This is a genomic window from Gordonia shandongensis DSM 45094 (genome assembly GCF_000423025.1).
GTDB lineage: Bacteria > Actinomycetota > Actinomycetes > Mycobacteriales > Mycobacteriaceae > Gordonia > Gordonia shandongensis.
The window spans coordinates 452,588-510,258 of the sequence record NZ_AUHE01000001.1 but is presented as its reverse complement, the minus strand read 5'-3'; the positions used below and the strand labels follow the sequence as shown (position 1 = coordinate 510,258).

The window sequence follows — 57,671 nt, the reverse complement described above, 5'->3', positions numbered from 1 at the left end:
ACGACGAGTCGGCCGCGGCTGGTCGGAACCGTGACGGCTACAGGATGTGGGGACGATCTGAATGGAACGCATCTGTGGGATTCACTTCGGTCGAAGAGTGGGTGACCGACGAGTGAGAATGTGGAGGAACGACGAACCCGCAGCGGGGGGTCGGTCGAATCAGACCCCGCTGCGGCGGGTTACAAGGAGCTTCCACGTCATGATGGAGGACAGCTTACTCACCGTCGGCGGGAAGGCAACCCCAGCCGGGAACGCAGGTCGCGGGCCGCGGCCGCGGGATCGTCGGCGCCCGTGATCGCCCGGACCACGACGATCCGCTCGGCGCCGGCCGCCGCCACCCGGGGGACGCGGGCGGCATCGATCCCGCCGATTGCGAACCACGGCGTCGACGGTCGCGCGGCGGCGGTGGCCGCCACCAGATCGAGTCCGGTCGCCGCCCGTCCCGGCTTGGTGGGGGTGCTCCAGCACGGGCCCGTGCAGAAGTAGTCGACGTCCGGGTCGGCCTCGGCGTCGCGCGCCTGGTCGACGTCGTGGGTCGAGCGCCCGATCACCACATCGGGACCGACGACGGCGCGGACGGCCGACGGCGGCAGATCGTCCTGACCGACGTGGATCACGTCGGCTCCCGCGGCCGCCGCCACGTCGGCGCGGTCGTTGACCGCCAGCAGGGCGCCCGCGTCGGCGGTCAACGTGCGGAGCTCGGCCAGCAGCGCCAGCTCCGCGCGCACGGTGAGCGTCCCCAGGGCGCGCTCCCCGGCCGACTCCTTGTCGCGCAGCTGCACGATGTCGACACCGCCGACGAGTGCCGCCCGGACGAAGTCGAGCAGGTCGCCGCGCTCGCGACGGGCGTCGGTGCACAGATACAGCCGGGCGTCGGAGAGACGGTCGAGACGGTGGGAGCGGGCGGTCATATCCGCCACGGTAGCGGTAGCATCGAGGGTGTATTCCACACGGGAGTCCGCGGGTTCGGCGGACTGAGAGTGGGCGCCGCCGGCCCTGACCGTCACACCTGATCCGGGTCATGCCGGCGAAGGGAGGCCGCGTCGTGGTGGGCGCACTCACAGTGGTCGGCGGCGGTGCCGTCGGATTGACCTGCGCGCTCGCCGCAGCCGACCGCGGGTGGTCGGTCCGGGTGATCGACGCCGGCCCGCGTCGGCGCGCGGCCGACGTCGCCGGCGGCATGCTCGGCTGCTTCGCCGAAGGCAGACCGGGCGAGGACCGGTTGCTGCAGATCGCCCGCGCATCGGTGGACGGGTGGCCGGATCTGCTCGCTCGGCTCGGCGATCCGGACCTCTCGGTCGCCGCCGACACGCTCCTGGTGGCGGCGTCGTCCGCCGACCTCGACGAGCTGACGAGGCAGGTCGACTTCCTCGCCGACCGCATCCCCGGCGGCGCGGACCGGCTGCCGCGGATGACCGCGCGGCAGCTGCGGGCCGCGGAGCCCGCACTGTCGCGGACGGTCGCCGGGGGATTCCGTGCGATCGGCGAGGGGGCCGTCGACAATCGGCGTCTCATCGCCGCACTCGACCGTGCGCTGGTCGCCGCCGGTGCGACGGTCGCCAACGGCGAGGTGACCGACCTCGACGCACTGCCCGGTGACCGGATCCTGGTGGCCGCGGGACTCGGGGTGCGACGGCTGGTGCCGTCGGTGGACGTGCGCGGTGAGAAGGGCGAGATCCTCCGGTTGGCGCGGACGTGGTGGTCGGTGCCGCCGCCCGACCACGTCGTCCGGGCGCGCTGGCACGGCCGCGTCGTCTATGTGGTTCCGCGGGCCGACGGGGTGGTCGTCGGGGCCACCCAGTACGAGGCCTTCGACGACGATGATCGGACCCCGTCGGCCGGTGGCGTGGCCGATCTCCTCGCCGATGCCGGTGAGCTGATGCCCAGCCTGCGCACCTACGAGCTGACGGAGGTCGCGGCCGGGATCCGGCCGTCGTCCCCCGACGGAATCCCGATCGTGGAGCAGATCGACGACCGGGTGATCGTGGCGGCCGGCCACGGTCGCAACGGGATCGCGCTGGCGCCCTGGACGGCGGCGCGGTTCGTCGAACTGCTCGACACCTCGGACGACTGTTGACCACACGCAGTAGGCCACCTGCAAGCCAGCCACACGCCGAACAGCCACACGCCGAACAGGCACACGCCGAACAGGCACACGCAGACAGCAAGGAGAATTCGATGGAACTGACCGTGAACGGCGACGTCGTCGTCCTCGACGAGGCGCCGACCGTGACCGGGCTGCTCGCCCACCTCGATCTGCCCGACCGCGGCGTCGCGGTCGCGGTGAACGGACTGGTGCGACCGAAGGCCGAGTGGGAGCAGCCGCTGCCCGCATACGCCGAGGTCGACGTCCTGACGGCGGTTCAGGGTGGGTGAATCAACACCGTGGCGGATCGGCGGAACCGAACTCGGGTCCCGCCTCATCATGGGAACCGGCGGCGCTCCCTCGCTGGCGGTGCTCGAGCGTGCGCTGGTGGCGTCGGGGACGGAGTTGACGACGGTCGCCATGCGTCGGGTGAGCCCCGAGCAGGGCACGGGCGTCCTCGACCTGCTCCGCCGGCTCGGGATCGGGGTGTTGCCGAACACCGCGGGGTGCCACACCACCGCGGAGGCCGTGCTCACCGCCCGGCTCGCCCGCGAGGCCGTCGAGACCGATCTGGTGAAACTCGAGGTGGTCGCCGACGACCGCACTCTGCTGCCCGACCCGCTCGAACTGGTCGACGCCGCATCGGCTCTGGTGGCCGACGGGTTCGGAGTGCTGGCCTACACGAATGACGATCCGGTGCTCGCCCTGCGCCTGCAGGACGCCGGAGTGGCCGCGGTGATGCCGCTCGGCTCGCCGATCGGGACGGGGCTGGGGATCACCAACCCGCACAACATCGAGATGATCGTCTCGCGCGCCTCGGTCCCGGTGATCCTCGACGCCGGGATCGGCACCGCCAGCGACGCGGCCCTGGCGATGGAGCTCGGGTGCGACGGCGTGCTGTTGGCGTCGGCCGTCACCCGGGCCGACGATCCGGAGACGATGGCGGCGGCGATGCGGCACGCCGTGGCCGCCGGACGCCTCGCCGCCGGGGCGGGTCGCATTCCGCGACGCTTCTGGGCGCACGCCTCCTCGCCACCCCGCTGACGCCGCCGGGAAGTGTCACGAGGTGTCGCTGGGGTGTTCGTCGGGCGTCGGTTCCCGCCCTCGACGCCATCCGCCCCGCTCCGGTGGGGCCTCGCCGAAGTGGTCGGGGTCGCCGGAGCCGTACCAGGCCACCAGGAGGGCGCCGATCGCGGCGCCCACGAATCCGACCACGGCGAGCCACCCGAGGCCGGGGTGCGCGCTGTCGCCGAGGAAGGTGACGCCGATGAGGCTGGGGGCCGCGGTCTCGCCGAAGACGACGAGCGCCGTCACACCGTTGACCGCACCCACCTGGAGGGCGACGGTCTGCACGTAGAAGCTGACGGCGCCGGCGATCGCGATCGACCACGCCGCCGGATCGGTGAGGATGGTCGCGAGGTCGAACGGGTTGAGCCCGTTGAGGACTCGGACGCCGCAGGCGATGATGCCGAACAGCAGTCCGGCGCCCGCACCGCCGATCGCGGCGGCCCATTTCCCGCCGAGGTACACCCCGGCGATCGACAGGGCGCACAGCGCCAGCGTCACCAGCAGCAGGCCCCAGTGGAACGACATGGGCGCGGTGTCGTTGGCGCCGGGGGCCGACGACACGCCCAGCAGGAACAGGGACAGGACGACGAGCCAGATCGCGACCCAGTCGCGGGTGTGCAGGTTGATCCGCAGCAGCAGCGTGCCGAGCAGGGCGGTCACCACGAGGTTCGCCGAGACGATCGACTGGGCGAGGAACAGCGGGAGGAAGCGGGCGGCGACGGCGCCGCCGGCGAATCCGGTGACCTGCATCACGGTGCCGAGGATGAAGGCGGGATCGGCGATGGTCGTGAACGTCGACGAGACCGACGGCGATGCGCTCCCGTCGAGGACCGGCTTACCGTCTTCGCGCTGTTCGACGGCCACACGGCGGGCGGCGAGCGCGCGCAGAACGGTGGAGACACCGTAGGCCACCGCAGCCATCGACGCCGCAATGATCCCGATTGCGAACAACGAAGATTCCCTCGATCAGTGTGGTGTGTGCAGTTGATAAGAGTTCAGTAAGAACACGCTACACGGGGCGGGGACCGGGTTGTCTACTCTGTTGATGTGGTCTCCGGTGCGCAGAAACATGTCCTCATCACGTTCGGCAGGTCGTTCCTGACCCTCAACCTCGCGCGGCTGCTCGCGGCGGCGGGACATCGGGTGTCGACGTGCGACAGCATGGGCATCACGGTGAGCCGCTTCTCGAACGCCGTCTCGGCGTTCCATCGGGTCAGCTCGCCGAAGTTCGAGCCGCTCCAGTACTGCCGTGACGTCGCCGACATCGTGGAGCGCGAGGGCATCGACATGGTGATCCCGATCCACGAGGAGACCGACATCCTGTCGATGATGCGCGGACTGTTCCCCGAGTCGTGCGATCTGTTCCTGTCGCCGTTCGAGATCGAGGACATGCTGCACAACAAGTTCTCCTTCCAGGTGTGCCTGGACGAGCGCGGATTCCAGACGTTGAAGTACGCGAAGGTCGCGTCGCCCGATGATGCGGCCGCCCTCGACTTCACGACGCCGTTCGCGGTCAAGCGGACGTACTCGCGGGGTTCGCAGAAGGTCTACAAGGCCTACCCGGGCGACGATCTGGGGTATCTGGAGTTCGACCCGGACAATCCGTGGATCGCCCAGGAGTGGCTGGAGGGCGACCGGTACTGCACGTACTCGGTCTGCCGCGAGGGCGAGGTGTTCGCCCATGCGACGTACCCGGTGAGCTATGCGATCGACGGGAGTTCGTGCCTGACGTTCGAGCAGGTCGATCACCAGCCGATCCTCGATTGGGTGCAGCGGTTCGCGAAGTCGGTGAACTTCACCGGCCACATGGGGCTCGACTTCATCGATCACCCCGAGCGGGGGCTCTACACCATCGAGTGCAATCCGCGCGGGACGAGCGGGATCATGATGTTCACCCGCGAGGATCGCGTCGACCGCGCGTTCTTCGGGGAGAACACCGAGATCATCCATCCGCCGATGGGTCGGGTGCGGATGATCGGCATCGGGATGGCGTTGTACGGCTGGCGTAAGAAGTCGTTGCCCGGCAACAGTTTCCGTCGCTTCTGGAAGGACTTTCGGGCGGCGAGCGATGTGATCTACGATCCGCTCGACAGGAAGCCGGCCGCGATGTTGATCCCGGCGTACGGGGGGATCCTGGCGCAGGGCGTCAAGTACCGCGTCGGCTTGGCCGAGGCGTTCATGCACGACCACGAGTGGGACGGCCACAAGATCTGACGGCCCCGGGGCGGTGGTGTCAGTCGTCGTCGGTCGCGGCCTCGCGCTGTGCGGCGCGGCGGGCGGCGATGCGGCCCCAGACCACGGCGCCGATCGCACCGGCGGCGCCGCCCGCCACCGGGGCGGCGATGGTGTCTCCGGGCCACACCGACTGCATGACGGCGGCGATCATGGAGACCGCGCACCCGCCGAAGTAGAGGCCGGTGAGGGTGGCGCGCAGGGCCGAGGCGCCGCCGAAGGCGAGCCGCTGGGCGTCGACGTCTCGGGCGCTGCAGTACCGCTGCCATTCGAGGGTCGGAACGAGCAGGCAGACGAAGAGTGCGACGGTGACCCAGACGGGCACGAACCAGGCGGCGATCGCGGCGAGGGTCCACAGCGCGACGGTGGCGAGGACGAAGACGTAGGCGTAGGCCTCGAGCATCACCGATCGTTCGCGTTCGTCGCCCCAGGCCTCGCTGGACTCACCGAGCAGCAGGGCGGGCAGGGTGGTTCGGCGTGCGGACATCTCACTTCTCCTCGGGTAGGGGGAACAGGTCCTCGACGGTGCTGTCCAGGGTCCGGGCGATGCGGAGTGCGAGGTGGACCGACGGGGAGTAGTCGCCGCGTTCGAGCGACACGATGGTCTGGCGGCTGACGCCCGTCGCGTGGGCCAGATCGGCCTGGCGCAGGCCGGCTGCGGTGCGTGCGGCGCGGACCGGGGAGGGGACGGCGGACATGAATGAAGTCAAGCGCACTTGTCACCGCCGTGTCAAGCGGACTTGACTCACCGGGTGGGTGTGACGACCTCTCGGCAGAAGTCGACGAGCAGCGCTGAGGCGCGGCGGTCCGCGTCGAGCATGAGCCCGCCGTGAGCCAGCCCTTCGACGACGTGGAACCGGGCGTCGGCCATCTCGCCCGCGGCGCGGCGTCCCCCGGCGGGCGGGAAGAAGACGTCGTTCTCGTAGGCCACCACCAGCGTGGGGACGTCGATCCCGGCGAGCCGATCGACGGTCGGCTCGCCGCGGACGATCCAGTCGTACGACGCCTCGATCTGACCGCGCCGCCCGTCCGGAGACGCCCACACGCTCTCGCCGCGCGTCGTCATCGTCCGCCATGCGCGGACCGTCGCGTCGTCGGTGAGCATCGACGGGTGCAGGGTGGTGGTGAGCTGCTCGAACATCGCGACCGGTTCGGGGATCTCGCCGAGCCGGTCGAGGAGGTCGAGCTGCATTCGACCGACCAGCTCGCCGATCGACGACGACCGCAGTCCGCCGAGCATCGCGGTGGCGCGCACACCGGGCCACGACGTGGCGAGCGCCTGCGTCACGTAACAGCCCATCGAGTAGCCGACGAGGATCGCGTCGTCGACGGCGAAGTGCGCGAGGACCGCGCGCGCATCGGCGGCCAACTGCTCGATCGAGTACGGGGGCGGCGGAGCCGACGACGGCGCGAGCCCCCGCGCGGTGTGGGTGATGACCGAGAATCCGGCGTCGCGCAGCGCATCGGGGAGACCGCTGAACTGCCAGGCGCCGGCCGGCATCCCGAGACCCGCGCTGAGAAACACCGCGGGACCCTCGCCGGTGCGGGTGGCGGCGATCCGCGCCCCCGCCGGACTCTCGACGAACTCCGGTTCGGGGGCGGACTCGTGGCGACTCACAGTGCCCGACTCTACTGGTCCCCGCCCGCAGTCACCGGCTTGTCGGCTGAACGCGGGGCCGACCCGCCGACGGGGCGCTACCGTCCAGGGTGTGAGTGCTCTGGGTGACCTGCTGGATCGGGACGCGATCGCACTCGACGTCTCGGTCGACGACTGGCGTGCGGCCATCACGGCGGTCGGCGACCTGCTGGTGGCGACCGGTGTCACGACCGCGGAGTACACGCGGCAGATGATCGCGAGCGTCGAGGAGAAGGGCCCCTACATCGTGATCGCGCCCGGCTTCGCGTTCGCCCACGCCCGGCCGTCGCCGGCCGTCCGGAGGACCGGGATGTCGTGGATCCGGCTCGCGCGACCCGTCGCCTTCGGGCACCCCCGCAACGATCCCGTCGACCTCGTCGTCGCCCTGGCGGCCACCGATGCGTCGGCGCACACGCGGGCGATGGCCGACCTCGCCCGCGTGATCGGCGACGCCGACCGGCGCGACGCCCTCGACACCGTCCCGACCGCCGACGACGTCCTCGCGGTGCTCGCCGGCCGGACGGCCGCCGCACCCGAACCGGAGGCGCGGACGGCCACGAACCTGATCCTCACCGTCTGCGGCAACGGTCTGGGCACCAGTCTGTTCCTCAAGAACACCCTCGAGCAGGTCCTCGACCGCTGGGGGTGGTCGCCGTTCATCACCGTCGAGGCGACCGACACCATCTCGGCGAAGGGCAGGGCCAAGGACGCCGATCTGATCCTCACCTCCGGGGAGATCGCCCGCACCCTCGGCGATGTCGGCATCCCGGTCACGGTGGTCGAGAACTTCACCAGCACCGCCGAGGTCGACGCGGCGCTGCGCGCGAACTACGACGTCTGAAACGAGGACCCATGAACTGGTTGGTCGCGGCCGCGGAGTTCGTCGTCAACGAGATCCTCTCGGTGCCCGCCTATCTGATCGGCATCATCACCGCCGTCGGCCTGATCGCGTTGCGCAAGACGGTCGGCCAGGTGATCGGCGGCGCACTCAAAGCGACCCTGGGGTTCCTGCTGATCGGTGCGGGCGCCACCCTGGTCGTCGCGTCGTTGGAGCCGCTCGGCGTGATGCTCCAGGGCGCCACCGGCGCGCACGGTGTGGTCCCCACCAACGAGGCGATCGTCGGGATCGCGCAGAACTGGTACGGCGCGCAGGTGGCGTGGTTGATGATCCTCGGTTTCGTCATCAGCCTCCTCCTGGCGCGGTTCACCTCGCTGCGGTACGTGTTCCTCACCGGTCACCACACGCTGTTCATGGCGACCCTGTTGACGATCGTGCTCGCGACCAGCGGACTGAACGCCGTCACCGTGGTGGTCGCCGGCGGCGTCCTGTTGGGCGTGGTGATGGTGGCCCTGCCGGCCATCGCCCAACCGTGGACCTGGCGGATCACCGGCGACGACTCGATCGCCATCGGACACTTCGGGACGCTCGGCTACGTCGTCTCCGGGGTGGTCGGGCGGTTTGCGGGCGGTCGGCGCAGCCGATCGACGGAGGATCTGCGGCTGCCGGAGTCGCTGCGCTTCCTCCGCGACTCGATGGTCGCGACCGCGCTGTCGATGGTGCTCATGTACACGGTCGTCTCCCTGGTGTACGTGGGTCGCGTCGGCGGCGACGAGGCGTTCGCCGCGTATGCGGGCGACGACGGGTCGGGCGCCGCATCGGGGATGGGGAACTTCCTCATGCAGGGCGTCACGCAGGGGTTGGGCTTCGGCGTGGCCGTCGCGGTGATCCTGTTCGGCGTCCGCACGATCCTCGGTGAGCTGGTGCCCGCGTTCCAGGGCATCGCGGCGCGGGTGGTCCCCGGCGCGGTTCCCGCGCTCGACGCGCCGATCGTGTTCCCGTACGCGCAGAACGCGGTGCTGATCGGCTTCATCTCCAGCTTCGTCGCCGGGCTGGCGGGGCTCGCGGTCCTCACCCTGTGGCTCGGGCCGACGTTCGGCTGGGCGCTGGTGCTGCCGGGGCTCGTCCCGCACTTCTTCACCGGCGGCGCCGCCGGCGTCTACGGCAATGCGACCGGCGGGCGTCGCGGTGCCGTCGTCGGCGCGTTCGCGAACGGTCTGCTGATCACCTTCCTGCCCGCACTGCTGCTTGGAGTGCTCGGCAGCTTCGGCGACGAGAACACGACGTTCGGCGACACCGACTTCGGCTGGTACGGCATCCTTCTCGGCAATGCGGGCAAGATCGGCGGCGTCTGGGGCGTGGTGGTCATGCTGGTGATCGGCGCCGCCCTCCTCGGGGTGGCCGTCCTCGTCCAGAAGCGTCTGGTCGACCCGGGCTGGGATCCGTCGCCGGGCCGCGAGGCCGCCGCCCCCGCGGCCCCACCGCAGGGTGCGACGACCCGCGGCTACGCGAAGATCCCGCCGCCCGCCGGGGCGCCCCCGCCGCCCCCGCCGCCGGCGGGCTGAGCGGCGCCGGACCCCGGCCCGTCGCGAGCGGGGACGGCGGTCAGGCGGATTCGAGGATCATCGTGACCGCCATACCGCTGCCCGCGCAGATCGAGACGAGGGCCCGCGACGACGGGGTGCCGGCCAGGAGTTTGGCCACCGTCGCGACGATCCGGCCACCGGTGGCGCCGAACGGGTGACCGGTCGCCAGCGACCCGCCGCGCACGTTGAGTCGGGTGCGGTCGATCTCGCCGAGCGGCTCGTCGCGGCCGAGGTGAGTGCGACAGAACTCCGCGTCGTTCCAGGCGGCGAGCGTCGAGAGGACCTGGGAGGCGAACGCCTCGTGGATCTCGTAGAAGTCGAAGTCGCCCAGCCCCAGACCGTTGCGGGCGAGCAGTTCGCCGACCGCGTAGACCGGCGCCATGAGGACGCCCTGCGTCTTGGGGTCGCCGTCCACGTAGTCGACGGCCCAGCTCTGGGCGTCGACCACGCGCGCCAGCGGCGTCAGACCGCGCCGCTGCGCCCACTGCCCGGTGCCCATCAGCACCGACGACGCACCGTCGGTGAGGGTGGTGGAGTTCGCGGGCGTCATCGTGCCGTCGGGGCCGCCGAAGCACGGGGCCAGACCGGCGACCCGCTCCGCGGTGAGGCCGCGGCGCAGATTGTCGTCCTCGGTGAGCCCGCCGAACGGGGTGACGAGGTCGTCGAAGAACCCGTCGTCGTAGGCGCGCGCCAGGTTGGCGTGCGAGTCGAGGGCGATCACGTCCTGGTCTTCGCGGGTGACGCCCCACGCCTCGCCGGTCACCGCCTGTGCGGCGCCCGGGACCAGGCGGGTGCGGCGTTCGGCCGGGCTCGGGATGTCGAAGTCGAGCGACAGCGGGATCTGCGCGGCCTCGCGGAGGCGGTCGGTCAGGTTCCGCGCGGCGTTCACGCGGACCAGCCGGTTGCGCAGCCGCGGGCCGAATCCGATCGGCGGATCGGAGGTGGTGTCGGCTCCGCAGGCCACGCCCGATTCGATCTGCCCGCAGGCGATCTTGTTGGCGATGTGGACCACGGCCTGCCCGCCGGTGGCGCACTGCTGCTGGACGTCGACCGTCGGCGTCGAGCGGGCGATCGCGGTGTCCAGGAGGCTCTCGCGGGTGAGACTGTGATCGCGCGCCAACTTCACCACGGCGCCGCCGGCGACCTCGCCCAACCGTGTCTCGTGCAGCCCGTAACGGTCGACGAGCCCGGTGAGGGTCGCGGTGAGCATGCTCTGGTTGGTTTCGCCGAGGTATGCGCCGTTGGAGCGGGCGAACGGGATGCGGTTGCCGCCCAGGACGTACACGGCCTGGAGTTCACGAGGGGACATGCCAGAAAGCTACCATCGGTCGATGTAATGGTCGGTGATGCGGGCCCTTCGGTCGATGAGGCCGGCCGCCCGGCGTCGGTAGTCTCGCCTCATGGGTGTCCAGAACGCCGGGAGCGTGCCACTGCGACGACTGCTCGCGGGAACGCTGCTCGTCCTCGCCGGACTGAGCTATGCGTCGTGGACGCTCGACGGCGTCCTGCACTCCGGGCTCGACCCGATGCACAGCATGCTGTCGGAACTGAGCAGCGCACGGATGCCCGACCGGATGGTGTACGTCGTCGGCGACGTGGTGACCGGCTCCTGCGCGCTCGTCGCGGCCCTGACCCTGCTGGCGCCGCGGCGGATCGTGCGGAACCGGATCGCCGTCACGGCGGTGGCCGCCGTCGGTGTCTTCGGCGCGGCGACGATCGCCGACGCGCTCCTGCCGCTCGAGTGCATCCCCGGCCGCGACGCCGACTGCCCGGCGCAACCGCGCGGCGTCATCCCGCAGTTGCACAGCCTGCACGCACTGACCAGCTCGGTGGCGGTGTCGGCGATGTTCGTCGCGATGGTCGCCGCCTCGCTGGCCGCCGTCCGGCACGCGGACTGGCCGTGGATGCGCCGCGGCGGAATGCTGCTGTTCGCCGTCGTCGTGCTGGCGACCGCATGGTTCCTCGGCGCCGACCGACTCGGCGGCGACTACCGGCTCGGACTCGCGCAACGCATCCAGGTGACCGGGATGAGCCTGTGGACCGCCTACTGGGGACTGGCGATCATCGCCTGGCGGCCCGACCCGACGCCCGATGCGAGCGACCCGGGTGCCGGATCCGACGCCGCCGGCCCGGAACCGGTCAGCGGCGGAACACCGTCGTGAACGCCGCCGTCGACCCGGTGCGGTCGGCGGCCACCTCGTGCGCTTCGAGCCGCACCGACGACGCATCGATGTCGAGCGTCATGAAACCGCGGTCGCGGAGGTTCTCGTACTTGGCGGGGAACCGCTTGCTCGACGGCTTGTTCACCGTCTTGGCCGCCGCACCCGACACGATCTGCCGCGTGCCCTTCAATCCGGCGACCGTGCCGAGGACCTGCTGACTGTGGTCGTGGCCCGACAGCAGGAACTGCGCACGGCCGGCGACGTGCCGTTCGATGAAGTCCTTGAGCGGTTTGCCGCTCAGCGGGTCGGGCAGGCCGTCGAAGTCGCCGGCCGGACCGTGCGGGCCGTTGTTCGCGTACGGGTGGTGGGTGCACACGAACTTCCACGGCGCCGTCGACGCCGCCAGACCGCGGTCGAGCCACCGGGCCTGGCGGGTCATGTAGTGCCCGCCCGGCTCCCACTCGGGAGACAGGAACGGCGGAATGTAGGCGGCCAGCGGGTTCACATCGATGACGAAGAAGTCGGCGACACCCAGCGACACCGAGTAGTAGCGGGCGGGCATGTACCAGCGGCGCGACCGCCGGTGATAGGCCACCTCGGCGTCCCCGCGCAGCAGCCAGCCGCCGTCGCCGGGGAAGATCGCGGTGTTGTCGTGATTGCCGAGGGCCATCAGCCACGGGAAGTCGAGGCCCGCGTTGGGCTTCTCGAACTTGGTGCGGAACTGGACGTCGTCGGGTCCCTGCGGGCCGGCCTCGTAGATGTTGTCGCCGAGGCCGACGGCGATGTCGAACGGGTCGGCGGCATGGAGTCTGCGGGCCGCGGCGGTGACGGCGTACTGCGGTTTCTCGCCGGTGCCGGCGTCGCCGGTGACGAGGACGCGCAGTCGGGACGAGTCGGCTGCGGGCAGCGGGTGGCGTTTCGCGGCGGCCGCCGAACCGGGCCGGACGACGCCGACGGCGGCGGCACCGGCCGCGGCGGCGGCGCCGGCCAGGAACGACCGTCGTCGGACGCCCCGGTGCGGCGTGTCGGAGGTGGGATTGGCGGGGGAGGGTGTGCCGGTCGGGGAGTCCGGCTGGGAGCTGTTGTCGATCACGGCAGGGATGATCCCATGCCGAGGTGAACGGAGTCGGTCGACTCGGGAGATTCGCGGCAATCCGCCGGTCGCCGGGCGTTCACCGATCGGTAACCGGACTGTGGAACTGTTTCTCGCGATGTCTGACAACGCCTCCCTCCCCGAATCCGTCCCTTCGTTCCCCGACCCCGACCGGTCCGACCCCGACCGGTCCGACCCCGACCGGTCCGACCCCGACCGGTCCGACCCCGATCGGTCCGACACAGCCGGACTGTCGCGCCGCACCTTCATGGGCGCGGCGGGCGCCGGCGCCCTCGCGGCCGCCGTCCCCGCGACGCTCGCCGCCGGATCGCTGTCGGCCGGCGCGGCGCACGCCGACCGCCCGCGGCGCGGCGCCTTCGCGCACGGCGTGGCCTCCGGTGACCCGCTGCCCGACGGCGTCATCCTGTGGACCCGCGTGACCCCGTCCCCCGACGCTCGACCCGGGTCGGGGCGCGGCGCCCCCTCCACCGTCGTGTGGGAGGTCGCCGACGACCGCGGCTTCGCGACGGTGGTGGCCTCCGGCACCGTGCGCACCGACGCCTCCCGCGACCACACGGTGAAGGTCGACGCCCGCGGCCTGGGCGCCGCGACCGACTACTGGTACCGGTTCCGCGTCACCGACGGCCCCGCCGCGGGCGCCGTCTCCCCGACGGGCCGCACCCGCACCGCCCCCGCCACCGACGCCGACATCCGGTCGGCCCGCTTCGGCGTCGTCAGCTGCGCCAACTGGGAGGCCGGCTACTTCGCCGCCTACCGGCACCTCGCCGAGCGCGACGACCTCGACGCCGTCATCCACCTCGGCGACTACATCTACGAGTACGGCGCCGGCGAGTACGGCGGGAAGAACGGTCCGGTCCGCACCCATCGCCCCGCGAACGACATCGTCTCCCTCGCCGACTACCGGATCCGCCACGGCCAGTACAAGACCGACCCCGACCTGGCGCTCCTGCACGCCCGACACCCGTTCATCGTCACGTGGGACGACCACGAGACCGCCGACAACTCCTACCGGTCGGGCGCCAACAACCACGACCCCGTGACGCAGGGATCGTGGCGGGTCCGCAAAGCCAACGCCGACAAGGCGTACTACGAGTGGATGCCGGTGCGGCCCGTCGTGTCGGACACGAACCGACACCTGTACCGGCGCCTCCGCTACGGCACCCTCATGGAACTGTCGATGCTCGACCTGCGGACCTACCGCGACCAAGAGGTCTCACAGTTCAGCAAGCGCATCGACTCCGACAAGACCACCATCACCGGTCGCGCCCAGATGCAGTGGCTCACCGGCGGCATCACCACGTCGACGACCCGGTGGCAGATCATCGGCAACTCGGTGATGATCAGCCCGCTGTTGATCCCGCCGCTCGACCCGGACACCACCGGCGCCCTCACCGACATCCTCGGGATCCCGGCCAACGGCATCCCGGCCAACGCCGACCAGTGGGACGGTTACACCCGCGACCGCGAACGGCTCCTGAAGGCCGCCGACGCCGCCGGGAAGAAGAACGTCGTGTTCATCACCGGCGACATCCACATGTCGTGGGCCAACGAGATCCCGCGCAAACCGGCGTCCTACCCGGCGGCGGGCACCCTGGGCACCGAATTCGTCGTGACGTCGGTGACGTCGAACAACCTCGACGACATGGTGAAGATCCCCGAGCACACGGTGAGCGATGCGGCGTCGACCGCGATCCGCGCCGCCAACTCCCACGCCCGGTGGGTCGACACCGACGCGCACGGGTACGCGGTGCTGACGGTCGACTCCGCCGCCGCCCAGATGGACTGGTACTTCGTCCGCGATCGGACGCGGCGGCGCACCGGCGCCTACCACGCGCAGTCGTGGCGGGTCGGCTCCGGGACACGACGGCTCACCAAGGTGTCCCGGCCGGCGCGCTGAGCGGTCCCGACCGGGCCCTCCCGGCGGGCGGGTGCGAGACAATCGGACATCGCGGCGCCCGACCTCCGGGTGCGGGAGGGAGTTCGATGTCGGGTTCGGGTGCCGGGGCGGCGCCGGGAGATCTGCTCGTCGCGGGCGACACCTGCTGGCGTGTGGGACGGGCCGACCGGGTCGCGGTGATCGTCGACGCGGCGGACTACTTCGCGCACGCCCGGGCGGCCCTGCTGCGGGCCCGCCGGCGGGTGCTGATGATCGGCTGGGACTTCGACACCAGGATCCGGCTCGACCCGTCCGCCGACCCCGCCGAGGGGCCCGACGTGCTCGGCGATCTGCTCGCCCACCTCACCCGGACGCGTCCGGAGTTGGAGATCCGCGTCCTGCGCTGGAGCGTCGGAGCGCTCACCGGGTTGGCGCGCGGCATGCTGCCGCCCGCCGTGCAGGACCTGGCGGCGGGCGACCGCCTGCACTACCGCGTCGACGCCGCGCACCCGTTCTCGTCGTCGCATCATCAGAAGATCGTGGTGATCGACGACGAGTTCGCGTTCTGCGGCGGCATCGACATGACCGTGGACCGCTGGGACACCTCCGATCACCTCCCGACCCATGCCGGACGGGTCACGCCGACCGGGCGTGCGTACGGGCCGTGGCACGATGCGACGGTCGCGCTCGACGGCGCGGCGGCGCGGATCGTCGCCGACGTGGCGCGCGACCGGTGGGAGGACGCCACCGGCGAGCGGCTGGCACCGGTCGGGACGCGCGGCGACCCGGCGTGGCCGCCGACGTTGACTCCCGACTTCGCCGGATGCCGCGTCGGGGTGTCGCGGACCCTGCCGGAGTACGCCGGCCGCGCGGCCGTCAGCGAGATCCGGGAACTGTATCTGGCGGCCATCGCGACGGCCCGTGACCTGCTCTACATCGAGAGTCAGTACCTCGCGTCCCGCGACATCGCGTACGCGCTGGCGCGGCGGCTGGCCGAAGACGACGGCCCCGAAGTGGTCGTCGTCCTGCCGCGGCACGCCGACGGCCACATCGAGCGCAGGTCGATGGACGGTGCCCGCCACCGGTTGCTGCGGCTGCTGTGGCAGGCCGACGTCCACGGTCGGTTCCACGCGTACCACCCGGTGACCGCCGACGGCGGGCCGATTTACGTGCACGCGAAGGTCGTCATCGTCGACGATCGGGTGCTGCGCGTCGGATCGTCGAACCTCAACAATCGGTCGCTGGGTTTCGACAGTGAATGCGATGTGACGATCGACGCCGATGCGACGCCGGAACACGCGAGCCGGATCCGTGCGAGCGTCGCGGGGATCCGACACCGGCTGGTGGCCGAGCACGTGGGGGCCGACCCCGCGTCCGTCGCGGCGGCGTTCGCCGAGCGGGGATCGTTGGCCGGGGCCATCGCGTCGCTCACCGGACCGGGGCGGGGGCTGCGATTGTTCGACCGGGAGTCGACTGACGACGAGGACTCGGTGCTGGCCGAGGACGAGCTCCTCGATCCCGAGCGCGTGGGTGAGCTCACGGCCGACCGTGTCTATCGGCGTCTTCGCCGGCAGGCGCGTCGAGTGGAGCTCGTGACCCGCGAGCGGCTGCGTCGACGCCGATCGCACCGGCCCGGGTGATCGCGCCGGCGGAAACGACGCGGCCCTGTCTATCAAAGTGATATCATTTCGATAGTCTGGTCGGATCGTCCGGCCGGGGGGATGGGAGGAGACCTCATGGAGTTCCGACAAGCGTGGCGGGCCAACGGATTCACGGTGGCGGCCGGATCGCTGCTGGTGCTGGTGGTGTGCATCGTCGGCGGGGTCGCGAGCGTCGCCGGTATGGCGAACGGTGCGTCACCGGCTCTGGCGGTCGTGACGGTGCTCGCCGTGATCGTCGGTGTGGCCGCTCTGATGATGCTCACCGGGCTCACGGTCGTGAGCCCCAATGAGGCCAAGGTGGTCCAGTTCTTCGGACGGTATGTGGGTTCGCTGAGCGACTCGGGGTTCTTCGCGGTGATGCCGTTGACCGATCGCCGCACCATCACGTTGCGCATCCGGAACTTCGAGACCCAGAAGTTGAAGGTCAACGACGCCGACGGCAATCCGGTGGAGATCGCCGCGGTCGTCGTCTACCGGGTGGTCGACAGTTTCAAGGCCGCGTTCGCCGTCGACGATTACGAGGAGTACGTCGAGACGCAGTCGGAGGCCGCGGTGCGGCATCTGGCGACGTCGTACCCGTACGATTCGCATTCCGAGGTGGGGGTGAGTCTGCGGGACGGTGCGCAGATCGCGGAGGAGTTGACCGAGGAGTTGCGCGAGCGGACGCAGCTCGCGGGCATCGAGGTGATCGAGGCGCGGATCACGCATCTGGCGTATGCGCCGGAGATCGCGCAGGCGATGCTGGTTCGGCAGCAGGCCGCGCAGGTGGTCGCCGCGCGCAAGCAGATCGTGGAGGGCGCCGTCGGCATGGTCGGCCTCGCGCTCGACCGTCTCTCGGAGCAGGGGGTCGTGGAGCTCGACGAGGAGCGCCGCGCCGGGATGGTCTCCAACCTGCTGGTCGTTCTGTGCGGTGATCGGGCCACGCAGCCGGTGGTCAACGCCGGATCCCTGTACGCGTAGTCGGGCGCGTGTCGTGATGAGCTACCCGTCGTGACCGGCGACGATGCGCCCTCCCGTCCGGTGAAGCGGCCACCCAAGAAGGTCCTCCTGCGGCTCGACCCCGCCGTCCACGAGGCCGTGGCGAAATGGGCGGCCGACGACCTGCGCAGCATCAACGGTCAACTCGAATACGCGCTGCGGCTGGCCCTCAAGCAAGCGGGCCGCGAACCCCGGTGATCGTGTGGAGCCGGCGACGGGAATCGAACCCGCACTCTCAGCTTGGGAAGCTGATGTTCTACCACTAAACTACGCCGGCATCGCGAGGCGACTCGCGCATCACGAGACTAGCAAACGGCGGCGCCGCCGGCCGCACCGAGGACCCGGTGCACCGCGACCGTGTCGACCGGTGACCGCCGGCGAAACACCGTACGAGCGGGTGTGAACTGGCTAGGGTCACAACCATGTTCGGTGTCACCACCGCTGTTCGCGGTACCCCGCCGTGGCTCAGGGCGTCTGTCGGAATCGCTGTCCTCGCGGTCCTCGCGGCGCTCACGTCGGCGCCGGTCGCCGACGCGAAGTCCGGTGGCCTGCCGAGCGGGTTCCTGTGGGGTGTCGCCTCGTCCGGATTCCAGTCCGAGGGGAGTTCCCCGGACAGCAACTGGACGCGGTACATCGCGCAGGGCAGGACCGACGAACCGATCGGAACCTCGGTGGACTTCCGCCATCGCTACGCCTCCGACATCGCGCTCGCCGAGAAGCTCGGTGCGAAGGTGTATCGCATTGGCATCGAATGGGCTCGGGTCGAGAAGAGGCCGGGAGAGCTGGACGCCCGTGCCCTCGACTACTACGACTCGTTGATCGAGACGATCGTCGACGCGGGCATGCGGCCGATGATCACCCTCGACCACTGGGTGTACCCGGGGTGGATCGCTGCGCGAGGCGGATGGAGGGACCCGCGGACACTGCAGTCGTGGCTCGCGTACAACCGCGTGATCGTCGAGCGCTACGCCCCGTACCACCCGCTGTGGATCACCATCAACGAACCGAGCACCTATGTGCTCAAAGAAGTCCAGCACGGCGGGCTGCCCGCCGCGGATGCGCCGATGATGTTCGATCGGCTCGTCCGGGCGCACAAGGCGATCTACCGCTTCATCCACCGCAGGGATCCGGGTGCGCAGGTGAGCTCGAACGTCGCGTATGTCCCGACCGCGGAACCGCTTCTCGACACCCTGTTCCAGGACCGCGTACGCGATCAGCTCGACTTCGTCGGGCTCGATTACTACTACTCGATCTCGCCGACCGACCTGACCGCGATCCACGCCGGGGCGGACGAATTCTGGAAGGCGACGGTCGCCGCCGACGGCGTCTTCTATGCGCTGCGCGACATGAGTCGCCGCTTTCCCGGAAAGCCGCTGTACATCGTCGAGTCGGGGATGGCCACGAAGAACGGTCACCTCCGACCCGACCGGTATCGGCGCGCCGACCACCTTCGGGACCTCGTCTACTGGGTCCAGAAGGCTCGCGACACCGGTGTCCCGGTGCTGGGGATGAACTACTGGAGCCTCACCGACAACTACGAATGGGGCAGTTACACACCGCGTTTCGGGTTGTACACGGTGGACGTGACGACTGATCCGACCCTGCGCCGCACACCGACGCCCGCGGTGCCCGCATTCCGGAAGATCATCGCCGACAACGGCGTGGGACGAGATTATCGTCCGACGCGGCCGCCGACGTTCTGCTCACTCGTCGCGGCCCCGACGAGCTGTGTGCAACCCGCGCGCTGAGGCGCGCAGATGATCGTCCCCGTGAGGGGCCGCCTCGGACGTATTGCCCGCGGTGAGTGCTCACGGGGACGATCCTGCGGGGATGCTGGTTCAGCGGCGGGGTGCGGGCGCCACGACGTCGAAGATCCCCGGCTGGCCGGCGGCATAGCGGCGGTCGTCGTCGGCGCGGATGGCCGCCGTGATCTTGGGGGGTGAGTAGTCCGGCAACCAGCACGGAGACTCGTGCACACCCGCCCGTTCGACCAGCGCGTTCACGGCTCGTCGGGCGGTTTCCATCGCCCCGTCCTGATTGTCGATGAACGTCGAGCTCTGCGTCGATCCGCCCGCCAGGAACAGGTTGGGGATCGCCCCGTGCTGTTGCGGCCTCGGCTTGTTCGACCAATTGCCCAACGCATCCCCGGCACGGGTCGCATTGATCACCCAGCGGCCCTTCCATTCGAGAGTGGTGTGCGGTGTCCAGCCGACGAAATTGTCGCCGCGGAACGCCTTCCGCATCCCCGCGTACCGGCTGAGGAACTCCTTCAGCTCGGCGATCGTCTGCTCCCTGGTCAACTGCATCATCGGCTTCCCGAACAGGATGCCCGGGGTGTGGAACAGCGACGTCGAGAAGATCTCGATGTCCAGGCCGCCGCCGGCCCGGCCGTCCCCGTAGTGGCGCAGATTCCTGTTCCAGATCGCGTTGACCCCGCCGAGAAACGTGTACCAGCCCTTGGCCGGATGCACGGGGCCCGCCGTGAGATCCAGATCTCGGAAGAAGAACTGGAATCCGGTCTCGTACGCGGGCACCACATTCCACGCCTTCGCGAGATTGCGGTCGGCCGACACCATCTGCCGGGAGAACACCTTCTGCATGTTCAACCCCGGAATGGCCGTGAGGAAGTGGTCCGCCGCCACCGGGACCGACCTGCCGCGCGGATCACGCACCGTGGCGCCGACGATCCGGCCGCGATCCATCGTGAATCCGGTCAGGCGGTGCTTCATCTTGAACTCGATACGACCCAGCGAGTGCATGTGGCGCGCCCACGGGTCGAACCACACCTCGGTCTCCGGCCCGTCGAGGGTGATGCCGAAGGGCAGTGCCGACGACGCCTTGGTGTTCAGGCCCCAGTAGTAGCCCTCGCGGCCGTCGAGCATCCGCAGCACCGGGTCGGCGTAGAAGGTCTTCAACGCATCGGCGGAGCCGCCCTGTCCCTCCGCATCGCTGCCGAGAACGTGCTCGATCAGCCACACCAACTCCGCGGCGTTCTCCGACATCCGATCGGTCCGGAAGTACCGGCGCAGGGTCATCTTGTCCAACTGTCCCTTGCAGCGTCGCGGACCGGCGACGATCCATGACGCGAACTTGCTGGCCAAGAGGGCGGCGTCGGCGGGGGTGTACTTGCCGATCTGCTGCAACGCCGTGAGCATCACCTCCGGATAGCGTTCGGGCGGAATCCCGCGGAGCGTCGTCGGCGTGACCGGCGTCGGCACCATGAGCTGCGTGTAGCCGACGGTCGCCGGCGCGTACCGCCCCTGGCTGGCGGCGCGGACGCTCGGGTTCTGCGGGATCAGCGCAGTGTGATCGAAGACCGTGCCGCCGTGCCCGTCGGGGATGTCCTTGAGGACTCCCGGGAGGATGGCGTAGCTGGGCAGGACGAAGTGCTGGGCGCTCATCTCGAACGGTGCGTCGACACCCGACCCGCGCGGGTTCATCCACGCCCGCACCATGCCGCCCAGATGATCGTTCTCGTCATACAGGGTCACGGTGAAACCGCGTTTCACCAGCTGGTGGGCGGCCTCCATCCCTCCCGGGCCGCCGCCGAACACGGCGACCCGACGCCCCTTGGACGGGTCGGCGCCCGACCGTCCGGGGCCGAGGAGCGCCGAGACGGGACCGAGCACGGCCGCGGCCGCGATGCCGCCGCCCATCCCGGTCAGCACCTGCCGTCGGGACATCTCCGGGCCCCATGACGGTCGTGGTGAGCCGCCGCGATCTCCCTGCGACACCGTGGTCCTGCCTGCTTCGGTCATTCTCGTGCTCCCTTATTTCGTGCGGAGTTTGAACTGCGCCCACCGCGGGTGCTCGTAGGTGCCGAACGACCCGGGGACCGTGTGGACGGGGACTTCGGTGAAGTCGAGCAGTCCTGCGCCGACGTAGCCGGTGTAGTCCGGGTAGAACGTTTTGGAGAAGTGGTACGGCTGGCCGGGCGCGCACGTCACGGTGATCGACTTGGGGATCGTGAACGGCGTGAACGGCGGCGTGATGGGGCCGATGATGCCCTGGCCGTAGCGGTACTTCTCGAAGGCGAGCGTGGACTTGGAGCAGATCCTGGTGCCGCCCTTGTCCTTGGGGCGCGCGTCGATCAGCGGCCCCGAGTAGCGGCCCTGATGGTTGATGATCCCGTAGAACTCACTGGCCCCGCCGTCGGGTTCCATCACCGGCGAGTACTCCCAGCCGCTCCAGTTGGTGAACGGGTTGAGGCCGGAGTCGAATGCGCTGCCGACGATCCGCATCCGCCAGTAGCCGACCCGCCAGCCGTTGACGTCGATCCGCCTGCCCGCGAGGTTGAGGGAACCGTGCGCGGCGCTGTTCACCACGATCTCGTCCATGAGCGAGTCGGTCTGCGGGTTGCCGCCGACCTGGATGACACCGTGTGAGCCCGGGACGGGGTCGGTGGCGGTGAAGTGTGCGGACGCCAGCGGGGACTGGGCGTCGACGGCCCAGCTGTTGGAGGCGGGTCGGTAGTTGAAGTTCAGTCCCGGGCTGCGCATCCCGGGTTTCCCGTCGGCCGTGGCCCACGTCGCCGACAGGCCGAGGGGCAGGCCCTTGTTGAAGGAGATGATCCCGTTGAGGAACGGGAACTGCGGTCGGGGCGAGTTGGCCCAGTCGATGAGTCCCCACACGACGGGGCCGCCGCGGCCGACGGCGCGCGGGCCCCAGAAGGGTTCCGCCTCGACCAGCGTGTACATCTCGGCGGGATTCTTCGGGTTCTTGAACCACCACCAGGCGACGCCGACGTCGCCGAAGCCGTTCTTCGCCAGCCCGGAGTCGGACGGTTTCGCGACGCGGACGGGATAGGTGTGGGGGTCGGTGTCGTAGCTGAGGGGCTCGTACTTCGGGACGGCCGGGGACCGCTGTGCCGGCGACGGGGGCACAGCCGAGGCGGCCGGTGCGATGAGTGCGCCGACGGACAGCATCGCCGCTCCGGCGAGCGTGACGGCGCCCAGCCGGTGCAGGCGGGGGACGTGCAGGCGGGGGACATGCAGACGGGCGAAGTGGCGACGGGCGGGCTGGGGATGACGGGTGGGGGATGAGGAGGTGAGCATCGGTGACTCCCTGGGAGCGGGTGACGATTCGGACGGCGGTGTCAGGGCAATGGGGGCCTCCTGCGAGGTGAGTGTCCGATGTGAGGTTTCTGAAGGTTATCGGTGGTCACGGGGCCGACAGTGTTGCGATTGTGGACGATTCGACGGGTGTTCTGATCGCGGAGTGCACGATGGTCGGCTATATTTGCGGAGCAGTTTCCCGAGTGAGAGGAATCCGGGGGGATTCAGCATCGTGTGGCGGAGGGGGTCCGGCCACCGCGGTGGTTTCGCGGTCACCCCGGTCCCCTGACCGCCGGGGACTGTGACAATGACCATTGTCACGACCCGAAAGGACCCCCGATGTCGACCACCGATGTCCGCCTTCCACGCCGCGTGGCGATCGCCGCGCTCGCCGCGATGACCGCCGCGGCCCTGGCCGCCTGCGGCACCGACGACCCGGACACCACCGAATCGAGTTCGTCGACCGCCCCGTCGTCGAGCGCACCCAGCAGCGCGCCCTCGTCGGCCCCGTCGTCACCGGGCGATGAGCCGAGCGAGGAGCCGAAGGCGCCGGAGCCGCCCGTCGTCGATCCGCCGGTCGCGACCCAGCCGCCGGTCGAACCCACTCAGCAGGCGCCGGAACCCCCGGCCAGGCAACCCCAGGGCGGGGGTGACGGTGGATCGGGCGGCGATGCACCGGAGCTGCCGCAGGGCGGCGGCGGCCGACCGGGCTACTGACGTGACCCCTCCCGCCGGGGTGGCGGCGCCGACCACGCGGCCCGCCACCCCGGTGCGACCCGGCGGTCCGCTGCCGTCGCTGACCGGCATGCGCTGGTGGGCGGCGCTGATCGTGTTCGTCCTGCACGCGGTGGTGTTCCTGCCGGTGTACCCGTTCTACGGCAGTGAGCAGTACTGGACGATCGCCGAGTGGGTCCCCATGCAGACGGGTGCCACCGGGGTGGCGTTCTTCTTCGTGCTCTCCGGCTTCATCCTGTACTGGACCCGGCGGTCGGGGGATTCGCCGCGGTCGTTCATCCGTCGCCGCATCGCGAAGATCTATCCGACGCACCTGGTGGCTGCGGCGCTGCTGTTCCTGATCGTCCCGATCCCGGTCGGCAACCTCACCACCTGGCTGCCGACGGTCGCGTTGATCCAGACGTGGTGGCCGAACTGGACGTCCCTGGGCGGATTCAACATTCCGGCGTGGTCGCTGGTCTCGGAGATGCTCTTCTATCTCCTGTTTCCCGTGATCGTGCCGCTGATCGACAAGATCCGCGACCGCTTCGTCCCGCATGCGATCGCGGCGGTCTTCGCCGTCATCGTCGTGATCCACACGGCGATCTATCTGTGGGCCGACGGGTACACGGGCACCGAGAACTTCTACGGTGCCCGGTTGCCGGCGGTCCTCCCCGAGGTCACCGCCGAGTACGGCTACAACGCGTCCCCCGAGTTCTTGTCGCAGTCGTTCGTCGGCTATCCGGAGCAGGCCTACTGGTTCAGCTACTACTTCCCGGCGGCCCGGCTCCCCGAATTCGTGATCGGTGTGCTCGTCGCCCGCCTGGTCATCAGCGGGAAGTGGCGGATCACGTCGATCTGGTGGCCGACGGCGGCGCTCGCCGCGGCATTCGGTGCGACGTGGCTGGTCCCGGTCAACTACAAGACCAGCGTCCTGGTGGTTCTTCCGACGGCGGCGGTGATCGCGACCGCCGCGATGCGGGACCTGTCCGGTCGGCGCGGCGTGAACGCGACGCGGCCGATGGTGTGGCTCGGCGAGGTCTCGTATGCGTTCTATCTGTTGCAGTACGTGGTGATGGCGGCGGCGTTGAAGTACGTGCTGGCGGGCCACGGTTTCGGTCTCGCCGGGTGGCTGGCGGTGTCCGCGGGATGCCTGCTGGCGACGCTCGTCGCGGCGGCGGCCGTCTACCACGGGGTCGACAAGCCGATCACCAGGTTGACCCGCCGCGCATCCGGGGCGCGCGGGTCCCCGCCGTCGGTGCGCCCGACGTCCGACGGCCCGCACCCGGCCCCACCGTCGCAGGACCGCGGTGGCGAAGCAGTACAGCAGAGCGAAGCAATACAGAAGAGCGAAAAAGTACAGGCGATCGAAGCAGTACAGAAGGAGGAAGTGTCATGATCCGTCGATCTCGGTCCCTCACCCGGGTGCTCGTCGCGGGGGCGGCGGCGCTCACCGCGGTCACACTGAGCCCGGCCGCCGTATCCGACGCCGCACCGCGCGGGACGATCGTCGTGCTGGGCGATTCGTTCAGCGCCAACAGTCCCGACCTCAGCGGGTGCTCCCGCGGCGCGACGTCGTGGCCCAAACAGCTCGCGGCACGCACCGGTTCACGTCTCGTCGACGAGTCGTGCAGCGGGGCGGGTCTCGCCGGCAACCGGTTCACGATCGCCGACGAGGCGCAGCAGGCCCGCGCGCACGGCGGATTCACGGCGAAGACGTCGGCGGTGCTGATGCAGTTCGGCCTCAACGGCTACTGGGGCAGACGGGAGGTCGGCATCCGCTACCTCAACGACTGCCTGCTGCACGGGTGCGGTTCGCGGTCGGCGACGCTGGCCGCGATCACGCCCGCCCAGTTCGTGAAGTACGTGAAGCCGTACGTCGATTACACCCGCTACTACGCGCCGAAGGCGCGCATCGCGGTCGTCGGATATCCGGAGCTGCTGGCTCCCGGTGCGCTCGACGGGTGCATCAACGTCGCGGGGGCGCCGGTGGCGCGTCCCGGCAGTTCGGGGCTGGTGGCGTTGATGAACAGGATCCAGCACGCGCAGAAGGAGGGGGCCAGGCAGTTGGGCATCGACTTCATCGATGCGCAGCGGGTCACGCGCGGACGCGGTCTGTGCGGGCGGGCGCCGCTGGTGAACGGTGTGCTGAATCCGGCTGCGGATCTGTTCGGCATCCCCATGCATCCGTCGGTGGCGGGGGATCGGCTGATGGCGTCGACGATCGCGCGGAGTCTCCGGCTCTGACGCCGGCGGCGGGGGACTTCGGTTCTCGGCCGGCGGTCCGGTCGGGGATCGGAGCTTGGCTGTTCCGGCGACCGGTCGACTATTGTCGGCACTGTGCTGCTCTCCGACCGTGACATCCACGCCTCGATCGGCGAGGGCCGTCTCGGGATCGATCCGTTCGAGCCCGAGCTGGTCCAGCCGTCGAGCGTCGATGTGCGCCTCGACTCCCTGTTCCGCGTGTTCGACAATTCGAAGTACACGCACATCGATCCCGCTCAACAGCAGGACGAGCTGACGACCCTGGTGGAACCCGCCGAGGGTGAGCCGTTCGTGCTGCATCCGGGAGAGTTCGTCCTCGGGTCCACGCGGGAGGTCGTGAGCCTGCCCGACGATCTCGCGGGCCGGTTGGAGGGCAAGTCGTCTCTCGGTCGCCTGGGACTGCTCACGCATTCCACGGCGGGTTTCATCGATCCGGGTTTCTCGGGGCACATCACCCTGGAGCTGTCGAATGTGGCGAACCTGCCGATCACGCTGTGGCCGGGGATGAAGATCGGACAGTTGTGCCTGTTCCGGTTGACGGGTCCGGCGGAGAATCCGTACGGCAGCGCCGCTGTCGGCTCCAAGTACCAGGGACAGCGCGGTCCGACGCCGTCCAAGGCCTATCTGAACTTCCGCAAGTGAGGTGACGGGGACCGCCGCGGACGCGCGATCCGAACGCGATGACCACTGATTCGACGGGGAACGGCGTCGCCGGCCGCCGACCGAGCTGGCCGGCGCAGTTCGACGTTCCCGCGTCGCCGTCGGGTGCGGTGGTCGCGGTCGACATCGACGACGCCGGTCTGTGGGCCGGCCGGGTGGTCCGGGGCGAGGTGGTCCGCGATGAGCTCGAGCCGCGCATCCGACCGGCGGTGCTCGACGTCCGCACGGCGACGTATCTGCGTGAGACGGGCGCGGTGACGGTCGACAGCGGGGAGGCGTTCGCCGAACTGGTCCGCGTGGTCGGTGGTGCGCGGGTGGAGCTCGCGCGTCGCGAGACGGTCCTCACCATGGGTGAGGAGCATCTGCGGCTGGTGGCGGTGAGTCTGGCGGATCTCATCGAGGCGACGGTGCCGGAGGCCAACCGCGCGCACGGAATGGTGATCGAGATGGCGGGGCGGGATCCGGTGGACGCGGTCCTGCTCGGTCCGGGACACGATGCCTGGCCGGGACTCTGGGAGGCGCTCACCGAACGCAGTTTCTCGGTGCTGCTGCAAGGGGATCCGTTTCCGGCGGTGTTCGGCGGCGATGAGGGTCCCACCGAGATGTTCGCCGAGGTCGCCCCGCCGCAGCCGGTTCGAGCGTGGGGAGACGTCGGCGATCCGGCCGCATTCGGCCTCGACCGTTTCGGGAACGCCCTGGCCGACCCCGCATCGGAGGTCGCCGGGGGCGATGCCGTTCCGGCGGGCGGCCTGTCGGGCGACGACGAGGACGTCGATGTGCGTCCCGGTGTGCGCGGTCGGGTGTTGGCGGTTGCGGCGCTGGTGATGCTCGCCGTCGGCGGCGGCGGGGTGGCGTTGGCGATGAACGTGAAGGAGACGTCGTCGCCGGGCGTCGTGGCGTCGACGGCGCCGACGACCGGTGAGACATCGCGGACTCCCCAGCGGGGACCGGAGCCCGAGCACGTCAACGGTTCGGTGGATCCGGCGGCGCTGCGCGACGCCCGCGTCCCGGTCTCGAAGTACACGTCGCCGACGCCGACGTCGACGAAGACGAAGGCGACCCGTTCGGCGGAGCCGCCGCTGGGGCCGCAGCCGAAGCGTCCGCCCCGGCATACGCGGCGGACGATCCCGAATCCGATTCCGGGGCTCCCGCCGATCGTGATCGGCTGACGGTCGACGTCGCTCAGGCGGTCGTGTCCCGGCCCGTCGTGTCCCCGCCTGTCGTGTCCCCGCCCGCCCCGTGCTGATCCGCGGCGGCGTGGTCGCGGCGTTCGCGGGCGACGGCCAGGTAGTCGTCGAGCTGGCGGGCCAACTCGCGGTCGAGCGCCCGGTACAGCGAATTGTGGGCGGCCACCCGGCCGGTGCTGCGGAGAGCACTGAGAAAGGTGGTGGCCCAATCGGATTCGGCGCCGGTGGCGGGGATCCACCCGTCGAAGCGGCCCTCGGTGATCGCACGCCGCCCACCGCTGATGAGGGTGCGCGCCGCACGATCCATATCGGCGTCCAGGGAGGCCTGCATCTCGAGGATGTAGGGCAGCGGGATGCCGATCTTCATCAGCCTGCTGTACGCGTCGACGGATTCCACGTCGGTGATGAGGTACTGCTTGGGCGGATCGTCGTCGCCGATCGGTTCGATGAGACCGAGGCGCTGCACTTTGGCGATCAGTTTGGGGTCGCTGGTGTTGAGGATCGAATGCAGTTCCGCGGCGCCGACGGTGTCGGTGGCGGTCTGCGACCACGGCTCGGACACCAGCTCGCGCAGCCCCAGCGATTCGGCGATGTCGTCACCGGTCTGCATCCGCGTGAAGAAGTCGGCGATGTGCGACATCGTGAAACCGCGGGCGAGCAGGTCGCTGATGACGCGCAGCCGGGTGAGGTGTTCGTCGTTGTAGATCGCCACGCGACCGCGGCGGACCGGGCGCGGGATCAGTCCGCGGTCCTGGTAGCCGCGGATGTTGCGCGTGGTGGTGTCCGCGGCGAGCGCCAGATCGTCGATTCGGTACTCGGTCATGCCCCGCATTCTTCCAAACTCCGCGTCCCCGGCGGCGTCGGGCGCGGCGTCACAGATCGACGGTCAGCGTGTCCGAATGGCAGCGGGACACGCACGGCAGGAACCAGCCGGCCTCGCGTTCCGGATCGGTGAGCAGGCTGTCGCGGTGATCGACGTCGCCGTCGACCGTCGTGAGCCGACACGTTCCGCAGAACCCCTGCCGACAGGAGTACGGGACCGCCGGGTCGACGCGCGCCAGAGCAGTGAGGACCGACTCGTCGGCGGCCACCGTCTGCGTCTGGCCGGTCGAGGCGATCCGCAGCGTGAACTCGGTGCCGTTCTCGATCGGCGGCGGCGAGAACCGCTCGAAGTGCAGTTCGATGTCGTCGCGGTCCGCGAGGTGGGTGCGCAACGCCTCGAGCATCGGTACCGGGCCGCAGCAGTACAGTGCGAGTCCGGCGTCGGCGTCGGGGCACGGCCCGACGAGATCGGGCATCGTCGGGAGGCCGTCGACGTCGTCGGTCCGGACCGTCACCCGATCGCCGTATCGGCGCAGTTCGTCGATGAAGGGGATCGAGTCGGCGCTGCGGCCGCAGTACACCATCGTCCAGTCGAGTCCGTAGCGGTCCGCCAGGGCGAGCATCGGCAGGATCGGGGTGATCCCGATGCCGGCGGCGACGAAGCGCAGCCGTCGCGCCGGCGAACCGAAACCGGGGAGGACCAGCGGGAAAGCGTTCCTCGGCCCTTTGATCTGGATGCTGTCGCCGACACGGATACCGTCGTGCACCTCGATGGAGCCGCCCCCGCCGTCGGGAATTCGACGGACGGCGATGCGGTAGCTGCGGCGGTCGCCCGGGTCGCCGCACAGCGAGTACTCGCGCATGCGGCCCGACGGCAGCAGCAGGTCGAGGTGAGCGCCCGGGAACCACGCCGGCAAGACCGACCGGTCGGGGGCGGCGAAGGTCAGGGCGATGACGTTCTCGTCGTGGGCCACCACCTCGCGGTCGATGACGTCGAGGGTCAGGATGCCGTCGTCGGCCGCACCGTCACGCACCCGCGAGAGGGCACCCCAGAAGGGAAACCACACCTTGCGGATGCCGGTGAGCCCGCGCATCAGCGGGTCGCGCCGGAACCGGCCGTACAGGTGCGGCGGTTCGGTCGACAGGTCGACGGTGTGCCGTTCGGAGTGGTCGGTCATCGTGCTCGTCTCCACCGGAGGTCAGGCGGCCCGGCGCGCGCCCGGCGACGACGCGAGGAAGGCGACGGCCTGCGCCGTGTCGCCGATGTCGGCGGGCGCGAACCCCGGTTTGAAGTAGGTGGCCGTGGCCAGCACCAGCTTGGAGATCCGCGGGAAGACGCCCGCACGGACCCCGCGGACGTATCCAACCGCGTACAGCCTGGTCTTCTGCAGCCCCGACAGCGTGTTGACGGCCGGATCCTGGCTGTTGATGAAGCGGAAGCCGCGGACCAGGAGGATCAGCAGGAAGGGCATGGCGAGCGACATGGCCCGGGCCCGGCGGATCGGGCTGTCGGCGAAGTAGGCGGCCGCGTCGTGCGCCACCGACCGGTGCTCCACCTCCTCGGCTCCGTGCCAGGTGAACATGTCGACCATCGCCGCGTCGGCGCCGTTCTCGCGCCAGCGGCAGTTGAGCGCGAAGTCGCCGAGCAACGCCGTGTAGTGCTCGATGGCCGCGATGAGCCACAGCCTCTCCACGAGGTTCTTCTGCCGATCCTCGGGGGTGCCCTCGTCGGCGGGCGCCAGCACCTTGCGGAAGATCCACTCCATCTGTTTCAGGTAGCCGGTCGGGTCGATGCCGCGGTCGCGCAGCCAGTTCTCGACCGCGCGGTCGTGCACTTCGGCGTGCATGGCCTCCTGGCCGACGAAGCCCCGCATGTCGGCGGCCAGTTCGTCGTCCTTGACCATCGGGAGCGCTTCGTTGAACGCCTCGACGAACCAGCGCTCGCCCTCGGGCAGCAGCAGGTTCAGCACGGTGATCATGTTCGACGACACCGGGTGGCCGGGAATCCAGTGCAGCGGGGCGCCGGAGAGGTCGAACTCCACATTCCGTGCGTGCAGCTCCACCTTGCCGGGGTCGGTGTCGGCCGTGGAGTGCGTCGCCGTGGTTTCCGGGCTGACAGTGCTTCCCGGGCCGGCGGGGGTTTCCGGGCCGACAGGGGTGTCTGGGCTGGTCATGGCATGCCTCCTGGAGTGGTGACGGGTCAGCCGGCGAGCTTCTGACGGGCGGCGAGGCGTGAGGCCCACGGCAGGAACCGGTACACCCGATAGCCCACCTGGGCTTCGGGGGTCACCGGGACCACGGCGCGATTGGTCGAGACGGCGGCGACGATGTCGCGCGCCACCCGATCGGGGGTGAATCCGCGGCGCGCGTAGAAGCCGTCGACCTTCGACCGCGTGGCGTCCTCGTCGACGGCGCCCGCGAACTCGGTGGTGGCGGTGATGTTGGTGTGGACGATGCCCGGACAGATCGCCGAGACGCCGATGCGGTGTTCGGCGAGTTCGGCGCGCAGCGATTCGGAGAACATGAGCACGCCGGCCTTGCTGGCGGCGTACAGGCCGAGCTCGCGCGACGGAGTGAATGCGGCGGCCGACGCGAGGTTGACGATGTGGCCGCCGGCGCCGCGCTCGACCATCTGCGCGCCGAAGAGCCGGCTGCCGGTGATGACGCCGCGCAGGTTGATGTCGAGCAGGCGGTCGACCTGCGCATCGCTCGCGGCGAGCGCCGATCCGGCGAGCGCGATGCCCGCGTTGTTGACGACGATGTCGGGAACGCCGTGCGCCTGGCGGACCTTGCCGGCGAAGGTCGTGAACGCCGAGACCTTCGAGACGTCGAGTTTGTAGGCGGTCGCCCGGACCCCCGCGGCCTTGCAGGCGGTCGCCGTCTCCCGCGCCGAGGCGAGGTCGATGTCGGCCAGGACCAGCTCGGCACCCAGTTCGGCGAGCGCATGGGCGGTCTCACGGCCGATGCCGCTGCCCGCGCCGGTGATGACGGCGAGCTTGCCGATCAGGGCCGGGACGGGACCGTCGACGCGGGCGCGGTCGATCGTGTTCGGGGTGCCCGGAGTGCCGTTCTCGATCATCTCGATGAACTCGATCGCGGTCGACGCGAGGTAGTCGGGGTTGGTGTACGGCAGCCAGTGGCCGGTGGCGCCGCCCTTGCGCCAGAGACGGTCGACGTGGGTGTGGGTGTGCTCGTAGATCGCCGGCCGCAGGGCGATGTCGCGGTCGTTGACCACTTCGAGGACCGGCACTCGGGTGGGGCGGGGCGTCGGTCGGGCGAGTTTGCCGCGGATGTTCGCGCGGTACAGCTTGAGCCCGGAGATCATGTCCTCGCGGAGGGTGGGCGCGAACCGGGCGTTCTCGCGCGGGGTGCCCTCCACGCGGTGCAGGAACTCGGTCCACACCCGGTCGGAGCCGAAGGCGCGGAAGAAGAGGTCGGAGAGGCCGGGGATCTGGAAGAAGCCGGTGTACGCCGACGACGCCACCTGGGAGAGGGCCTGGCCGATGTTCGACGGGGTGGGGGACGCGAGTTTGCCGTGCGCCCATTCGCCGAGGAAGTCGAGGTTGGGGCCGGACACCGAGGTGAACGATGCGACCGCGTCTTGCGCCCCCTCGGTGGTGATGGTCTCCCAGGCCTCCACCGAGCCCCAGTCGTGGGCGATGATGTGCGTGGTGCCCGCGGGATTCACGGCCGCCAGGACGGCGAACATGTCGTCGGCGAGTGCGTCGAGCCGGTACGCCGACACCTCGTCGGGACGGTCGCTCTCACCGAATCCGCGCGTGTCGTAGGCGTAGACGGTGAAGTGCTCGGCGAGCAGCGGTGCGACGTGGTCCCACAGGTGGTGGGTGTCGGGCCAGCCGTGGACCAGCAGGACGACCGGCCGGTCGGGGGTGGTGGTTCCCGGGGTTCCGTACGAGAACGCGGCGAGGTCGATTCCGTCGTTCGTGACGTCGAATCGATTCCACTCGCAGTGGTGCTGATCTGGCATGTCCGTCTCCCTCATCCGCGACAGTGAAGTAGACGTTACCACCCGTAACAACTAGGTGCTAGCAGCTGCTAGCAGTCCGGTTGTGCGGTGCATGACCTGCGCCGACGACCTCGTTGCGAAGGTACGGCCGGCGGCGAACGGTCCCCGTCGGTACGACGAGAAGGACTCCCCGTCGGTACGACGAGAAGGAATCACTGTCGGTACGACGAGAGGAAGTTGCCGATCCGCTCGATCGCCTCGGCGAGATCCTGCGCCCACGGCAGCGTCACGATGCGCAGATGATTGGTGTCGGGAGTGTTGAAACCCGACCCCTGCACCACCAGGATCTTCTCCTGGAGGAGCAGATCCTGAACGAACTTCTCGTCGTCGTGGATCTCGTGGACCTCCGGATCCAGCCGCGGGAACGCGTACAGTGCGCCCATCGGCTTCACACAGCTGACCCCGGGGATCTCGTTGAGCTTCTCCCACGTCACATTCCGCTGCTCGAGGAGCCGACCGCCCGGAGCCACCAGGGCGTCGATGCTCTGATACCCGCCGAGCGCCACCTGAATGGCATGCTGCCCCGGGACGTTGGCGCACAGTCGCGTGGACGCCAGCACGCCCATCCCCTCGATGAACCCCTTGGCGTGGTCCTTCGGCCCGGTCCGGATCACCCAGCCGGCCCGGTAGCCGCACACGCGGTACGCCTTCGACAGTCCGTTGAAGGTCAGCACCAGCAGGTCGGGGGCCAGCGACGCGATGCTGATGTGCTCGGCGTCGTCGTAGAGGATCTTGTCGTAGATCTCATCGGCCAGGATCAACAGGGAGTGCTTGCGCGCCACCTCGACCATCCGCTCGAGGACCTCGCGCTTGTACACCGCACCCGTCGGATTGTTCGGGTTGATCACGACGATCGCCTTGGTGTTCGGCGTGATCTTGGCTTCGATGTCCTCGATGCTGGGATTCCAGTCGTTCTCCTCGTCGCACAGGTAATGCACGGGGGTGCCGCCCGACAGCGCCGTCATCGCCGTCCACAGCGGGTAGTCGGGGGCGGGGATCAGCACCTCGTCGCCGTTGTTGAGCAGCGCCTGCATCGTCATGGTGATGAGCTCGGAGACACCGTTGCCGAGCACCACGTCGTCGACGTCGAAGTACGGGAAGTCGATCATCTCGTAGCGCGTCACCACGGCGCGCCGCGCCGACAGGACACCCGACGATTCGGAGTAGCCCTGCGAGAACGGGAGGGCGTGGATCATGTCGCGCATGATCACGTCGGGCGCCTCGAACCCGAAGATCGCCGGGTTCCCGATGTTCAGCTTGAGGATGCGGTGCCCCTCGGCCTCGAGTCGCGCCGCATGTTCGTGCACCGGCCCGCGGATCTCGTAGCACACGTTCTGGAGCTTCTCGGACTGCTCCAGGGGACGCAGCTGAACGGAGGGATGCGATACACGGGGGCGACTCATGTCGTCCATTCTGTCAGCCCGGTGCAACGGAATTGAATTCGTGATCCCCCTCGGAGTGACCCGGAACCCGCCGCTGGGGCATCCTGTGGCGGTGGCCACCCTCGATCCGACCGCGTCCGCGGCCGCCGAACTGACCGTCGTCTCCTTCAATGTGAACGGCATCCGCGCATCGCGCCGCCGTGGATTCGACGACTGGTTGGCGCGGCGGTCGCCCGACGTGGTGGGGCTGCAGGAGCTGCGGTGCCCGCCCGACGCGGTCGGAGAGTTCCCGGGCTATGTCGCGTCGGTCGACACAGGGTCGATCCCGGGCCGCAACGGGGTCGCGGTCCTCACCCGGACGGCCCCGACCGAGATCCGCACGTGGGTGAGCCATCCGCCGCGGGCGCGCGGACTGGGCGAGTACGCGTCCCACGGCAGATACATCGAGGTCGATCTGGCTGATGTCCCGCTCACCGTCGCGTGCCTGTATCTGCCCAAGGGTGGGCTGCCGGCCGATCTGCAACGTCCGAGGAACATCCGGGAGAGGCCGGACGGCGGCGCCAAGTACCGCCGAAAGATGGCGTTCCTCGCCGGTTTCGCTCGGGAACTGGACCGCAACCGGCGGGCCGCGCTGCGCGCCGGACGGGAGTTCGTGCTCATCGGCGACTTGAACCTCGCCCACCGTGAACACGACGTCACCAACTGGCGTGCCGCGCGGCGCATGGAGGGATTCCTGCCCGAGGAGCGGGAGTGGCTCGACGGCCGCCTGACCCCGCGGACGCTGGTCGATGTGGTCCGGCGGCTGCACGGCGACCGGCCCGGTCCGCTGACCTGGTGGAGTTGGGCGGGACGAGCTTTCGAGAAGGACGTCGGGTGGCGGATCGACCATCAGCTCGCGACGCCGCGCCTGGCGGCTCGCGCACGGTGGGTGCAGGTCGACAAGGAGCCCCGATTGTCCGATCACGCGCCGTTGATCGTCGGCTACTCGGCACCATAGAAGAACTTCGGCGATTTTCCGGCTCGTAGCAACCGGAAAATCGCCGAAGTTGACCTCTCGCGGGGCCGTGCTACTTCTGACCCGGCCGCTTCTTGCCCGCGGCGATGCCGAAGCCCTTGGCCTTGGAGGCGCCGGTCTCGGTGATCGTCCGCGAATCGGCGCCCGACTCCGCCGAGTCCGCCGAGTCCGCTGTGTCGGTGGCGTCGCTGGTGTCACCGGGGCCCTCGGTGGCGGGCGCTGCGGCCTCGGGCTGTGCCGACTCAGACGCCGCCGACTCAGACGCCGACTCGGATGGCGCCGACTCGGACGCCGCCGACTCGGGTTCCGGGGCCGGTGCAGCCTCGGCAGGAGCCGCGGAACCGGGCTTCTGTGCACCCGGCTTCGGGGCACCGGGCTTCTTGGCGCCCGGCTTCTTGAGGCCGCCGGCCATGCCGAAGCCCTTCGCCTTGCCCTCGGTGGCCGCAGTCGTGGTGTCGGCAGTCGTGGTGTCGGCGGTGCCCGCCGCATCGGCGGCGGCCGCGGTGCCCGGCGCGTCGCTGTCGGCCGATGCGGCCTCGGCGGGCGCCGACTCGGCAGCCGGAGCGGGCTTCGCGCCGCCCGGCTTCTCTGCACCGGCCTTCGGGGCGCCGGGCTTAGGTGCACCGGGCTTTTTGGCGCCCGGCTTCTTGAGGCCGCCGGCCATGCCGAAGCCCTTCGCCTTGCCCTCGGTCGATGCCGTCTCGGCGGTGCCGGCGGCAGTGGTACCCGCCGCAGGGGTCGACTCAGTGGCAGTCGATTCAGTGGCGGTCGACTCGGTAGCAGCAGCCTCGGTCGCCGCGGGTGCCGCCGGCTTGGCCGCCCCGCCCGGCTTCGGTGCCCCGCCCGGCTTCTTGAGCCCACCGGGCTTTTGGAGACCGCCCGGCTTCTGGAGCCCACCGGGCTTCTTGAGTCCACCGCTCTTCGGGGCCAGGCCGACGGCGGGCTTGGCCTCGCCGGTCGATGCGCTCGACCCCACGCTCGACTCCGCACTCGCCGGCGCGGCAGCGGGCGCCGCCGCGGCGACGGGCTCGGGCTCGGGAGTGGGGTTCGGGTCGCGCTGGATCGGATGCAGGAACTGTCCACCGCGCTCCACCTGCTGGCGGCCGCGGTTGACGCCCTCGAGGATCAGCTGGGCGACGTCGACGACCTCGACCTGCCCCTCGTCCTCGGTGTTCGCCGTCTGCGCGGTCACGCCGTCGGTGAGCATGACGCGGCAGAACGGGCAGCCGGTCGCGATCTTGCGGACCGGCTTGTCGCCGCTGTTGGCGGCGGCCGTCGACCCGAGGGTCTCGAGCGCCTCGTCGACGCGGTCGACGTTGATGCGCTTACCGGTCTGCTCCTCCATCCACATGCGGGCGCCGCCGGCGCCGCAGCACATGGAGCGCTCGCCGTGGCGTGGCATCTCGGTGAGGGTCGACCCGGACGACTCGACCAGTTCGCGGGGCGCGTCGTACACCTGGTTGTGGCGGCCCAGGTAGCAGGGGTCGTGGTAGGTGACCTGTTCGCCCTCGGGGGCCGAGACGGGAACCAGTCGCTTCTCGCGGACGAGCCGGTTCAGCAGCTGCGTGTGGTGGACCACCTCGTAGCTGCCGCCGACCTGCTTGTACTCGTTGCCGATGGCGTTGAAGCAGTGGGCACACGTGACGACGATCTTCTTGCGCTGTTCGGGCGCGGTGGCGAAGACCTCGTTGAACGTCTCGATGTTCTGCTGGGCCAGCATCTGGAACAGGAACTCGTTGCCCGCGCGGCGCGCCGGGTCGCCGGTGCAGGTCTCGCCCTGGCCGAGGACCATGAAGTCGACGGCCGCGATGTCGAGGAGTTCGGCGACGGCCTTCGTGGTCTTCTTGGCGCGGTCCTCGTAGGCGCCGGCGCAGCCGACCCAGAAGAGGTACTCGTAGCCCTCGAAGGAGTGGACGTCCTGGCCGTAGACCGGGATGTCGATGTCCATCTCGTCGATCCAGGCGACGCGCTGCGAGGCGTTCTGGCCCCACGGGTTGCCCTTGTTCTCGAGGTTCTTGAACATGCCGGCCAGCTCGGTCGGGAAGTCCGACTCGATGAGGACCTGGTAGCGGCGCATGTCGATGAAGTGGTCGACGTGCTCGATGTCGACCGGGCACTGTTCCACGCAGGCGCCGCACATGGTGCAGCTCCACAGGGCCTCGGCGTCGATGACGGCGCCGGTGGTGCCCTCGGAGTCGCCGACCAGCGGACGCTCGGCCTCGGCGCGGGCGGCCTCGTCGATGGCGTCGAGCTTGTCCTGTTCGACGTTGCCGTCGGCGTCGACCAGTCCGATCTCGTCGCCGCCCATGTCCTTGCGGCCGCCGGCCAGCAGGTAGGGGGCCTTGGCGTAGCCGTGGTCGCGCAGCGACATGATCATGAGCTTCGGCGAGAGCGGCTTGCCGGTGTTCCACGCGGGGCACTGGCTCTGGCAGCGACCGCACTCGGTGCAGGTGGTGAAGTCGAGCCAGCCCTTCCAGCTGAAGTCCTCGATCTTGCCTGCACCGAATGCGTCGACGTCGGGGTCGGCGGTCTCCATGTCGAGGACCTTGCCGCCGCTGAGCATGGGCTTGGCCGCGCCGAGGGCGACGCCGCCGTCGGATTCGCGCTTGAAGAAGATGTTCGGGAATGCGGCGAAGCGGTGCCAGGCGACGCCCCAGGTGAGGTTGAGGCCGACGAGCAGCAGGAAGAGGCTGCCCGAGAGGAGCTTGACGACGGCGAACAGGGACACCATCAGCGGGCTCGACGGGAGGATCTCGGCGACCTGCATGGTGAAGAAGTCCGACCCGGTGTGGGCGCCGCCGTAGGTGGCGAGCTTGCCGGCCTTGACGAAGATCATGCCGAGGCCCTCGAGCAGGACGATGGCTTCGATGATGTAGGCGGGTGCGAACTTCGATCCGGTGAACCGCGACAGGCGTGCGGGAACGCGTGGATGGTTGATCTGGCGGATCACGATGAGCGTGGTGATGCCGATGACGGTGCCGATGCCGAGCACCTCGTCCCAGAGGTGCCAGCCGAAGGTGTCGCCGAACAGCGGCCAGTGGAATTCGGGGTTGATCGACTGTCCGTACGCTTCGAAGAACAGCAGGAAGCCGCCGAGGAAGCCGATCATCACCAACCAGTGCATGATGCCGACGGTGCGGAACTTCACCATCCTCGTGTGGGCGAGGAACTCCTTGATCATGGTGAACAGGCGCTTGCCGAGATGGGCGAAGCGCGTCGATTCCACCTTCTGACCTTGGAAGATCGTCCGCGCCATGTTGACCACGCCGCGGAGGAACGATCCCCAGCAGAGGATGCTGATGAGCGTGGCGGTGGTTCCGATCGCAACGGTAGTCGTCGTCACTGGAAGTACCGGCCTTTCTTTCAGGTCGTACCGAGACGGCGGTGCGCTAGGGCCGTGTGCACCGCAGTCAACCTCTATTCCCTGGTAACCGTAAAGGTTGCACCCGTCTCAGCGCTGCCAAGGGCTGCCTAACTCGCTGCGGTGGGCGCGGTCTCCGGTCGCCGTGCGCATCGATGTTACTCGTGAGTAACAAATGGGTCCAGTCCACCCGACCATCCCGGGGGCTCAGACTCCGGCGGGCGGCAGCGCCTCCATCTCGGCCAACGCCGTCTCGAGATGCGCCAGAATCCGCTGCAGGCTCGGCAGCTGGGCCCGCGCGCCGATCACCCCGAAGTTCGCCTTGCCCGACGCCGTCGCGACCGTGATGTTCATCGCCAGGCCCTCCATCGGCACCGACACCGGATAGCACCCGTCGAGCGCCGCGCCGTTCCAGTACAGCTGCTCCTCGGGTCCGGGAACGTTCGAGACGATCAGGTTGAACCCGCGCGGCGTGTAGTCGACGAACCCCGGGACGCTCGCGAACGCCAGCGGCCAGATCGTCGCCGCCCCGAGCGCGAGCGCCTGCAGCGGCCGCATCCCGCGCAAGACCCGCTTGGCCCCGGCGGTCGACGCCTTGATCGCGGCCACGCGGTCGGCGGGGTCGGCCTGATCGGTGGCCATCCGGACCTCGATGGCCGTGACCGCGTTGCCGTCGTCGTCGCCGTCACCGTGCATCGAGACCGGGAGCATCGCGATCAGCGACTCGTCGGGCAGGTCGCCGTGATCGGACAGATAGGTGCGCAGCGCACCCGAGCACATCGCCAGGACGACGTCGTTGAAGGTCATGCGCTGTGCGTGGGCGACGGCCCGCAGCCGCTCGATCGGCCAGTCCTGGGCGGCGAAACGCCGCGCCGACCCGATCGACTGATTGAGCATCGTCTTGGGGGCGCGCTGCAGGGGCGCCACATAATCGGAGTCGCTCAGACCGGCCGAGGCGACGCGCAGCGCCGCCGGCCCCATCCCGATCACCTGGCCGGCCACGTCGACGGCGCTCTCGGCGATGCCGCGGAGGCCGCCGAGCAGACCGCGATCGGTCGCGGGGCGACGGCGGCCGCGGCGAGCGCGACGCTGCAGGTCCGCGTCCCACACCGCCGTGCCCGACCGGTCGTCGGGATCGGTCGACAGGAAGCGCTGCAGCATCCGCAGCGCGGTCACGCCGTCCATCACCGAGTGATGGACCTTCGAGTACAACGCCACCCGGCCGTCCTGAAGGCCCTCGATGATGTGCACCTCCCACATCGGGCGCCGGCGGTCGAGGAGGGCGCCGTGGTTCTGGGAGACGTACCGCAGCAGATTCTTGATCTCGCCCGGCCGGGGCAGGACGATCCGGCGGATGTGATGGTCGAAGTCGACGTCGTCGTCGTACGCCCACGCCGTGTATCCGGCCAGTTGGGCGGGGGTCGCGGGCCTCTTGCGGAACACCGGTGCGATGTCGGTGGCGGCGGTGAACCGGTCGGCGAACTCGTCGGCCAACTGCTCGGCGGTCTGCCCGTCGCGCGGGACGAAGAGCTGGAGTCCGCCGACGTGCGTCGGTTGGTCCCGGGTCTCGGCGATGAGGAACATCGACTCGGTGACCGGCATGTACTCCATGTGGCGTCCTCCCCGTTTGCGGGGCGGCGACCGTGCCGCCCGTGCTGATTGTGACACGACGCACATCGGGCTCCCGGGGGTGGGTCGAGGCGGTGAGATGCGCCGTCGGCGGCGGCGCCGCCGCTACTCTCGGCCGCCGCTACTCTCGACCGCCGCTACTCTCGACCGCGATGCCCGCCACGCCCGCCCCGTCTGCGGCCACGAGTGTTCGTGGTCGACTCCGCACCGCGATCCTCATCGCGGTGATCGTGGTGGAGGCCGTCGTCGCCGTGTCGTCGTCCGCGATGGTCGTCGGCGCGTGGGGCCGGGTGGTCGAGGCCGGTGACCTGCCCGCCGACGCCCCGCGCACGCTCATCGTGCTCGGATCGAAGGTCACCGCGGGCGAGCCGGGCGACTACGTCCGTCCGCGACTCGACGTCGCGGTGGCCGCCTACCGGGCCGGCCGGGTCGAGCGAATCATCGATTCGGGGAACGACGCCGACGAGGCGGGCAACGAGGTGGCGGTGATGCGACGCTACCTGGAGGCTCGCGGGGTTCCGGCCGCCGCGATCGTGGACGACCGGTTCGGCCTCAACACCGATGCGACGTGCCGTCGTGCCGCGGGGGAGTTCGGTGTCACGGCGGCGATGATCGTGACCCAGAACTTTCACGTGGCGCGGGCGGTGGCGCTGTGCCGAGCCCGCGGCATCGACACGCTCGGCGTCATCGCACCGTGCGGGAGCTGTTCGACGGCGGGGCTGACGCGGAATCACCTCCGCGAGTCGCTGGCGTCGCGCCCGCGGGCGCTCCTCGACGCGATGCGGGCCCGCCTGTCGCGGTGAGGAGTGCCGGTGGTGTGCCCTGCGGGGGTCATTCGGATGTCCGATCCGGGCTCGTGGGATCCGTAACGTCGAGGCATGGACATCTCCCGCGCCGGGGTCGACGTCGCGGCCGCCCGGGTCGTCGGACTCGTGTTCGGTGCGTCGTCGGCGTCTCCGGTGGGCGATGCGCTCGCCGACGCCGGGCTCGCGCCCCGCGACGTGTGCGCCGTGATCCGCGTCGGCCCGTGCGCCGCCGACGCGTCGGACCCCGCGCGGGCGGACTCCGCCGGGCAGATCGCGGCGGTCGCCGCGCTCGGCGCACCGCACCGTCCGCTGCGGACCCTCGACCTGGTCGATGACGGCTGCGGGGTGCCGTCATCGATCGCGATGGGGCTGTCGTTGGCGGCGGCCGACGCCGGCGCGGTGGTCGTGGCGGTCGGCGGCGCGGTGCTGGTGCTCACCGCCGCGACGGTGCCCGCACCGTCCCCGCGACGGAGTACCGAGATCGATCTCGGCGGCGGCCGCCTGCAGTCGGCGGTCGACCATCTGCTGCGGGCCGCGCCGTGCGGTGCGCCGGTGGTCGCGGCGGTGCCCGACGGCGTCCGGCTGCCCGCGGGGGTGCTGCGGACGGGACCCGACGCGGCGGCGCAGATCCGGGCGCTGGCCGACCTGCGGGCCGAGGGCGTCGATGCGGTGTCCGTGGTCGCGGCCGACCGCGGCGGTCGGGGAGCCGCGGTGGTGTGCGCGCTGCGCTGACCGCGCTCGTGCTCGCCGTCAGATCGTGGGGCGCAGCCCGAGCCGCGGCCGGCCGGTGAGGTACTCCGACCCCGGGAATCGGCGCAGGACCTCGACGACGGCGAGGGAGATCGCCAGGGTGAGGAGGTAGACGACCGGTGTGGCCAGGGGTTGGGGGATCGTCGACAGGAACCACGGGCCGCCGTCCTCGCCGGTGGGCCGCAGGAGGAAGAACAGCACCATCACGTGCACGAGGAACACCGGGAACGAACGGTTGGACGCGTACGTGACGGCCATCGCGATACGGGGCTGCCGGTCGCGGCGGGTCCGCGCCCAGTGCACGGCCATCGCGTATACGCCGACTGCCGCGACCAGGATGAACGGCAGCAGGGTCGGCTGGAAGGCGCCGAGGGGGTCGCTGATCGGCCCGCCGGTGTTGACCCGGTACAGGTAGGCGGCGACCGCGAACGCCCCGGTGGAGATGAGCAGGGTGACCAGGAGGACGCCCTGGCCGCGCAGGAGTCGGTGGAGGGTGTCGCGGTGGTCGGCGGCGAGGGCGCCGAGCACGATGACCAGCGAATACGGCAGGAACGTCGCGTACAGGTGTCCCCACAGGTCGGCGATCGACGACGGCGGCGTCCAGTACGTCATCACCGCGATCACCGTGATCTGCAGGGCGCCGGCGCCGAGTGCGAGCAGTCCGTGGTGGCCGCGGGTCGCGGTGACCAGGCGTCGCACGAGGGGGAACAGCACGTACACCTGCAGCATCACGAACAGGAAGTACAGGTGGTAGGCGGCGGTCCCCCAGGCGAGTCGCTCACCGAGGTCGTCGAGGTTCGACGGCACGTCGCCGAGCCGGTTCTGCGCCCACATGACGGTCACCAGCCAGTACAGGACCGACCAGATCGCGTACGGGATGATGACGAGTTTGATCCGTTTGCGCCAGAACGTCGTGGCCCGGAAGTCGGGCCGGTCGAGGTACTGGTACATCAGGACGAAACCGGTGAGTGCGAAGAAGATGTTGCGGGTGGCGTGGAAGAGGATCGCCGTCGCGTTGGTGCCGACGCTGCCGAACTGATCGGTCGTCGAGGTGTACACGTGCACGAACATCACGAGCGCGAACGTGGTGGTCCGCACCAGGTCGACGTGGTGCAGGTAGGGCCGCTTACCTGCGGCGGGCGCCGTCGTCGCTGTCGGTGCAGCGGGGGAGCGCTGCACCGATCGGTTCGGCGCGAGGACGAGGGACATCACGACCTCAGCATGTCGGGGAACTCTTCACTGGTGGCCCACCGTAGTCGGTGCGACTGTGCGGTCGCTGTGTGCTGGGCGGGCCGTTCCCGCACATGCGCGCCGCCGCGTCAGGGGGTTCCGCGGGGCTTCCACCATCCGGTCGCATTGCCGATGTCGACGTCGAGGTACGGCACGAGGCTGCGCATGAACGCCGTCGACACGTGGTGGCGGTCGTGCCACACGAGGATGTTCCCGACGACGGCCGGGCAGTAGCCGTCCTTGCAGAAGGCCTTGCTGTAGTCGAGGAAGGTCATGTTCGGGAACTTCGCGGCGATCGCGTCGGCGGGGTCGGTCGGCGAGAGCGCCTTGCGTTCGTCGACCCCGCAGACGCGGGGCAGACGGCCGGAGGCGATGCACTCGGGCGGCGACATCGAGCCGCTGGTCCACGGGGTGTCGCGGACGGCGATCACCTTGAGGTTCTCGTCGCGGAGCTGGTTGAACACGTCGACGTATCCGGGCGGGACGATGTCGCCGTCCTCACCGCTCGGTGCGGGTCGGGTGCTGGTGGTGAAGACCACGTCGGGGCGGTCCTGCGCGAGGCGTTTGACGACGCGCTGCACCCACGGTTTGCACTCGGTGAGCGTCCGGTCGTTGAACTCCACCTCGGCCTCGGTCGACATCGCGCACCCGGCCTTCATGTAGGTGGTGACGCGGAAGCCGCGCTGTTTGCCGAGCTTGTCGAGCGCGGTCATCCAGTGTTCGGAGTGGGAGCCGCCGACCACGGCCATCGTGCGCGCGCCGCGCGGGTCGCCGTAGACGCCGACCTTGATGGCGGGGTCGCCGAAGTTGGAGAAGTGCGGCAGATGGTTGAGCGGCCAGTCCTCGGCGGCGGCCTCGGGCGACGGCGCCACGGGGACGGCGGGCACGGGGGCTCCGCTGAGGAATGCGCGGGCGCCGGGGTACTCGCGCGGGTCGAGGTTGGTGGTGTCGACGATCAGCTGGTTCTGGCGGTACTGCCAGTAGCCGGCGGCGGAGAACGACGCCAGCGAGGCGACGACGAGGATGGCGATCAGCGTCTTGCGGTAGGCGGCGGTGAAGCCTTCGCCGCGGCCCGCCCGCAGCGGCGCCTCGACGAATCGTGTCATCAGCCAGGCGAGGCCCACCGAGATCACCAGGACGGCGGTGCCTTCGATGAAGCTGACGTCGTCGACCATCCGCGCGTTCATGTAGAAGATCAGCAGCGGCCAGTGGATGAGGTAGAGGGCGTAGGCGATGGAGCCGAGCCACACGATCCACGGGTGGGCGAGGGCGCGGCCGACGGCGGACAGGTCGTTGCCGGGCACGGCGCGCGGAGCGGTGTGCGACGAGCCGACCCACATGAGCAGCAGGGTCGAGCCGGCGGGGACGAGGGCCAGGAGGGCGGGGTACTCCTCGACGCCGGCGATCCAGATGCCGGAGGTCGCGATGAGGGCGACGGCGGCCGCCGACAGCAGGCTCCGCAGCCAGTTGGCCAGTGCGATCCGCGGCATCCAGATGGCGAGCAGACCGCCGGCCATCGGCTCCCAGATCCGGGCGACGGTGTCGTAGTAGTTGAACGGCTGGTTGATGCCGTGGCGGTAGTTGGCCCACGCGAACGAGATCAGCGTGACGGCCAGCAGCAGGACGCCGACGATGGTCTTGATGACCGTCGGGCGGGTGAGGACGGGGAAGTAGCGGGCGCCGATCTTGAGCAGACCGCCGACGGCGAGGGCCGTCAGCAGGGTCAAGACGAAGAACTGTCCCTGCATCGACATCGACCACAGGTGCTGCAGGGGGCTGATCGCGGAGTCGGCGGCGCCGTAGTCCTGGGACAGGAAGCCCAGGTGGTAGTTCTGGTAGTAGAACGCGGACGCGATGATCTCTTTGCCCAGCGGACCCCATCGGGTCGTCGGCATCAACCACCACACGCCGAGCGTGACGAACGCCAGGAGCAGGAACATCGCCGGGATGAGGCGGCGCAGCAGTCGGCTCAGGCGGGGCCACGGGTTGATCGCGACGCTCCACGACACGGAGGCGGGTTGCGTTTTGATGACGTGTTTGAGCAGTGAGGCGACGAAGAAGTAACCGGACAGCGTGAGGAAGACGTCCACGCCGCCGGATACCCGTCCGAACCACACGTGGAACACCGCGACCAGGAAGATCGCGATGCCGCGGAGTCCGTCGAGATCGAGCCGATAGCCGGAGTTGACTCCGGCGGCCGCGTCCTCATTCGGGGTCGAGGACGCGGCGGTCACGTCGGTTCCAGCTGACTTCACAACGCGTGATGCTACTTCGGATCACGATGTGAACTCCATTCCACATGCTGGATCGAGTGTCTGTTCGACGGCCCGTCTGCCGAATGTCCGATATCAGCGTCGGGTGCGGGTGACGACGGTGTGGAGCAGGTCGCGGTAGGCGCGTCGATCGGGGCGCAGCATCGACGCGTGGCTCTGCCGCGGGAGGATGCGGACGTCGATTCGGCCGCCGGTCGTCGAATAGGCGGCCGCGAACCGGCGGGCGTGGTCGGGCGGGACGAGCCGGTCGGCGTCGCCGTGCAGCACGGTGATCGTCGGGCGCGACGGTAGGGGGTGGGTGGCGGCCACGAGGACGGGGTCGACCTGTGCGTAGTGGTCGGGGACGGTTGTCGGGCGGCCGCCCAGCGCCGCGATCGCGCGGGTGTTGCCGGTGGCGGCCGCCCACGTCATGTCGAGTGGTCCGGCCACGGAGATGACGCGGTCGGGGATCATGCGCGGCGGGTGGCCGCCGGGGCCGGGGTTGACGGCGGACCGCAGGGACGCCCAGACGGCGAGCTGCGCGCCGGCGCTGTGGCCGAAGGCGGTGACGCCGGTCTTCCGGATCTGCGGGTATCGGGTGAGGAGGGCGGGGACGTCGTCGAATGCGGCGGCCACGTCGGTGAAGGTGGTGGGCCAGCCGCCGCCGGTCCCGACGCGGCGGTATTCGATGGAGTAGGCGGCCACGCCCTGCGCTGCGAGGTCGGCGGCGAGGCGGTGCAGGACGCGGGCGGTGATCCGCGGTCCCCAGCCGCCGCCGTGGACGAGGATCACCAGCGGGATGTCGCGGTGTGCGCGGTAGTCGGCGGGCAGGTGGAGGTCGCCGTAGTTCTGCGACGGGTCGGCGTGTGTCGCCGGGTACGCGTGGCGGCGCACGGTGGTCCGGTCCTCGCCGGTCTGTTGTGCGGCGTGCGAGGGCACGGTCCTGGTCGCGGCGGTGGTGGTGGGTGCCGCGGTGCTGACGCCGTCGCCGTCGGGGTCGTCGGCCCACGCCCACACCGCCACGGTGGCGACCGTCATCACCGCGATCAGTGCCGCCGTGAGTCCGGTGAGCCGTCGGGACGGTCTGCGCATCGCCATGAGCGTCGATCCTGCGACGGTCGGCTGACAGTTTCCTGAAGAGAACACCTTGTGTCGCATGTGATCTCGAGGATCGACTGTGGGATCGGTGCCGGCGGGCGACGATGGGTGTGGCCGGACGCATGTGGCCGGCGACCCTCTGGACGGAAGTGGTGGCGATGAAGACCAAAGCGGCGGTACTGCACGGAGTCGACGAGGAGTGGCGGATCGAGGAGGTCGACCTCGGCGATCCGGTGGCGGGGGAGGTGCAGGTCCGGCTGGTCAGTTCCGGACTGTGCCATTCCGACCATCATCTGCGGACCGGGCAGAGTCCGGCCCCGATGCCCGTCGTCGGGGGCCACGAGGGTGCGGGTGTGGTGGTGAAGGTCGGCGACGGCGTCACCCGGTTCGCGGAGGGGGATCATGTCGTCACGGCGTTCATCCCGGCGTGCGGCACGTGCGAACCGTGTTCGCGCGGTGCGCAGAATCTGTGCGACGAGGGTGCGGGGCTGCTCACCGGGTTGTCGATCGCCGATAAGACGCATCGGGTGACGCTGGGCGGCGAGGGTCTCACGCAGATGTGTCTGCTCGGGACGTTCTCTCCGTACATCACGGTCAATCAGGCGTCGCTGGTGAAGATCGAGGACGACATCCCGCTCAAGGAGGCGGCGCTGTTGGGTTGCGGCGTCGCCACGGGCTGGGGGTCGGCGACGCAGATCGGCGGCACCCGGCCGGGCGACACGGTGGTGGTCGTCGGCATCGGCGGTGTCGGCATCAACGCGGTGCAGGGCGCGAAGGCGGCGGGTGCGCGGTTCGTGGTGGCCGTCGATCCGGTGAAGTTCAAACGCGACATGGCCGAGAAGCTGGGGGCGACGCACACGTTCGAGTCGGTGGAGCAGGCGGTGCCCGCGGTCGGCGAGATGACGTGGGGTGCGATGGCGGACACCGCGGTGCTCACGCACGGCGAGATGAAGGGCGAGTACATCGCCGAGGGGTTGGCGATGATCCGCAAGGGCGGCCAGGTGGTAGTCGTGGGGATGGGCGATTACGCGGCGATGGACGTGAAGATGAACCTCTTCGAGCTCACTCTGCTGCAGAAGCGGGTTCAGGGGGCGATCTTCGGTGGCGCCGGGCCGCGGACTCAGGTGCCGCGGCTGTTGAACGAGTATCGGTCCGGTCAGTTGAATCTCGCCGATCTGGTGACTCAGACGTATCGGCTCGAGGACATCAATCGGGCGTACGACGACATGCTGGAGGGCAACAACATCCGCGGCATGATCGTCTTCGACGAGGCCGACTGGTAGCGGCGCGACCAGCGGTCGGGGCCCGCCGGCGGGTCGGGGAACAAACGCCGCACCCTCGGGGTTGAGTCGAGCAGACTGAACTTCTGGAGGTGTGATGTCTGAGAACATTTCCGTTCCCGTCCTGTTCGTTCCCGACCTCGTGGTCCTGCCCGGCATGGTGGTCCCGATTCCGCTCGACGACGCCGCGCAGGCGGCGGTCGACGCGGCCCGCGCCGGGGAGAACGGCTCCATCCTGATCGCCCCGCGGCTCGACGACCGCTACCCCACCCACGGCGTGATCGCGTCGATCGTGCAGGTGGGACGCATGCCCGGACCGGGCGGCCATGCCGCCGTGGTCCGCGGTGAGCGGCGCGCGCACATCGGCGTCGGCACCACCGGCCCGGGAGCCGCCCTGTGGGTGGAGGTGGAGCCGGTGGCGGAGCCGCCGGTCACCGACGCGGTCCGCGAGCTGGCGTCCGAATACCGCACGGTGGTCCTCGCGATGCTGCAGCGCCGCGAGGCGTGGCAGGTGATCGACGCCGTCAACCGGCTCACCGATCCGTCGGCGCTCGCCGACACCGCCGGCTACGCGTCGTGGCTCACCGACGTGCAGAAGCGCACGCTGCTGGAGACCGACGACGTCGAGGACCGGCTGCGGCTGCTGATCGAGTGGACGGGCGAGACCCTCGCGGAGACGGAGGTGAGCGACAAGATCGCCGCCGACGTCCGCGACGGCATGGAGAAGCAGCAGAAGGAGTTCCTGCTGCGCCAGCAGCTCGACGCGATCCGCAAGGAGCTCGGGGAGGACGAACCCGACGGCGCCGACGACTACCGCGGCCGGGTGGAGGCGGCCGACCTGCCCGACGCGGTCCGTGCGGCCGCGCTGCGCGAGGTCGGGAAGCTCGAGCGCGGCAGCGATCAGAGTCCAGAGGCGGGCTGGATCCGCACCTGGCTCGACACCGTCCTGGAACTGCCGTGGTCGCAGACGACCGACGATGCGACGGACGTGGCCGGTGCGCGGGAGATCCTCGACGCCGATCATCACGGTCTCGACGACGTGAAGGACAGGATCGTGGAGTACCTCGCCGTCCGGGCGCGGCGGTCGCGGCGCGGTCTGTCGGTGGTCGGCGGCCGCGGTTCGGGCGCCGTGATGGTGCTCGCCGGTCCTCCCGGCGTCGGGAAGACGTCGCTCGGGGAGTCGGTGGCGCGCGCCCTCGGCCGGAAGTTCGTCCGGGTCGCGCTCGGCGGTGTCCGCGACGAGGCGGAGATCCGCGGTCACCGGCGCACCTATGTCGGCGCGCTGCCGGGCCGCATCGTGCGGGCCATCGGGGAGGCCGGGTCGATGAACCCGGTCATCCTGCTCGACGAGATCGACAAGGTGGGCTCCGATTTCCGGGGTGACCCGGCTGCGGCGCTCCTCGAGGTGCTCGACCCGGCGCAGAACCACACGTTCCGCGACCACTACCTCGACCTGGATCTCGACTTGTCGGACGTCGTCTTCCTCGCGACGGCCAACGTGGTGGAGAACATCCCGTCGGCGCTCCTCGATCGCATGGAGCTGGTCACGATCGACGGTTACACCGAGGACGACAAGGTGGCGATCGCCCGCGACTACCTGGTTCCACGTCAGCTCGAACGGGCGGCGCTCACGGCCGACGAGGTGACGATCACGCCGGACGCGCTGCGGACGATCGCGGCCGAGCACACCCGCGAGCCGGGAGTGCGGCAGTTCGAGCGGCTGCTGGCCAAGATCGCACGCAAGGTCGCGGTGGCCGTCGAGGCGAGCGACGGGCGCGAGCCGGTGACGGTCGACGCCGCGGGGCTGGTCGATTACATCGGGCGGCCGCGCTTCACGTCGGAGACGGCGGAGCGGACCGAGATCCCCGGTGTGGCGACGGGGCTGGCGGTGACCGGCATGGGCGGCGACGTCCTGTTCATCGAGAGCCTGGCGGTGGCGTCGCCGGACGATGGGTCGGTGGACCGGGGAGCGGGGGCGGGCGGTGGTCCGAGCCTGAAGCTCACCGGTCAGTTGGGCGATGTGATGAAGGAGTCGGCGCAGATCGCGCTGTCGTACGTGCGGTCGCACGCCGCGGACTTCGGGATCGATCCGGGTGCGCTCGCGGGGACGATTCACATCCACGTTCCGGCGGGCGCGGTGCCGAAGGACGGGCCGTCGGCGGGGGTGACGATGGTGACCGCGCTGGTGTCGATGCTCACCGGGCGTCGTGTCCGCGGTGACGTGGGGATGACCGGCGAGGTGACGCTCGGCGGTCGGGTGCTGCCGATCGGCGGTGTGAAGCAGAAGCTGCTGGCGGCGCAGCGCAACGGGCTGGGCACGGTGTTCATCCCGCAGCGCAATGAGGCCGATCTCGACGATGTGCCGGGCGAGGTGCTCGCGGCACTCGATGTGCGGCCGATGACCGATGTCGCCGACATCGTCGCGCAGGCGTTGGAGCCGGCTGTCGACGGTGCCGGTGCGTCCGGGGTGGAGTCGGCGGCCTGATCCGCCGCGGTCGGTCGGGGGTCGTTCTCTCGACCGACCGCGGGGGAGCTCGCGTCGACGGCGTCGGGTTAGAGTGCGGCGACCGGTCCCGCGGGGATCGTCGACGCACACGCGACCCGGACGCACACACACGACTCGATGGTGAAACGGAGTACCCGTGACAGACCCCCGACACTCGAACCCGCAGAACTCGAGCCCGCAGAACTCGAACCTGCACGACCCGAACGTTCAGAACCCGAACCCCCCGTCGCCGAACGAGCAGGCGCCGGTCCAACCGGAGCAGGACTCGGGGTACACGGGTTTCTCGATCGCGGCGGTCGGCGTGATCGTCGGCGCCGTCCTCACCCTCGTCTCGTACCCGCTGGTGTGGTTCTATGCGACGGCCGACCCGGACGCCACGGTGACCGGCCTCGGGAGCGTGAACAGCACCGATCAGGTGCGGATCATCTTCACCTCGAGCCGCCTGCACTGGTTGCCGGGCGTCGTCGCCGTCGTGCTGCTCGTGATCGCGGTGCTGCGCCTGATCGGCCGGTACACGGCCGCGTTCAACAAGCCGTCGACGATCATCGGCGCCGTCGCCGTGGGCGCCTCGGTGCTCGCGGCCTTCCTCGTCGACGAGGGATTCAGCGCCGGCATCGGCGCGTACCTGGCGCTGGTCGGTTCGGTGGTGATGCTGGCGGCCGTCGCGGCCGTCGCATTCGCCGAGAAGTAGCCGTCCGCGCGCAGCGATCGGCGGCCCCTCCGTGCGGGAGGGGCCGCCGATCGTCGTCTCCGGGGTCCGTGCCGGTCAGTGCGGTGTGTCGGCCGCCGGATGCGGAGCGGGACTCGGGGTGTTCGGCTCGGAGCGGGTGAGTCGCTGCGCGTAGGCGACGCCGAGGCCCAGCAGCAGGATGCCGGCGACGAGGAACGCCGTGACGCGGAGGAATCCGTCGAGGGCGGCCAGGTCGAACAGGAACAGTTTGGCGATCGCCGCCGCGATCAACGTCAGTCCGGCGCTCAGGGCGACGGTCCGCATCACGCCGTCGTTGCGGCGGGCCCACATCAGCGCGGCCGCGGCCGATGCGAACCAGATGACGGTGGCGACGGTGTGGCCGGTGCGGAAGCCCTGCCCGGATCCGTCGGTCGCCACGGCGGCGACGGCGACGCACAGCTGGGTGACCAGCCACAGGTCGACCAGGGCGCCCACGATCCACAGTCGGTCGGCGGCATCGGGGGCCTCGGCGGACCACACCCAGGTCAGGAGAGTCACGGCGACGATGCCGAAGGCGACCCCGATGAGCACGGTGATCCGCTGGCCGTCGGTGAGGCCGTCGAAGAAGAACAATTGCGGAAGGGCGCCGGAGGCGACGACGGAGAGCAGACCGAAACCGGTCGCGACCGTCCCGGCCGTCACCAGGGCGCGACGCAGATCGCCGGCCACGATGCTGACGGCCAGGATCACGATCGCCACCGCGAGGGCGCCGGGCGCCTGGGCGTCGGGGCCGACGGCGAACAGCACGGACAGTGCGAACCCGATGGCGGCGGCGACGGCCCACCCGATGCGGGCGGTGAAGCCGATTCCACTGCGACCGCGGGTGACGACGGCGGCGAACGCGAACACCAGCGCGGCGATCCCGGCGACCACCGACGGCAGCGGCGTGTCGAACATCGCCGGGGTCGCGAACACCGGGATGCCGGAGGCGACCGAGACCAGACCGACGACCACCCGGGTGGAGCTCGTCGAGAGCAGCAGTGTCGCCGAGACGACGGCGAGCACGATGTTCACGGCGATCGCCGGGGCCAGGAACCAGGCGGCGACGTCGTCGGTCGTGGTCGCCGCCAGCAGGGGAATCGTGGCGGCGGCGGTGTTCACCGCGAACAGCGGCGTCCAGTCGCGGCCGATCTGGATCCACAGGGTGACGGCGGCGTAGGCGGGCATGAACGCGATGAGGACGAGGTCGACGCCGCCGGTGACGATCGGCGCGAAGACGAGGAGCGGAACCGAGACGAGCAGACCCAACGTCTGGCTGTCCCACCGGTGGGCGAACCACAGTCCGCCGCCGGCGATCAGCGAGCCGAGTGCCAGGGCCGCCGCTTCGGGGAGCCATTGGTAGATCGATGCGGCGGCCAGCACGTCGAAGAGCGCGGCGGCGGTGCCGGTGGCGATCAACGCGGCGGCGCCCGACCGCTTCTCGTCGCGGTGACCGATTCGCGCGCCGACGGCGACCAGTGCGGCGGCCAGCAGGGCGCCGCCGGCGACGCGGACCTCCGGGCGGAGGATGCCGGCCTGGGCGGCCAGGACGAGCAGGAGGACCACTCCGATCAGGGTGATGGCGACGCCCACCGCGGCGAGGATCTTGCCGACGAGACCGCGATCGGTGGCCGCGGCCAGCCGGTCGGACAGCGACGGCGCGGGTGCCGGGCGGGTCGCGGCGGGATGCGCGGTTGCGGGCCCGGCGGCACCCCGGGTGGCGGTCTGCCACTGGTTGCCCTGCCACTGGTTGCCCTGCCACTGGTTGCCCCGCCACTGATTGCCCTGCCACGGGTTCGCCTGCCAGTGGGGTGCGGTCGGCGGGGGCGTGTACGGCCACTGGCCGCCGGTCGCGTACTGGACGTACGGCTGCGGCGGGTGCGGTGCCGCCGAGTGCGGTTGGGCGGGTGCGGCCGTGGGCTGGGCGGCCGCCGGCTTTGCGGGGGCGGCCGGTGCGGCTGCTGGGGGCCGGGTGGGCTCCGGCTCCCGGGTGGGGAGCGAGGAGGCGAACTCGGCGAAGTCGGACGAGACCGCGGCGACGCGGTCGGAGAGCGTGCGCAGTTCGGCGCCGATGCGATCGGCGGCGACTGCCGGATCAGGTGTGGTGTTCATGGCTTCCAGCGTCGTCGCCGCCGGCCGCCGAGACATGCGCAGAACTACGCAGAAATCGTGGTCACTTCTCCGGTGAGTCCTGGTCGAGGCCGTGTTCGATCGCGTACCGCGCCAACTCGACGCGGTTGCCGAGCTGGAGTTTCCGCAGTGCGGCGCCCACATGGTTCTCGACGGTTCGGGGGCTGATCGCCAGGCGTGTCGCGATCTGCCGCGATGAGAGGCCCTTGGCGACGTGCCGCAGGACCTCGGTCTCCCGCTGGGTGAGGGTCGGGGAGTCGTCGCGCGGGGTGCGGGCGATCCGTCGGTACTCGCCGAGCACCAGCCCGGCCAGACCGGGTGTGAAGACGGCCTGCCCGTCGCCGGTGGCGCGGACCGCGGCGACCAGTTCGGAGCGTTGCGCACTCTTGACGAGGTAGCCGGTGGCGCCGGCTTTGATGGCTTCCAGGACGTCGTCGCGTTCGTCGGACGCCGAGAGGATCAGCACGCGGGCGCCCGGGTGGGCGTGCAGTACGCGGGCGGTGGCTTCCGCGCCCGAACCGTCGGGCATCTGCATGTCCATGAGGATCACGTCGGGGCGGACGGCGGCCGCGCGGGCGGCCGCGGCGGTCACCCCGTCGGCGGTGGCGACGACGTCGAACCCCTCGTCGGCGAGGTCGCGGGCCACGCCGTCGCGCCAGATCGGATGGTCGTCGACGACCATCACCCGCAGTGATCCGCCGGACGTGGCCGGACCCGCGGGGTCGGGGTCGCCGGCGTCTGGTCTCATCGTCACGCCCGCTCCTGTCGTCCGTCGGCCGGTATCGTCAGCTCCCATTCTGTCCCGGCGCCGGGCGCTGATTCCAGCTGCGCGCGGCCGCCGAGGGCTTCGATCCGCCCGATGATGGAGTGCACCACGCCGAACCGGCCTTCGTCGGCGGCTTCGGCGAGACGTCCGTCGGCGATTCCGACGCCGTCGTCGCGGACGCTCACCACGATGTCGTCGTCGAGGTCTTCCAGGAGGATGAACGACTGTGCGCCCGGACCCGCGTGGCGGACGGTGTTGTCCAGGATGTTGCCGACGGCCGCGAGTATCTCGTCGACGGTTTCGGCGGCGAGGATCACGGTTTCGGCGGGGGCGCTGACGTGGACGTCGTCGGCGGCGAGGTCGCGGAGGGCGGCGGCGACGTCGCGTACCGCGTCGTGCGACGTCGACGATGCGGCGGGGCCGGCGGCGATGAGTTGCCGCAACAGTCGTTCCTGTTCGGCGGCCAGTGCGGCGAGTTCTTCGGTGGGGCCGCCGATTTCGCGGCCGCGTCGGGAGATCAGGGCGAGGACCTGGAGGACGCCGTCGTGCACTTCGCGGGCGAGTCGGTCGCGTTCGGTGGATTCGGCGGCCAACCGGATGGCGGCGGTGAGTCGGGCGTGCATGAGGCGTGCGCGTGAGGCGCCCATCCCGACGGCGACGGCGGCCGCGGCGAGGAGGATGACGGTCGCGTTGCGGCCGAAGTTGAGGACGAAGACGCCTTTGACGTAGTAGTTCGCGAGGCCGATGAACACGGTTCCGGCCAGCCCCCACCGCGCGCCGCCCAGCAGCGCCGCGGACAGTACGGCGTTGGTCATCCACAGGGTGGTCGGCCAGGTCTGGTTGTCGGCGATCCAGTCGGCGTCGGCGACGGCCGACGTCGAGATCATCATGGCTGCCGAGACGAGGACTTCGATGGTGACGAACCAGGTTCGTCGACCGAATCCGGCGAGGTAGCCAGTGGTCCACCAGATGTTGGCGGCGATGAGGACGGCGAACAGGATCCAGGTGACGCCGGGGTGGTCGAGGTCGCCGTTGACGGCGATCTGGAAGCCGAGGGCGTAGACGAAGCTGACGGCCCGGAAGATCTGCGCCGCCCGCCACAGCGGCCCGACGGGGTCGTCGTCGTCGAGGCCCCGCCATAGGGCGGCGGGGTCGGTGGTGGCCGCTGCGGGCCGGTCGGTGCGCGGCACGGCTCAGAGCTGTCGGTCGATGAACTGTGGTGTCTCCCCGGCGATCCCGGCTTTGCGTGCGATCTCGGAGTTCCGGCCGCGTAGGAGTTTGATCTGCAGGGCCTGCTCCACGGGGAACGACATGCGCGAACCGTTGTACCAGGTGTTCTCGAACAGCGATTTGGATGCGGCCACCGCATCGGGTGAGCGTTGTTTGACGAGGTCGATGAATTCGTGGGCCGCCGCCATCGGGTCGTCGTTGACCTCGGTGATCAGTCCCCAGCGGGCGGCTTGTTCGGCGGAGAAGGTCTCGCCGGTCATGGTGAGTCGTTTGGCGACGTCGATGCCGGTGAGTTGCGAGATGCTCGCCGACAGGGACATGTCGGGGATCAGTCCCCACCGCGACTCCATGATCGAGAAGTCGGCGCCGGGCGCGGCGTAGCGGAAGTCGGCGGCGAGGGCGATCTGGAGGCCGCCGCCGAAGCAGTGGCCGTCGATCACCGCGATCACCGGTACCGGGACGGTGCGCCACGCCCAGCCGGCGGCCTGGAAGTTGTTGGCGGCCGAGGATCGTTTCGGGATGAGGTTGCGCATGATGCGGCCCCGTTCCTTGCCTGCCGATGCGAAGTCGAGGCCCGAACAGAACGACGGTCCCTCACCGGTGAGGATCACCGCTCGCAGCGACGCGTCCTTCGACGCGCGGTCGGCGGCCTTCGCGAGGTCGTCGATCATGTCGAGCGTGAGACCGTTGTGCTTCTCCGGCCTGTTCAGCCGCACGTAGGCGACCCTGTCGCGGACCTCGTAGTCGATGTTCGTCATATCTCTCATGATGTCGCAGTCGCGACGGTTCGGCACGGGTGGTCAGCGAAGTCCGCGAGACGTCCACCCGTGTCGGTGCCTCCTGGGCGGACTGCTATTGATCGATTTGTCGGCGCTCTGCGGGGCCCACTTCGGAGAAGGATCCGCTCCGGCGGCGAATCCGCGTATCCATTCACGGTGTGCGGGTTCACCGCCGACCCAAGCCGTATGTCTCACTGCTACACAGCCGTAGGAGAGCTGGATGAAGACGACCGTAAAAGACCGGTATGAGCGACGTGCCCCTCGCAGTGGCCGCGTCCCGTGAGTGCGGGACCCGGGCCGGATGTGGGCAGCCGAACCACGGGGGCGGTCGGCGCGGGCGCAACGTGTGTGAATCCTGGCAGGCGAAAGCGCCTGCTCTTGCCCAGAGCGCGCGACCACTCGGGTTGGGGTAGCCTGGCTCCGGCGGTGATGCGCGACGCTGATGTGCGTCGATCCGCCGCAGGTGGAGACCGATATTCCAGCCGGCCGGTCCGGGGGCGACGCGTAGGGGGTGACGACATGGAGAGTCGAAGTCGTCGAACCATGGGCGTTGCCGCGATCACACGCCGCCTCGCCCCGACCTCGTAGCCGACGTTCATCCGGCCGCCGACGAGCGGCCGTCTCTCGCAGGCGATGACCACGTCTGCCCACCGTCACGCCCCGGTGCACCCGGCGCGGCCGCCCGGCTTCCTGCCTCGGCGGCCGCCTCAGTGCGCCGATCTCCGTCGGTCCGGTCACGTCCGGACCGTGTGCTGCCGTGCGCCATGCCACGGCGGCCGAAACCCGCGATCACGGTGGGGACGCGCGGTGGTGGCCTGCGTCGATTCCTGAAAGGAACCGCTGTGTACCGCAACGAACCCGAAACCCTGGCCGTCCTCGGCCGCATCCGCACCCTCGCCGAGCGAGTGGACGCCGACCCCGCCTGCAACCTCGCGGAATGGCGTGCCGAAGTGTCCGGACGGGAGAACCGATCCGAACAGGTCCGCGACCTCAGCGCACCGCAGGCCCGCGCACTGTTCGCCGCCCATGGCCCACGCGAACTGACCGGACTGCTCACCGGAGTCCGCGACGACGCCGCGGCCCGACTCCTCGGGCGCATCCACCCCGTCGACGCCTCGACGGCACTCGAACCGCTCCCGATCGCGACCGCCGGACGCATCCTCCGAGAGATGGGCGACCGCCGCGGCGGCGTCCTCGCCGCGATGCCCGACGCCCGCCGCGGCGAAGTGAGTGCACTCCTGCGGTATACCGCCGAATCGGTGGGCGCCAACATGACACCGTCGATCCTCGCGCTCCCGGCCGCCGCCACCGCATCCGAAGCCGTCGACAGCCTCCGCGGAACCGGACCGGGCACCGAATCCGCACGCTACGTTCACCTGGTCTCGGGCTCCGACGAACTCGTCGGCGTCGTGGGGCTCCGCGACGTGATGCTGGCCGCCCCCGACACCCCGCTGCGCGACCTGGCGCCCCACACCGTGGTGAGCGTCGACGCCCACCACGATCAGGAAGTCCTCGTGGAACTGTTCGCCGAGAACCCGTTCGCGTCGATCCCGGTGGTCGACGACGGGCGGCTCGTCGGCGTCGTGACGACCGACCGCGCCGCCGGCATCCAGGCCGCCGAGACCACCGAAGACTTCCGGCGGATGAGTGCCGCCGGCGGTCTCACCGTCTCACTGCGCGACGCCGGCGTGTGGGCGCTGTACCGCTCCCGCGTGGTGTGGCTGGTGGTCCTGGTGTTCGGGAACATCTTCTCCGGCGCGGGCATCGCCCACTACGAGGACGTCATCAGTTCGGTGGTGTCGCTGGTGTTCTTCCTGCCGCTGCTCATCGACTCCGGCGGCAACGCCGGATCCCAGTCGGCGACGCTGATGGTGCGCGCCCTGGCGACCGGCGACGTCCGGATGCGCGACTGGGGTCGACTGCTCGGCAAGGAACTCAGCGTGGCGATCCTCCTCGGCGCCACGATGGCGGCGGCGGTCTCGGTGCTCGGCCTCGTCCGCGGCGGCGGTGAGGTCGCGCTGGTGGTGTCGCTGTCGATGGTGTTGATCGTCATCGTGGGCGCGGTGATCGGCATGTCGCTGCCGTTCCTGCTGACGAAGTTCCGGCTCGACCCCGCCAGTGCGTCGGCGCCGCTCATCACCAGCATCTGCGACGGCGTGGGCGTGCTGATCTACTTCTTCATCGCGTCCCAGATCCTGTTGTGAGGCCGGCACCGCACGCCACGGGGCACCGCCGAGCACCTCGGTGACCAAGCTCACAGCAGAGTTGAGTGATGCAGACGCACTGTTCGGGAATGGATCCGGGGTGGCCGTCGTTGGAACCGGCAAGAGACCTGAGTGTTATAGACTCAACTCGGGTTGACGTCACGAACGACGTTGACTAGACATGAGTCGTCGGCGCTGAGGTTTCGAGGAACCAGCAGGCCACCCCGGCCTCACAAACAACGGGGCCTCAAGAACACAGGCTTCAGAACTACCCAGGCTGCCACGAGCAAGCCGCGTACAAGGAGGTACACATGTCCCGTGCTGTCGGAATCGACCTCGGCACCACCAACTCCGTGGTGTCTGTTCTCGAAGGCGGCGAAGCCGCCGTCATCGCGAACGCAGAGGGCTCCCGCACCACGCCGTCGGTCGTCGCCTTCGCCCGCAACGGCGAAGTCCTCGTCGGCCAGCCGGCCAAGAACCAGGCCGTGACCAACGTCGACCGCACCATCCGGTCGGTGAAGCGCCACATGGGCGACGCCAACTGGACCGTCGAGATCGACGACAAGAAGTACACCCCG

48 protein-coding genes and 1 tRNA gene (1 of these 49 cut by a window edge) are annotated in these 57,671 nt (G+C 70.0%); 25 read left to right on the top strand and 24 right to left on the bottom strand.

Features of this window, described 5'->3' with window-relative positions:
* Positions 1 to 218: 218 nt before the first annotated feature.
* Complete coding sequence (gene thiE, locus G528_RS0102580; RefSeq protein WP_026917603.1) at positions 219 to 911, bottom strand: thiamine phosphate synthase; 693 nt, start codon at positions 909 to 911, stop codon at positions 219 to 221.
* A 137-nt stretch (positions 912 to 1,048) separates the two neighbouring features.
* On the opposite strand from thiE, the gene G528_RS0102575 reads away from it, so the two are divergent.
* From G528_RS0102575 to thiG, 3 genes are all read left to right on the top strand, one after another.
* Positions 1,049 to 2,077, top strand: a complete 1,029-nt coding sequence (locus G528_RS0102575; protein WP_425402200.1) for an FAD-dependent oxidoreductase — start codon at positions 1,049 to 1,051, stop codon at positions 2,075 to 2,077.
* Positions 2,078 to 2,178: 101 nt separating this feature from the next.
* Positions 2,179 to 2,376 carry a sulfur carrier protein ThiS gene (gene thiS / locus G528_RS0102570; protein WP_026917601.1) on the top strand — a complete coding sequence of 66 codons (198 nt, stop codon included), beginning with the start codon at positions 2,179 to 2,181 and terminating at the stop codon, positions 2,374 to 2,376.
* Positions 2,369 to 3,130, top strand: a complete 762-nt coding sequence (gene thiG / locus G528_RS0102565) for a thiazole synthase (RefSeq protein ID WP_026917600.1) — start codon at positions 2,369 to 2,371, stop codon at positions 3,128 to 3,130. Before thiS ends, thiG begins: the two co-directional genes overlap by 8 nt.
* 15 nt (positions 3,131 to 3,145) lie before the next feature.
* Here thiG and G528_RS16190 read toward each other — a convergent pair whose 3' ends face one another.
* A complete protein-coding gene (locus G528_RS16190) occupies positions 3,146 to 4,105 on the bottom strand; it encodes a hypothetical protein (protein WP_035718542.1) in 960 nt (319 codons plus the stop codon).
* Between the two features lie 96 nt (positions 4,106 to 4,201).
* Between G528_RS16190 and G528_RS0102555 the strand changes: the two genes are divergently transcribed.
* On the top strand, positions 4,202 to 5,368 hold the full coding sequence (locus G528_RS0102555; protein ID WP_026917599.1) for an ATP-grasp domain-containing protein: 1,167 nt from the start codon (positions 4,202 to 4,204) through the stop codon (positions 5,366 to 5,368).
* Between the two features lie 19 nt (positions 5,369 to 5,387).
* Here G528_RS0102555 and G528_RS0102550 read toward each other — a convergent pair whose 3' ends face one another.
* Genes G528_RS0102550 through G528_RS0102540 form a run of 3 tightly spaced genes read right to left on the bottom strand, consistent with a single transcriptional unit; the run spans position 5,388 to position 7,004 of the window.
* The gene (locus G528_RS0102550; RefSeq protein WP_026917598.1) at positions 5,388 to 5,873 is read right to left on the bottom strand and encodes a hypothetical protein; all 486 of its coding nucleotides are present in this window, start codon (positions 5,871 to 5,873) and stop codon (positions 5,388 to 5,390) included.
* 1 nt (position 5,874) lies between these two features.
* Entirely contained in the window at positions 5,875 to 6,084 is a 210-nt protein-coding gene (locus G528_RS0102545) for a helix-turn-helix transcriptional regulator (RefSeq protein ID WP_026917597.1), read from the bottom strand.
* A 47-nt stretch (positions 6,085 to 6,131) separates the two neighbouring features.
* Positions 6,132 to 7,004, bottom strand: coding sequence for an alpha/beta fold hydrolase (locus tag G528_RS0102540; RefSeq protein ID WP_026917596.1), 873 nt, complete (start codon positions 7,002 to 7,004; stop codon positions 6,132 to 6,134).
* A 91-nt stretch (positions 7,005 to 7,095) separates the two neighbouring features.
* Between G528_RS0102540 and G528_RS0102535 the strand changes: the two genes are divergently transcribed.
* Both G528_RS0102535 and G528_RS0102530 read left to right on the top strand, forming a co-directional pair.
* Complete coding sequence (locus tag G528_RS0102535; RefSeq protein ID WP_026917595.1) at positions 7,096 to 7,863, top strand: PTS sugar transporter subunit IIAB; 768 nt, start codon at positions 7,096 to 7,098, stop codon at positions 7,861 to 7,863.
* An 11-nt stretch (positions 7,864 to 7,874) separates the two neighbouring features.
* Positions 7,875 to 9,425: a PTS ascorbate transporter subunit IIC gene (locus G528_RS0102530; RefSeq protein WP_026917594.1), complete on the top strand. Its 1,551-nt coding sequence runs from the start codon at positions 7,875 to 7,877 to the stop codon at positions 9,423 to 9,425.
* A gap of 40 nt (positions 9,426 to 9,465) precedes the next feature.
* Here the strand turns inward: G528_RS0102530 and G528_RS0102525 are convergent, their stop codons facing one another.
* Positions 9,466 to 10,755, bottom strand: a complete 1,290-nt coding sequence (locus tag G528_RS0102525; RefSeq protein ID WP_026917593.1) for an acetyl-CoA C-acetyltransferase — start codon at positions 10,753 to 10,755, stop codon at positions 9,466 to 9,468.
* A 91-nt stretch (positions 10,756 to 10,846) separates the two neighbouring features.
* Here G528_RS0102525 and G528_RS16185 point away from each other — a divergent pair, with 91 nt between their 5' ends.
* Entirely contained in the window at positions 10,847 to 11,608 is a 762-nt protein-coding gene (locus tag G528_RS16185; RefSeq protein ID WP_084637985.1) for a DUF998 domain-containing protein, read from the top strand.
* On the opposite strand, the gene G528_RS16180 is transcribed toward G528_RS16185, so the two are convergent.
* Entirely contained in the window at positions 11,586 to 12,698 is a 1,113-nt protein-coding gene (locus G528_RS16180; RefSeq protein ID WP_084638002.1) for a metallophosphoesterase, read from the bottom strand. The genes G528_RS16185 and G528_RS16180 overlap by 23 nt on opposite strands.
* 271 nt (positions 12,699 to 12,969) lie before the next feature.
* Here G528_RS16180 and G528_RS0102510 point away from each other — a divergent pair, with 271 nt between their 5' ends.
* The 4 genes from G528_RS0102510 to G528_RS16170 all read left to right on the top strand — a co-directional run bounded on the left by G528_RS0102510 (position 12,970) and on the right by G528_RS16170 (position 17,435).
* A complete protein-coding gene (locus G528_RS0102510) occupies positions 12,970 to 14,619 on the top strand; it encodes an alkaline phosphatase D family protein (RefSeq protein WP_026917592.1) in 1,650 nt (549 codons plus the stop codon).
* Between the two features lie 86 nt (positions 14,620 to 14,705).
* The gene (locus G528_RS16175; RefSeq protein ID WP_051198193.1) at positions 14,706 to 16,238 is read left to right on the top strand and encodes a phospholipase D-like domain-containing protein; all 1,533 of its coding nucleotides are present in this window, start codon (positions 14,706 to 14,708) and stop codon (positions 16,236 to 16,238) included.
* A gap of 96 nt (positions 16,239 to 16,334) precedes the next feature.
* Positions 16,335 to 17,219, top strand: a complete 885-nt coding sequence (locus G528_RS0102500) for an SPFH domain-containing protein (protein ID WP_026917591.1) — start codon at positions 16,335 to 16,337, stop codon at positions 17,217 to 17,219.
* A 30-nt stretch (positions 17,220 to 17,249) separates the two neighbouring features.
* On the top strand, positions 17,250 to 17,435 hold the full coding sequence (locus G528_RS16170; protein WP_035718540.1) for a type II toxin-antitoxin system antitoxin: 186 nt from the start codon (positions 17,250 to 17,252) through the stop codon (positions 17,433 to 17,435).
* Between the two features lie 5 nt (positions 17,436 to 17,440).
* Here G528_RS16170 and G528_RS0102490 read toward each other — a convergent pair.
* Positions 17,441 to 17,514 (bottom strand) — tRNA-Gly (locus tag G528_RS0102490).
* Between the two features lie 145 nt (positions 17,515 to 17,659).
* Between G528_RS0102490 and G528_RS0102485 the strand changes: the two genes are divergently transcribed.
* Positions 17,660 to 18,985 (top strand): family 1 glycosylhydrolase, encoded by a 1,326-nt coding sequence (locus tag G528_RS0102485; RefSeq protein WP_051198192.1) that lies wholly within the window; start codon positions 17,660 to 17,662, stop codon positions 18,983 to 18,985.
* Positions 18,986 to 19,075: 90 nt separating this feature from the next.
* Here G528_RS0102485 and G528_RS0102480 read toward each other — a convergent pair whose 3' ends face one another.
* Both G528_RS0102480 and G528_RS16165 read right to left on the bottom strand, forming a co-directional pair.
* On the bottom strand, positions 19,076 to 20,995 hold the full coding sequence (locus tag G528_RS0102480; protein WP_084637984.1) for an FAD-dependent oxidoreductase: 1,920 nt from the start codon (positions 20,993 to 20,995) through the stop codon (positions 19,076 to 19,078).
* A 12-nt stretch (positions 20,996 to 21,007) separates the two neighbouring features.
* On the bottom strand, positions 21,008 to 22,291 hold the full coding sequence (locus G528_RS16165; protein ID WP_051198191.1) for a hypothetical protein: 1,284 nt from the start codon (positions 22,289 to 22,291) through the stop codon (positions 21,008 to 21,010).
* 339 nt (positions 22,292 to 22,630) lie between these two features.
* On the opposite strand from G528_RS16165, the gene G528_RS18365 reads away from it, so the two are divergent.
* The 5 genes from G528_RS18365 (at position 22,631) to G528_RS16155 (ending at position 27,099) form a co-directional block, all read left to right on the top strand.
* Positions 22,631 to 23,008, top strand: coding sequence for a hypothetical protein (locus G528_RS18365; protein ID WP_156890327.1), 378 nt, complete (start codon positions 22,631 to 22,633; stop codon positions 23,006 to 23,008).
* Position 23,009: 1 nt separating this feature from the next.
* On the top strand, positions 23,010 to 24,404 hold the full coding sequence (locus tag G528_RS16160; protein WP_245569646.1) for an acyltransferase family protein: 1,395 nt from the start codon (positions 23,010 to 23,012) through the stop codon (positions 24,402 to 24,404).
* Entirely contained in the window at positions 24,401 to 25,252 is an 852-nt protein-coding gene (locus G528_RS0102460; protein ID WP_026917587.1) for an SGNH/GDSL hydrolase family protein, read from the top strand. Before G528_RS16160 ends, G528_RS0102460 begins: the two co-directional genes overlap by 4 nt.
* 93 nt (positions 25,253 to 25,345) lie before the next feature.
* Positions 25,346 to 25,912: a dCTP deaminase gene (dcd, locus tag G528_RS0102455; protein WP_026917586.1), complete on the top strand. Its 567-nt coding sequence runs from the start codon at positions 25,346 to 25,348 to the stop codon at positions 25,910 to 25,912.
* Between the two features lie 38 nt (positions 25,913 to 25,950).
* A complete protein-coding gene (locus G528_RS16155) occupies positions 25,951 to 27,099 on the top strand; it encodes a hypothetical protein (RefSeq protein WP_051198190.1) in 1,149 nt (382 codons plus the stop codon).
* Positions 27,100 to 27,112: 13 nt separating this feature from the next.
* Here the strand turns inward: G528_RS16155 and G528_RS16150 are convergent, their stop codons facing one another.
* The 5 genes from G528_RS16150 to G528_RS0102425 form a co-directional block, all read right to left on the bottom strand.
* A complete protein-coding gene (locus G528_RS16150) occupies positions 27,113 to 27,940 on the bottom strand; it encodes a MerR family transcriptional regulator (RefSeq protein WP_051198220.1) in 828 nt (275 codons plus the stop codon).
* 49 nt (positions 27,941 to 27,989) lie between these two features.
* The gene (locus tag G528_RS0102440; protein WP_026917585.1) at positions 27,990 to 29,117 is read right to left on the bottom strand and encodes a PDR/VanB family oxidoreductase; all 1,128 of its coding nucleotides are present in this window, start codon (positions 29,115 to 29,117) and stop codon (positions 27,990 to 27,992) included.
* A gap of 21 nt (positions 29,118 to 29,138) precedes the next feature.
* Positions 29,139 to 30,113 carry a metal-dependent hydrolase gene (locus tag G528_RS16145; protein ID WP_084637981.1) on the bottom strand — a complete coding sequence of 325 codons (975 nt, stop codon included), beginning with the start codon at positions 30,111 to 30,113 and terminating at the stop codon, positions 29,139 to 29,141.
* Positions 30,114 to 30,139: 26 nt separating this feature from the next.
* Positions 30,140 to 31,927 (bottom strand): SDR family oxidoreductase, encoded by a 1,788-nt coding sequence (locus G528_RS0102430; RefSeq protein WP_026917584.1) that lies wholly within the window; start codon positions 31,925 to 31,927, stop codon positions 30,140 to 30,142.
* Positions 31,928 to 32,118: 191 nt separating this feature from the next.
* Positions 32,119 to 33,369 (bottom strand): pyridoxal phosphate-dependent aminotransferase, encoded by a 1,251-nt coding sequence (locus G528_RS0102425; protein WP_026917583.1) that lies wholly within the window; start codon positions 33,367 to 33,369, stop codon positions 32,119 to 32,121.
* Between the two features lie 91 nt (positions 33,370 to 33,460).
* Between G528_RS0102425 and G528_RS0102420 the strand changes: the two genes are divergently transcribed.
* Positions 33,461 to 34,345 carry an exodeoxyribonuclease III gene (locus tag G528_RS0102420; protein WP_035718704.1) on the top strand — a complete coding sequence of 295 codons (885 nt, stop codon included), beginning with the start codon at positions 33,461 to 33,463 and terminating at the stop codon, positions 34,343 to 34,345.
* A 70-nt stretch (positions 34,346 to 34,415) separates the two neighbouring features.
* On the opposite strand, the gene G528_RS0102415 is transcribed toward G528_RS0102420, so the two are convergent.
* Together G528_RS0102415 and G528_RS0102410 are read right to left on the bottom strand one after the other, a co-directional pair.
* Complete coding sequence (locus G528_RS0102415) at positions 34,416 to 37,706, bottom strand: (Fe-S)-binding protein (protein ID WP_026917581.1); 3,291 nt, start codon at positions 37,704 to 37,706, stop codon at positions 34,416 to 34,418.
* A 225-nt stretch (positions 37,707 to 37,931) separates the two neighbouring features.
* Complete coding sequence (locus G528_RS0102410) at positions 37,932 to 39,335, bottom strand: WS/DGAT/MGAT family O-acyltransferase (RefSeq protein ID WP_026917580.1); 1,404 nt, start codon at positions 39,333 to 39,335, stop codon at positions 37,932 to 37,934.
* Between the two features lie 170 nt (positions 39,336 to 39,505).
* On the opposite strand from G528_RS0102410, the gene G528_RS0102405 reads away from it, so the two are divergent.
* Complete coding sequence (locus G528_RS0102405) at positions 39,506 to 40,156, top strand: SanA/YdcF family protein (protein WP_026917579.1); 651 nt, start codon at positions 39,506 to 39,508, stop codon at positions 40,154 to 40,156.
* A 75-nt stretch (positions 40,157 to 40,231) separates the two neighbouring features.
* The gene (locus G528_RS0102400) at positions 40,232 to 40,891 is read left to right on the top strand and encodes a hypothetical protein (RefSeq protein WP_026917578.1); all 660 of its coding nucleotides are present in this window, start codon (positions 40,232 to 40,234) and stop codon (positions 40,889 to 40,891) included.
* A gap of 18 nt (positions 40,892 to 40,909) precedes the next feature.
* Here G528_RS0102400 and G528_RS0102395 read toward each other — a convergent pair whose 3' ends face one another.
* The 3 genes from G528_RS0102395 to G528_RS16140 all read right to left on the bottom strand — a co-directional run bounded on the left by G528_RS0102395 (position 40,910) and on the right by G528_RS16140 (position 45,483).
* The gene (locus G528_RS0102395) at positions 40,910 to 42,118 is read right to left on the bottom strand and encodes an acyltransferase (RefSeq protein WP_026917577.1); all 1,209 of its coding nucleotides are present in this window, start codon (positions 42,116 to 42,118) and stop codon (positions 40,910 to 40,912) included.
* 110 nt (positions 42,119 to 42,228) lie between these two features.
* Positions 42,229 to 44,394 (bottom strand): acyltransferase family protein, encoded by a 2,166-nt coding sequence (locus G528_RS0102390; RefSeq protein WP_026917576.1) that lies wholly within the window; start codon positions 44,392 to 44,394, stop codon positions 42,229 to 42,231.
* A gap of 93 nt (positions 44,395 to 44,487) precedes the next feature.
* A complete protein-coding gene (locus tag G528_RS16140) occupies positions 44,488 to 45,483 on the bottom strand; it encodes an alpha/beta hydrolase family protein (RefSeq protein WP_169515209.1) in 996 nt (331 codons plus the stop codon).
* A gap of 164 nt (positions 45,484 to 45,647) precedes the next feature.
* Between G528_RS16140 and G528_RS0102380 the strand changes: the two genes are divergently transcribed.
* The 3 genes from G528_RS0102380 (at position 45,648) to G528_RS0102370 (ending at position 49,966) form a co-directional block, all read left to right on the top strand.
* A complete protein-coding gene (locus G528_RS0102380) occupies positions 45,648 to 46,772 on the top strand; it encodes an NDMA-dependent alcohol dehydrogenase (RefSeq protein ID WP_026917575.1) in 1,125 nt (374 codons plus the stop codon).
* Positions 46,773 to 46,866: 94 nt separating this feature from the next.
* Entirely contained in the window at positions 46,867 to 49,254 is a 2,388-nt protein-coding gene (gene lon / locus G528_RS0102375; RefSeq protein WP_026917574.1) for an endopeptidase La, read from the top strand.
* 157 nt (positions 49,255 to 49,411) lie between these two features.
* Entirely contained in the window at positions 49,412 to 49,966 is a 555-nt protein-coding gene (locus tag G528_RS0102370) for a hypothetical protein (protein WP_026917573.1), read from the top strand.
* Between the two features lie 75 nt (positions 49,967 to 50,041).
* On the opposite strand, the gene G528_RS16135 is transcribed toward G528_RS0102370, so the two are convergent.
* The 4 genes from G528_RS16135 to G528_RS0102345 all read right to left on the bottom strand — a co-directional run bounded on the left by G528_RS16135 (position 50,042) and on the right by G528_RS0102345 (position 54,868).
* Positions 50,042 to 52,096: a DUF2339 domain-containing protein gene (locus G528_RS16135; RefSeq protein WP_051198187.1), complete on the bottom strand. Its 2,055-nt coding sequence runs from the start codon at positions 52,094 to 52,096 to the stop codon at positions 50,042 to 50,044.
* 61 nt (positions 52,097 to 52,157) lie between these two features.
* Complete coding sequence (locus tag G528_RS0102355) at positions 52,158 to 52,862, bottom strand: response regulator (protein WP_051198186.1); 705 nt, start codon at positions 52,860 to 52,862, stop codon at positions 52,158 to 52,160.
* A 2-nt stretch (positions 52,863 to 52,864) separates the two neighbouring features.
* Complete coding sequence (gene macS, locus G528_RS0102350; protein ID WP_026917571.1) at positions 52,865 to 54,070, bottom strand: MacS family sensor histidine kinase; 1,206 nt, start codon at positions 54,068 to 54,070, stop codon at positions 52,865 to 52,867.
* A gap of 3 nt (positions 54,071 to 54,073) precedes the next feature.
* Entirely contained in the window at positions 54,074 to 54,868 is a 795-nt protein-coding gene (locus G528_RS0102345) for a crotonase/enoyl-CoA hydratase family protein (protein WP_026917570.1), read from the bottom strand.
* 863 nt (positions 54,869 to 55,731) lie between these two features.
* Here G528_RS0102345 and mgtE point away from each other — a divergent pair.
* The gene (mgtE, locus tag G528_RS16130) at positions 55,732 to 57,093 is read left to right on the top strand and encodes a magnesium transporter (RefSeq protein WP_051198185.1); all 1,362 of its coding nucleotides are present in this window, start codon (positions 55,732 to 55,734) and stop codon (positions 57,091 to 57,093) included.
* Between the two features lie 311 nt (positions 57,094 to 57,404).
* On the top strand, positions 57,405 to 57,671 hold the 5' end (the start) of the coding sequence (dnaK, locus tag G528_RS0102335) for a molecular chaperone DnaK (RefSeq protein ID WP_026917569.1). 1,575 nt of this gene lie beyond the right edge of the window; 267 of the gene's 1,842 nt are visible here — the first part of the coding sequence; the start codon lies at positions 57,405 to 57,407; the stop codon falls past the right edge of the window.

Excerpts from the sequence above, each read along its gene's own strand:
- thiE (WP_026917603.1), bottom strand. The coding sequence starts at position 911 with ATGACCGCCCGCTCCCACCGTCTCGACCGTCTCTCCGACGCCCGGCTG.
- thiS (WP_026917601.1), top strand. The coding sequence starts at position 2,179 with ATGGAACTGACCGTGAACGGCGACGTCGTCGTCCTCGACGAGGCGCCG.
- G528_RS0102550 (WP_026917598.1), bottom strand. The coding sequence starts at position 5,873 with ATGTCCGCACGCCGAACCACCCTGCCCGCCCTGCTGCTCGGTGAGTCC.
- G528_RS0102545 (WP_026917597.1), bottom strand. The coding sequence starts at position 6,084 with ATGTCCGCCGTCCCCTCCCCGGTCCGCGCCGCACGCACCGCAGCCGGC.
- G528_RS0102530 (WP_026917594.1), top strand. The coding sequence starts at position 7,875 with ATGAACTGGTTGGTCGCGGCCGCGGAGTTCGTCGTCAACGAGATCCTC.
- G528_RS0102525 (WP_026917593.1), bottom strand. The coding sequence starts at position 10,755 with ATGTCCCCTCGTGAACTCCAGGCCGTGTACGTCCTGGGCGGCAACCGC.
- G528_RS16185 (WP_084637985.1), top strand. The coding sequence starts at position 10,847 with ATGGGTGTCCAGAACGCCGGGAGCGTGCCACTGCGACGACTGCTCGCG.
- G528_RS0102510 (WP_026917592.1), top strand. The coding sequence starts at position 12,970 with ATGGGCGCGGCGGGCGCCGGCGCCCTCGCGGCCGCCGTCCCCGCGACG.
- G528_RS16175 (WP_051198193.1), top strand. The coding sequence starts at position 14,706 with ATGTCGGGTTCGGGTGCCGGGGCGGCGCCGGGAGATCTGCTCGTCGCG.
- G528_RS0102500 (WP_026917591.1), top strand. The coding sequence starts at position 16,335 with ATGGAGTTCCGACAAGCGTGGCGGGCCAACGGATTCACGGTGGCGGCC.
- G528_RS0102485 (WP_051198192.1), top strand. The coding sequence starts at position 17,660 with ATGTTCGGTGTCACCACCGCTGTTCGCGGTACCCCGCCGTGGCTCAGG.
- G528_RS0102480 (WP_084637984.1), bottom strand. The coding sequence starts at position 20,995 with ATGACCGAAGCAGGCAGGACCACGGTGTCGCAGGGAGATCGCGGCGGC.
- G528_RS16165 (WP_051198191.1), bottom strand. The coding sequence starts at position 22,291 with ATGCTCACCTCCTCATCCCCCACCCGTCATCCCCAGCCCGCCCGTCGC.
- G528_RS18365 (WP_156890327.1), top strand. The coding sequence starts at position 22,631 with ATGTCGACCACCGATGTCCGCCTTCCACGCCGCGTGGCGATCGCCGCG.
- G528_RS0102460 (WP_026917587.1), top strand. The coding sequence starts at position 24,401 with ATGATCCGTCGATCTCGGTCCCTCACCCGGGTGCTCGTCGCGGGGGCG.
- G528_RS16155 (WP_051198190.1), top strand. The coding sequence starts at position 25,951 with ATGACCACTGATTCGACGGGGAACGGCGTCGCCGGCCGCCGACCGAGC.
- G528_RS16150 (WP_051198220.1), bottom strand. The coding sequence starts at position 27,940 with ATGACCGAGTACCGAATCGACGATCTGGCGCTCGCCGCGGACACCACC.
- G528_RS0102440 (WP_026917585.1), bottom strand. The coding sequence starts at position 29,117 with ATGACCGACCACTCCGAACGGCACACCGTCGACCTGTCGACCGAACCG.
- G528_RS16145 (WP_084637981.1), bottom strand. The coding sequence starts at position 30,113 with ATGACCAGCCCAGACACCCCTGTCGGCCCGGAAACCCCCGCCGGCCCG.
- G528_RS0102430 (WP_026917584.1), bottom strand. The coding sequence starts at position 31,927 with ATGCCAGATCAGCACCACTGCGAGTGGAATCGATTCGACGTCACGAAC.
- G528_RS0102425 (WP_026917583.1), bottom strand. The coding sequence starts at position 33,369 with ATGAGTCGCCCCCGTGTATCGCATCCCTCCGTTCAGCTGCGTCCCCTG.
- G528_RS0102410 (WP_026917580.1), bottom strand. The coding sequence starts at position 39,335 with ATGGAGTACATGCCGGTCACCGAGTCGATGTTCCTCATCGCCGAGACC.
- G528_RS0102405 (WP_026917579.1), top strand. The coding sequence starts at position 39,506 with ATGCCCGCCACGCCCGCCCCGTCTGCGGCCACGAGTGTTCGTGGTCGA.
- G528_RS0102400 (WP_026917578.1), top strand. The coding sequence starts at position 40,232 with ATGGACATCTCCCGCGCCGGGGTCGACGTCGCGGCCGCCCGGGTCGTC.
- G528_RS0102395 (WP_026917577.1), bottom strand. The coding sequence starts at position 42,118 with ATGTCCCTCGTCCTCGCGCCGAACCGATCGGTGCAGCGCTCCCCCGCT.
- G528_RS16140 (WP_169515209.1), bottom strand. The coding sequence starts at position 45,483 with ATGCGCAGACCGTCCCGACGGCTCACCGGACTCACGGCGGCACTGATC.
- G528_RS0102380 (WP_026917575.1), top strand. The coding sequence starts at position 45,648 with ATGAAGACCAAAGCGGCGGTACTGCACGGAGTCGACGAGGAGTGGCGG.
- lon (WP_026917574.1), top strand. The coding sequence starts at position 46,867 with ATGTCTGAGAACATTTCCGTTCCCGTCCTGTTCGTTCCCGACCTCGTG.
- G528_RS16135 (WP_051198187.1), bottom strand. The coding sequence starts at position 52,096 with ATGAACACCACACCTGATCCGGCAGTCGCCGCCGATCGCATCGGCGCC.
- G528_RS0102355 (WP_051198186.1), bottom strand. The coding sequence starts at position 52,862 with ATGAGACCAGACGCCGGCGACCCCGACCCCGCGGGTCCGGCCACGTCC.
- G528_RS0102345 (WP_026917570.1), bottom strand. The coding sequence starts at position 54,868 with ATGACGAACATCGACTACGAGGTCCGCGACAGGGTCGCCTACGTGCGG.